Origin of the sequence: Pseudalkalibacillus sp. JSM 102089 (genome assembly GCF_041366475.1) — a bacterium.
GTDB classification, from domain to species: Bacteria; Bacillota; Bacilli; order Bacillales; family Guptibacillaceae; genus Guptibacillus; species Guptibacillus hwajinpoensis_B.
This window is the reverse complement of record NZ_JBEWYW010000005.1, coordinates 115,344-172,345: the sequence shown is the minus strand read 5'-3', so window position 1 is coordinate 172,345 and position 57,002 is coordinate 115,344. Positions and strand designations below refer to the sequence as shown.

Here is a 57,002-nt window from a genome sequence, read left to right as displayed (position 1 = left end):
CCCCCTTCAACGTCTTGCCAAATTCCCTTGCTACACGTAATGAATCCGTAATTACATCATTATTGTAATCAACAAGAGAAATCAATTCATCTTCAGGGTATTTCGCATAATAAGCTTTTGATGCTTCAACAACATCACCTTTAAAAAGTTGAATTAAGGCATGAGGCATAGTTCCCATTCCTCTTTTGCCCCACCATTCATTCATCGCATGGGTTGCCTGTGCAGTAGACCCCCCAATATGAGAAGCATACCCGTCACCCGCTTGTTGAGTATAATGATCATCACGATCGCCCATGAAAATAACCGGTTTTTGGATACCTGATGATCGTGCTGCTTTCACTACATGATAAACATTCGTCGCGACGGATGTTCTTCTGCCCAGAATACCATCAATAATTCCTTCGAGAAAACCGAAGTTTTGATATGGCCCTTTAATTTTCAAAACCGTTTCAAATGGAGAGATTTTATCCCCATCCTTTAGCGACTCTATTTCAAGCGATTCAGGGTCCTTCGCAAAGGTTTTTATGAGTGCAATTGCTTCATCTGAACCACAAAGAACGGCATCATGTTTTTGAAAGAACTGCATTGTCACAATATTGTCCGGCTTGAACTCTTCCACAATTTCGCATGTCTTTAGGAAGTAAACAGCTGAAAACCAGCCTTCACCTACACGCTCATCAAATTTAAAGGTTCGGTTCGTAAGCCTTTTTATTTTGCCTTGCATTTTAAGTTCAATTTCCTTCATAATGGGGCTCCTTCAAGTAGTTTGGTCATTCGAATGTGAGCTCTCTATGTTCAACCATTCACTTATCTGACTATAATTTAACATTAGCTTAACACTACTTATCATATAGAACCTGGCTCTATAAAACAAGTAGAAAAGATATGCACTATACGTGCATATCTTTTAGGAATGTTTCTTCAAAATCAGCTTTCGTCATTAAAATACTTCTAGGCTTGCTTCCCATAGCTTCAGATACTAATCCACGTTCTTCCATCATTTCAATTAGTCTTGCCGCTCGATTGAATCCTATTCGGAAACGACGTTGCAGTGCAGAAGAAGAAGCCTGACCTTGTTCAAGTGCCCACATGCACGCTTCCTCAAACAATTCATCTTCCTGATCATCGTACTGCTGCTTCTTCATCAAATCTTCTTTTTTGATCAAATAATTCGGCTTCCGCTGCTTACGTACGTAGGATGTCACTCGCTCAATTTCTTCGTCCGAAACAAAATTACCTTGCAATCGAACTGGTTTCGAGGATCCATTCTCCAAACAAAGCATATCGCCTTTTCCTAGAAGCTTCTCAGCGCCACTTGTATCAAGGATTGTTCTAGAATCAATTTGCGAAGATACAGAGAAAGCAATACGTGTAGGGATGTTCGCTTTAATAAGCCCTGTAATTACATCAACTGACGGTCTTTGCGTTGCCACTAGTAGATGAATCCCACAAGCTCTTGCTTTCTGTGCAATTCGACAAATCGCATCCTCAACGTCCTGTGGTGAAACCATCATTAGATCAGCGAGTTCATCAATCACAATGACAATGTATGGTAGTTTGTGCTGAGGTTCTCCGTGGTTTATCGCTCGCTCGTTATATCGCTTGATATCTCGAACACCAGCTGCCGCAAATTTCTCATAACGCTCTTCCATTTCATCCACTGCCCACTTTAAAGCAGTAGTAGCTTCTTTCACATCATTAATAACTGGTGTGACTAGATGTGGCAGGCCGTTATATGGTGCAAGTTCTACCATTTTAGGATCAATTAACATCATCTTTACATCATTAGGATTTGCTTTAAGCAATAAGCTCACTAAGATCGAATTGATACATACACTCTTACCAGACCCTGTAGCACCCGCAATAAGACCATGAGGCATTTTTTGAATATCAGTTATTTTTGCTTCCCCAGCAATGTCAAAACCGAGCGCCGCATTCAATAGTGAACCTTCAGATTGGAATGCTCCACTTCGAACAATCTCCCGAATAAATACAGGCTTACTCGTAGGGTTTGGCACTTCAATTCCTATTGCATTCTTTCCAGGTATCGGTGCTTCCATTCTTATGTCTCTAGCTGCTAGACTTAATTTAATGTCATCACTTAAATTCGTAATCTTATTCACCTTAACTCCTGGACTTGGCTGCACTTCGAAACGGGTAACCGTCGGCCCCATTGTTGCCCCTACTACCTTAGCCTGTACATTAAAGTTTGAAAGGGTTAGCTCCAATAGTTCCCTTTGCTCTTCAAGCCACTGCTCGTCATTACCTTCATTACGAGGAGGGATATCAAGAAGTGAAATAGGAGGAAGTTTATATTCTGCTCCACTGCCTGGTTTTTTTGTTAAATGACGTCGGTCATTCGCAAGCATCATTACATTGTAAGGAACCTGCGGCTTTGGTCGAGCGGAATCCCGTCCGGATTGTTCTTGAACATTTTTCTCCTTATGTTCAAGATTTTGAGACGACTCCTCAATTGATTCTTCTATTTGTTCTCGCTGAAACTGCTGTTCTACTTCGAGTTGATTAGATGGTTCTGGTTCTGGTTCTGGTTCTGGTTCTGGTTCTGGTTCTGGTTCTGGTTCTGGTGATTCTTCAATAGCTGTTTGTTCCTCATTTTGATTCTCAACAATAAAATCTTCATCTGAAATGATAAAATCCTCTTCCATATCATCTGTCACTTCATAATCAGCAGTCCACTCTGATTTCTCTTCGTTTTCATCTTCTAGCATCTCGCTCTTTTGAAGGTCGTTTGTTTCTTCTAATGTTACATCTTCAGTGAGAGTTTCTATTTGCTCCCACTGTTCCTCAGTCTGACTGATTTCCGATTCAGCTTCCCTATATTGCTCGCTCTCTTTTTCTGTCTCAAGAGGTAAGGAAGCACCGCTTTTAACTTCAAAGTTGTTCTTATCAGAAATGAAGACCTCTCTATTGTCTTCTCTATCTTCTTCATTAACAATTGCATTGTTTGTCGTTTCTTCTTTCACACTAACGGCTTCAGTCTCTTGCTGATCAACACCTTGAGTAACTTGATCTGAATCCGTCAGTATGCCGTTCCCTTCGCTTAGTGAATAAGGTTCAGGTTCCTGGATAAGTTTTTCAATTACGTCACTTTTATCGAGTGATGTGTATCGATTGTTTGGATGCGATTTTTTTACTTCTTCTTCCATTTTTTCAGTAACAGGACGTTTGCTAAAACCATAAATAGGTGATGGGATTTGAGATGGTTTGAAATTCACACCTGAGAACTTTTTATTTGTTACTGAACCGTTGTTTTCTGAAAGCCCATCCCTTGTCGTTTTGCTGGAGGGGCCATCTTTCTTCGGAGAAGTGATGCTCTGATTACGATTCTCAGCCTTAGGTTTATTCGTAGGTAACTGTTCACTTTGATGGCGTTGGACTTCTTTTCTCCCTTCTTTATTCTTTTGGTTATTTGAATGATCCGGAATAAGAGGGAACCGAAAGTTCCCTTCTCTTGGGTATTGGTGAACAATCCTTGCTTCATTCTTCCGATTTGCACTTTCCATCCGCCCAATGGAATGTTTTCGATCAGGTCGGTCTTTTAACGATTTTGTTTCTTTAACATCTGCTTCCTTTCTTTGAGGTTCTTCTTCCTCATCAAGGTCAAATAATTTATTCCACGCTTTTTTTATCCAATTATTATCCAACTACTATCACCTTTTCTAATTAAGCCCTTTTAGGTCGATTTATTCTTCTATTTTATCGGAAACTCCCCTATCATTGTAAGGCTGTTTCTAAAATCTTTCGTAAAAAAAACAGGTTCTTCGTCTAAAACCGTAAAAATAGGTTCAATATTTCTTATTCCCAATTTTATAGAAAGAAAAAACCTACTAGAAAAATTTCTAGTAGGCCTTAAATTCCGTACCAATTTCATGATCCTCTGGAAGGACCAGAATTCCTTTCTCCTGAGGAGCATCTGGTAGTGCAAGTTCTTTTGCTGAGCAAATCATTCCCGTTGATTCAATTCCTCGCAAGCTCGCATCCTTTATGATCATACCAGAAGGCATGACGGCTCCGACCTTCGCAACAACCACCTTTTGCCCTTTGTCGACGTTTGGAGCACCACAAACGATTTGGAGTTTTTCTTGTCCTACGTTCACCTGACAAACATTTAATTTATCAGCATTCGGATGCTTTTCCATTTCCTCGACATAACCCACAACAAACTTAGGGGAAGCATCGTATACAAGCTCATCGTCAAATCCATTAGCTTGGATGGCTCGATTAACAGCATTAACAAGCTCTTCGCTTTCCTCAACAACACCTGAGCTTGTTAACTCTTGGATTTGTGAAAAATGAAATAGATTATAGCCAATAGTTTTATTTGTTTCTTTACTATAAATACGTGCAACATTCTCTTTGCGCTGAACTGCTTTATCTTCTCGTTCAGTACTTCCTAAAGTAACGATTAGTGTATCTCCAACGCCTTCTTTATTGTAAAACATGTTCATTGTCCATGTACTCCTTTTATCAAACAGTTATTTTTTCGGTTTGTTTTTCGCCATAATAAATACCGGCTCTAATTTTCCATCTTCATACATAAAGGGAAGTCCAGTTACTGGTACGAGTCCACTAGAAAAGAAATGCATGGTCAACTGTGCAAGCGCATCATAACCTTGTTCATTCTCAATATCAGCAAAAATAAGGACATCTTGATGAGGAACAGCTACCGCTAATTCACCCTTCGCACTCTTCTCCATGCGTTCCAATAATGAATCGTTAAGAATTCTACTTGCGTCATAGCCGTCGTTAGTATTCAAGAAATAAAATGTATTTCCTGCAACCGTATCTGCTTTTACTTCAGTAGATAACCCTCTTAAATTGAACAATGACACTTCATGCAAAGCTTCTTTCGTCCAATTTTCCTTCTTTAACCATTCCTCATCAATCAAGCGATAAGAATGACCAAGATCAAGTGCATAGTAGATTCTTGTCTCCGCCGTATGTTCTTCAAAAACAAACGGAACGCCAGCTTCCGTTTCAGAAGCAAATGACCCCGAGCGAATGACTGGAAAAATGCGGTTTTCTTTGCCATTAAGTTCTTGCTTCTCTCTCATTACTTTTAACGTTTCTTCTACATGATGAACGACTTCATCTAGTATCTTTTCGCCTCGCTCTTCATACTTAGCGGACAGCCCCTTTAATCCAAGACTGATTCCTTTACCTGTTGCACTATCTTCTACCCTAAGTTTTTCTTCCTTTTGATTGTATGTAAGCTCACGATCTTCTTGTTGAAGACTTTTTTCGAGCAATTTCTTTAATTCTTTTGGTTCCATATTTTCACCACCTATAATTGAGATGTTCTTTTATCATACCATGAAATAAACCAATACAAAAACAAAGCTATGCCAAGCATAGCTTTGTACGAAATTACTTAACTTCTGTAAGAAATTCCTCAATTTCTTCCTTGCTTTTTCTCATCTTACTTACAAATCTTCCTGTCTCTTCACCTTCATTAAAGGCTACAAAACTCGGGATGCCAAAAACATCCATTTCTTGGCAAAGTTCAATATGATCATCACGATCAACGTAATAGAAATCTAGCTCAGAGTATTTCTCTTCTAAATCTGGAAGAAACGGTTCGATTACGCGGCAATCGGGGCACCAATCTGCGGAAAATAACAAAACCGATTTCCCTTCTTTAATTGCTTGTAAATATTCTTCATGATTGACAAATTTCTTCATGATAAACCTCCTAATACTAATCGGTATTAATTTTCATATCTCCTAGACGAATGAGTCCTTTTTTTCTCATTACCTCGGATATTAGCAGACTTATAATAGCTGGTCCAATAAAATGCAATAGAAGAATAGCTGTCCAAATATTTCCTCCGGTACCCATAACGTTTAATGTCATGATTTGTCCAACAAAGCCGCTCGTCCCCATACCTGCACCTGAAGGGTTATTTAACATCGACAGCCAACCGCTGCCAATCGGGGCAAGAATGGCGCCAGCGAGCGTAGGTGGAAGAAGAACCCATGGGTTTCGAACAATATTCGCAACTTGTAACATAGAAGTACCAATTCCTTGAGCAACGATACCTCCTACCCCATTCTCTCGGTAGCTACTTACAGCAAAACCAACCATTTGAGCTGCACAACCAATTGTAGCTGCCCCTGCAGCAATGCCTTCTAATCCTAGCATGATTGCAATGGCCGCACTAGAAATCGGAGCCGTAAGAGCTAGTCCCATAAGAACAGCTACTATGATTCCCATAATTATCGGGCGTTGCTCTGTCGCCCACATAATGAGTGAACCAAAATTAGTCAGTAATGTTTGAATGCCAGGTCCGATAAGAGCTGCCGTTCCATAGCCTGCAAAAATAGTGATTAGTGGCGTTACGATAATATCTAACTTAGTTGACTTCGAAACAAGTTTGCCCGCTTCCGCTGCGATAATCGCTGCAGCGTAACTACCTGCTGGACCACCAAGCTCAGCACCCGCTGCACCCGCTAGAAGCGATGCAAATAAAACAAGCGGAGGGGCTTGTAGACCATACGCTACAGCGACACCAATCGCTGGTCCCATTAAACTCATCGCAAGCTCACCAATTGGAACAAGAAATGATAACGATGAGATTTGCCCTCCAATCGTTTTCAGTATCAATCCAATAATTAACGATGAAAATAGACCAAGAGCCATGTAGCTTAGAGCTGTAATAAAATAGACTCGTGGTGATAGAGTTACGCCTTTCCTTTGCAAAAATCCGTTCATTACTTTCTCCTTCCAGACTGTTGATCCTTACTTAGTATACACAAATTTCTCATTTACCACGTTTGATTAAGGTTTCAGAACTAACGGGTATCTTCATTTTTCCTTATTCAAACAGAAATTGTAATTTAACCTCCTACTATCGAGAAAGATTTTACTCATTCACTTTACTGGGAATATGTGAAAAAGCCATGCTACAATAATACCGGTATCAAATTAAAGGAGGACTACAAATGGACTTAACTGTTTATCTTGCTGGACAAATTCACGATAACTGGAGAAATGAATTAAAAGAAAAAGCAATCAAACTGGAATTACCTATTCACTTCGTAGGACCCATGGAAAATCATGAGCGTTCTGACGCCATTGGCGAAGAAATTAAAGGCAATCAGCCTAATGCTATTATGAAGGATGAAGCAGCTTCAGAGATCAATAATCTCAGAACTCAAGTTCTTCTTGAAAAATCAGATGTTGTCCTCGCACTATTTGGTGAAAGTTACAAACAATGGAACAGTGCAATGGATGCTGCTACAGCTATCACCCTTGGCAAACCACTTATTCTAGTTCGCCCTGAATCATTGCACCATCCTTTAAAGGAGCTATCGAACAAAGCTCAAGTTACAGTGGAAAATACTGATCAGGCACTAAAAGCCCTGTCCTATATTTTAGAAACAAATTAACGAATCACCAGCTGATATTGACCGACCAGTAAAGAAACTAGTTGTTCATACATGTCAGTTCTTGTAACGGCGCCATTGGTAAAAACACCAATGGCGCCTTCTTTTTTGCTAACATCGACTCGTCTCGCATAATCTGAAATAACAGGACCTAATTCCTCCCCTAGTTCTAACTTCTTCTTTATTTCTTCAGGAAGTGGAAATCTTGCACCACCGGCTACTACTTCATTCCCTATCTCATCTACAAGTGCTCCCCAATTACAAACGTATAAGTGCTCCCCTACCATCTGTACTCCGCCTTCAAGACCTATACCAATTGTCGAATGCCCTTTTTCCATTGCAGCTATTGCTCTTTGTTTAGCACCAAGAAGTGTTTCTTCATCACCCCAAGGCTGGTCAGCGACACCTGACTCAACGCTCACCCCCACTACTTCACCTTTAAAGTGAGCTTTGACTGCATTAACTTTCACAGGATTTGTCGACCCGATTGCAACTTTATCCATACATCTTCCCTCCACCATTTTTTAAAAGATCTCATAAGAAAAGGAGCCGTTTTGGCCCCTTCTCACTTACACGTTGCTTTTAATGCTATCTACTGTAGTTTGATCTGTTGACTTCACTAATTTAATCAATAGTTCTTTTGCTGCTGCGTAATCATCTACGTGGATCATTGATGAAGACGTATGAATGTATCTTGAACAAATTCCCACTACTGCAGATGGTACTCCGTTATTAGATAAATGCACTCGTCCAGCATCAGTTCCACCTTGAGAGATGAAATACTGATAAGGAATTTCGTTGCTCTCCGCTGTATCAAGCACAAAATCCCTTAGCCCCTGATGAGTAACCATTGATCGATCATAAATACGCAGGAGAGCCCCTTTACCAAGCTGGCCAAATTCATTTTTATCTCCAGTCATATCGTTGGCAGGACTAGCATCAAGAGCATAGAAAAGATCAGGATTAATCATGTTTGCCGCTGTTTGTGCCCCACGTAAACCTACTTCCTCCTGAACTGTAGCACCAGAATAAAGCTCATTTGGAAGCTCTTCATTCTGAAGCTCCTTCAACAGCTCAATGGCAAGACCTACACCATAGCGGTTATCCCAAGCTTTTGCCATGATTTTCTTTTCGTTTGCCATAGGCGTAAATGGACATACCGGTACGATCTGTTGTCCAGGCATGACACCAATTTTTTCTGCGTCTTCTTTGTTATCCGCACCAATATCAATGAGCATATTTTTAATAGCCATTGGCTTGTTTCGTGTAGCATCATCAAGCAAATGTGGAGGGATCGAACCAATAACTCCAGGAATAGGACCATTTTTGGTCATAACCTGAACACGCTGAGCAAGAAGCACCTGGCTCCACCATCCACCAAGTGTTTGAAAACGAAGCATCCCATTTTCAGTAATTGATGTAACCATAAACCCAACTTCATCCATGTGGCCAGCTACCATAATGCGTGGGCCATTGTTTCGTTTAACTCCAAAAACGCTTCCAAGATTATCTTGAATAATTTCATCCGTGTACTTGCCAATCTCACTTTTCACGAATTTTCTAACATCATGTTCAAAACCAGGAGCACCTTGTAATTCAGTTAATGTTTTAAATAACGAGAGAGTTTCTTTTTCCATATGTATCCCCTTCCATCGTTCCTCTATTCCTTTCCTATTGTATCGAATCTAGATAATTGTTGCTAGTGTCACGGATTTTCTATAGAAATATTTGGTCAGAGAGCTAACTTCAGATATACTGAAGATGGAAAATAAATCGTCCATTAAAGGAAGGGAGAATCATAGTAATGAAAACAAGAGATCTATTAATTGGAGCGCTTATTGGAGCTGGAGCAGCAGCTATTACTACTTCAACGATTGCTTCTAAAAAAACGTATATATCACCTGAAAAGGCACTAAAAGCTGTGAAGGGAGCTGTCAAATCTACTTATACTGTCAAAGGTTCATGGATTCACATGAAAACGGATTCAGTAAAAAAGTTCGACCTCCCCTTCACAGTCTATGCTGGTGGACTAACTTGTGAAAAAGAAGGACAGCTCCAACAGCTTGAATTTATGGTTGATGCTGAAACAGGAACACTAGTAGAATTACAAGCTCAATAAGAAGACTAACTCTTTAGGCTTCTTGGGACTTCCTTTTGAAGTCTTGAATCATTAAAACCCCCTTGCGGAAGAACCGCAAGGGGGTAACATACATTCATTAATTAGAAAGTAGTATTCGTATCGTATACATTATTTTGTAATTTAAAACGAAGAGTTGAATACTTATTTTTTGACCATAGATAAGCAAGAAGTGCTGGACCAACAAGCATTATCGCACTTAGAATTAGAATAACACTCATATGAAGATGCTCACCCGTTACGTCTGCATGACTGTCTTTGTATTCTTTTGCTTTTTCAATGTCTAATACTTTTGAGTCTGGAATAATAGCATTAGCTTCAGTGTCATAGAAAAGGACCTGAGTATGATCTTCAAAGAAGATATTGTCACGAACTGTCGTGAATTCTACAAGCATCATAGAAACCTTACTAAAGTCCTTATCTGCCGAGCTATCAACTTCAAGATTTTCAGCATCTACAACTTTAAGAGAACCTTTATCATAGTCATAATGCTCTTCCCCAAGGTAACCCGCAACACCCTTCTTTACATCACCACTAACATCAGCTTCAGCTTGTGCTGCAGTATTCGCGAAAGGTAATGCGATCAAAAACGCAGCAATAAGTGCAAAAATCCCTTTTTTCATCATTTTTCCTCCTCTATCAAACAAATTATCCAATTCTTATCATATCATATTCCATCTATTATTCTACTAACATTTTATAGAAAAAAACATCCAATACGAGGAAGCAGAGGATAGATTCTGGTTCTAACTTTATAGCCCCATACCCTTTTTCCCGATTTCAAAACGGCTATATAAGTTTCCTTTTATCTCATATGATTTAGCATAAAAATGGGATACTAACGAGCACAACAAAAAAAAGAACCGGTATGCACCGATTCTTATTGAATAACAGGTTTTTTATTAAACTCGTTGCTGATTTCTTTTGAGCGTGTTGCCGCATTCTCAACTGCGGCTTCAAAAGCTTCTCCTCCACCATTTTCATACAATGCCTCAAGACCCGCTTGAGTTGTTCCATTTGGTGAAGTAACTTTCTTTCTAAGATCAGCTGGAGAGTCTTCTGATTGCTCTGCCATCATTCCAGCACCAAGTACAGTTTGAACAGCCATTTTCCTTGCTGTTTCCGTTTCAATACCGCCTTCAATTGCTGCTTTTTCTAAACTTTCAATAACATAATAAATGTAAGCCGGTCCGCTTCCAGCAACACCTGTAAATACGTCCATTTGTTTTTCTTCGATCACGACTGTTTCGCCAATAGAACGAATAAGTGCGCGGGCAATTGACACCTGCTCATCATTTACATGTTTTCCTGCTGCTAGGGCAGAAATAGATTTACCAATCATACTTGAAGTGTTCGGCATAACACGGATCACTGGTTGCTCTCCATCGAGCTGATCCTCAATATAAGATGATGGCACGCCAGCAAGAACTGATAAGAGAAGTTGATCATCTGAAATGAAATCTTCAATTCCTTCAAGTGCACGTTCAACATCTTTTGGCTTCATTGCTAGGATAACAACATTAGCCTCACGAACTGCGAATTCTATACTTTGAGTCGCCAATACGCCGTGGTTCTCCATAAGTTCCTGACGACGTTGTTCATTACTTCTGTTTGTCATAATAATACGTTCAGGTTCAATAGTACCTGACTCAATCATTCCTGCAGCCATTGCTTCTGCCATTGAACCCGCTCCGATAAACGTTACGGTTTTATTTTCTAGCATGATTGCCTCCTTTGGATTTCCGAAAAATCATCTACGGTCATTTATACTAACACTGCATCCACCACGCTTCAACCTTTATGAAGCAAGAAATAAGCATACGTGCAAGATACATAGTGAAAACGCTATCATTCGAATCTCAACGCAAACTACGTGAATGAGATCGATGTATATCGCTTCTCACGCCCTCTCACAACCTCTCATCAAGACTGTATTATTACAATATTGTGGTAAAAAAGGTTCGCTTCAGTTTTTTAAATGATGAATTTTCTTCCTTACTTATATGAATTTCGATTTGCTTTTCCATTAATATAGCAAAAAAGAGGTCCCCTTTTGGGGCCTCTAATTATTATGCTTGCACTTGTGGTTTAGATTTCTTCAATATCCCTACCATCAATGCCGTAATAATTGTACCAATAACAATGGCAAGGATATAGAGAAGAATATGAGTTAATGAGATGTTATTTACAGACCAGATAACAAACGCTCCGCCATGCGGTGCTGGTAATGCTATATTAAACAACATTGTTAATGCGCCTGCAACAGATGAACCAACAATAATGGAAGGAATCACTCGGCCTGGATCTGCTGCTGCAAATGGAATTGCGCCTTCTGTGATGAATGAAGCCCCCATCACATACGCTACTTTTCCTGCTTCACGCTCAGTTTTGTTAAATCGATTTTTAAATAGTGTTGTTGCAAGTGCGAGTCCAAGTGGTGGTGTCATACCGCCTGCCATAATCGCTGCATGATACGTCAGATTACCTGCATCAATCATCGCAATACCAAACGTAAAGGCCGCTTTATTAATTGGACCACCCATATCTACCGCCATCATTCCTCCTAGTATTAAGCCAAGAAGGAGTTTATTCGTAGTGCCCATACCACTCAACCAGTTCTCAAGCCCTGTATTCAGAGCCCCAACTGGCTCGATTACAACGTACATCATAATAATCCCTGTAATAAAAATACCAAACAGTGGATAAAGCAAGACTGGCTTTAACCCTTCAAGAGACTGTGGTAGTCCAGAGAAAAGCTTTTTCAAAAGAAGCACAGCGTAACCAGCAAGGAAACCAGCAATGAGTCCACCTAGGAAGCCTGCACCGTTCGTAGAAGCCATCAAGCCACCAACAAGGCCAGGAGCAAGACCAGGACGATCGGCAATACTCATTGCAATAAACCCTGCAAGAACTGGAATCATAAGGGCAAAGGCATTTCCACCGCCAATTGTGCTAAGTGCTGCTGCAAATGCATTGTAACTTGGGTCATCCGGATCTGCAGCATTAATACCAAAGATAAATGAAAGGGCTATCAAAATACCACCCCCAACTACGAGCGGAAGCATATTCGAAACACCGTTCATTAAGTGCTTGTAGAAAGCTGATTGCTTTCCTTTTCTTTCGTTTTTCTTCTCACTGATTTGATCTTCGTATGATCCTGAAGATTGATAGATTGGCGCATCGCCATTTGCTGCTTGCTTCAACAAGTCAGCTGGCTTCCGGATTGCTTCTGCCACTGGAACTTCAATTACTTTTTTTCCTTTGAAACGTTCCATTTCTACCTTCGTATCAGCAGCAACAATAATACCAGGTGCCTTTTCAATTTCTTCATCAGTTAGACGATTTTTCACGCCTCCAGATCCATTTGTTTCAACTTTGACACTATAACCCATTTCAGATGCTTTCGCTTTCAGCGCATCCGCAGCCATATACGTGTGAGCAATTCCTGTAGGGCATGCTGTAACAGCTAATATTTTCCCAGTAACTTCAGTTGTTTCTTCTACTTCTTCTTCATCAGCATTTTCTTCTTCTTTCTGATCAAATGCTTGCAAAACTTCTTCTTCCGTTCTTGCTTCAAGAAGCCCTTTACGGAATTCGTTATCCATTAAGAATGAAGATAGTCTTGATAGCGCTTCTAGATGCGTTTGGTTTGCACCTTCAGTCGCAGCAATCATAAAGAACAGGTGCGCCGGCTGACCGTCAAGAGACTGATAATCGATACCCGCATTAGAACGTCCAAACACAATCGCTGGTGCCTTTACTGCTGCTGTTTTGGCATGAGGAATGGCTATACCTTCTCCAATACCAGTCGTACTCTCTTTCTCACGCGCATGTATCGCTTTTTTGAACGCGTTAAGGTCCTGTAATTTGCCTGCTCTCTCTAGTTTTTCAGATAGCTCATTAATAACACGATCTTTTGAATCCGCTTCAAGATTCAGAATCATTGTCTCTTTTGTTAATAATTCTGTGATTCTCATATACCTCGACCTCCCATTTCTTCATAAGTCTGAACCCTAATTTGCTTTCTTAATTCTTGTACTTCTTCTGCTGTACAAAAGCCTGTTGAAAATGCGCTTGCACTGCCTGCTGCAATTCCAGATTGGAATGCTTCCTTCAAATTCTCAGTTTCAATATATTTACTTAGAAAACCAGCCACGACTGAATCCCCTGCTCCAACTGAATTCTGTACTTTACCGACCGGGACATTTCCGAAAAGAATCTCATTAGATGTAATAAGCACAGCACCATCACCGGCCATTGAGACAATCACGTTCATTGCTCCCATTTGTTGCACTTTCTTACCATATTCAACTGCATCTTTCACTGAAGTTATTTCAACTCCAAACAAATCGCCAAGTTCGTGATGATTCGGCTTCACTAGGAATGGCTTTGCTTTCACGGCTTCTTCCAATGCTTTTCCCTTGGTGTCTACAATAGCCTGCACTCCGTCTGGTAAGGACTTCAAGATATTAGAGTAGATATTCTGATCAATACTAGTCGGCACGCTACCTGCCATTACGACGATATCACCCGCGACAGTTTGTGAAAGTTGTTGAAGTAATTTCTCAACATTTCCTTCAGAAATCATTGGGGATAGTCCATTAATTTCAGTTTCCTCACCATTTTTTAACTTAATGTTAATTCGCGTATCACCTTCAACATGGATGAAATGAGGATGTAGGCTTTCATCTTTTAGTGATTGTTCAATAAATTGACCTGTAAAACCGCCTACAAATCCTAACGCTGTAGAATCGTGTCCAAGTCGTTTTAATACTTTGGTAACATTAACGCCTTTACCACCGGCAATCTTTGTTTCTTCATCTACTGTATTAACAAGCCCCGTTTTAAGGTCATCCAGTCGAACAATATAGTCAACTGATGGATTTAATGTAATTGTATAAATCATATTTTCACCACTTCTACTGTTGTTTGTTTACTAATATTATCTAAGAGCATTTCAGAATTTTCGTTCGTAATGATGGCACATGCTTCAAGATCAGCCACCTTACTGAATGCCGCTTCTCCGAATTTCGAGTAATCTGCAATAATGTATGGTTCGCGCGATAATTTAATCGCTGCTCTTTTGATAATGGCTTCATCAGGGTCAGCTGTTGTATACCCTAACGTTTCATGAATACCGTTTATACCTATAAAACATTTATCAAACCGATATGTTTCAATACTTTCAAGCGCCTTTGCTCCTGTCATAGCTCCTGTTGTTGATTTGAACTTCCCACCAATCACATAGGTGGTTATTCTATCTCCTTGAAGACTCTCAATTACAGGATATCCGTTAGTCACAACCATCACCTGTTTGTCAGATAAAAACTCAGCAATTTTCTGAGTCGTTGTCCCTGCATCAAGAAAAATACAGTCACCATCTTTAACTAATCCAGCGGCGTAAGAAGCGATTTTTTCCTTTTCGGTCAAATTCTGTGTTGATTTCTCACCAAGCGACGGTTCTGTCCACTTCGAGTGAAAAAGAGATGCTCCGCCGTGTACTCGCTTTAGCTTATTCTCTTCTTCCAGTTGGACAAGGTCACGACGAATAGTTGAAACTGAAGCTCCAGTTGCATCGCTCAAATCATGTACCGTAACCGTTTCTTTTTCTTTAAGAACTTGTAAAATGATGAAATGACGTTCAGCATTTAACAATTCATCACCTACTTTCTAACCTCATTATAATGAAAGCACTTTCAACAGTCAATCATTTTCGTTCAATTTTATTCAAAAACAACCAAAAACAATCACAAATGATCACGCGAAACTTTCTATCAACCACAATTGCTTATCATTACACTTTGAACAAAGCTTTATTTGAACAAAAAAAAGACTGCCATTTAGCAGTCCCCTTACTATCACACATTTCGTTTTACTTCATCCGTCACGTTGTACTCCTTATCCCACTTTAAAGCACGATAAATCGCATCATGGTAAAAAATAAACCACGAATTTTGATCAACAGCATCTTTTATCCATTTCTCTTTCTCATAAATCGATGTCATCGGATAATCATCGTATGCAAGAACCCATAAAGGATTCTGATGGGCATGAGTTGGCATAAGATCTGCCATATGAATCAGTCGCTCTTCGCCCTCATTCATAATAATAATCGCATGTCCATCACTATGTCCTCCTGTATGGTACATATTCAAGCCTGGAATGACTTCATAAGATTCCTTAAATGTATGAACTTTGTTTTGAATCGCTTCCCAGTTTTCTTTCCAATATGTATTCTTCGAACGAATATTTGGCTCCTTCATTTCGTTCCACTCTACCTCTGAAGCATAAATAACAGCATTCGGAAACGTTGGTTTATATCCATCTCCATCTGGCTCTGTTAATCCACTCGCGTGATCAAAATGAAGATGCGTCATTAAGACAATATCAATTTCCTCAACAGATAGTCCAAGTTTTTCAAGGGACCCATGAATATCTGACTCTTCTTCAACTCCATAATTTCTTTTTTGTTTTTCACTTAATTTGTCTTTTCCAATCCCTGATTCAATTAAGATGTTCTTGCCCTGCCATTGTAAAAGGAGAGGATCTGTTCTAAGCTCAATCTGGTTTTTTTCATTTACCGGGTACCGCTTACTCCACAATGGTTTTGGTACAACTCCAAACATCGCGCCCCCATCCATATGAGTCACACCACCTCTAAGCCATGTAATGGATAAATTCCCAACTTGTAACTGCTCCATCGAAATCCCACCTTTATAAGATTAGTTTCATTTTCTCACTAAAAGAAACCGCTTTCAATAATATTCAAAAAAAGAGCCGCATTTAAACGACTCAACTTCTAAACTGTGCTTCACATCGATAGATCCGACTACCTTTTGATGAGAACTTCTCTTCATATTCCGTCATCACGTTATCTTCCATATTACTCTGATGCAAGTTAAGGCTAACTTGATTAAGTATCATCCCATATAAGGAGAAGCTATGAAGAGAATATTCAAAAAGCCCTTGATTATCTGTCTTAAAATGAACCTCTCCATTTGGTTTCATAACATTCCGATAAAGATCAAGGAATGTCTTATTGGTAAGTCTTCTTTTCTCATGACGATTTTTGGGCCACGGATCAGAAAAATTCAAATATACTCGACTGACTTCATTTTCTTCAAAAATGGTGCTTAAATCTTGTGCGTTCTCATTCAACAAACGAACATTTGGAACATCTTCTTCAATTAATTTCTCTAATGCTGACACCATTACGCTTGATGAAAGCTCTAAACCAACATAATTCACATCGGGATTCTGTCTGGCCATACCAATTATAAATTGACCTTTACCCGTTCCAACCTCTAAATGTATCGGATTACTATTTTCGAAAACATCTTTCCAATTTCCTTTACGATCAGTAGGGTTCGTCGGAACGAATTGAGGATTCTTTGCAAACATATCTTCTGCCCATGGCTTATTGCGTTGACGCATACTTTCACTTCCTTATCATCTAATCACCTAATCACCGTTTTACACAAACGACATTTTACCATGAATTCTTAAGAATAGAAAGGCGAAGGAGGGGGTATGTAAAAGTAACAAGATTGTTGAAAAGCAAACCAGAAACATTTAATAATATCGGTTATGCTAGAGTCAGGGAGGAGGATGAATAAATGGAGCACTTTCTTATGATGTGGGCACCCTGGATTGTCATCGTCGTTTCCGTGGTTGCACTTTTTGGCTGGGGAGCAAAAGGGGACACTAAATAACATCTCCAAAAGCAGATAAAAGAAACTTTTCATTTCAAAACACGGAGTAATCCGTGTTTTTTCATTATTCAACCGGCATAATTCCTACACACATGTACACGCTATCTAATAGTACAAATAAGGAGGAACAATTATGCCACTATCACATCGCGACCAGCTTTTTATACTCGCTGATATTCTCAAAAATCATCAAACCGATTGCTCTGGAACAACTTCAGAGTGTGAGCAAATTCAGCGCCTTGCCAATTCCCTGCAACAAAATAATGGCATTGCACCAGAAATCAAACAAATCCTCAATCAAATTGAGCAATATAGTGTAACAGGTGCGACAGAAACAAATTTATTAAACCACATAGAAACCCACCAGCCTCATATTAGCCAGTGGGTCGATACTATTGATCGGTATCAATAAGTCGATAATGATTCAAATTTTCTAAATCCCTTTTCCAGAATTCAACTTCCCCGTCTAAGCCTTTAAGATCATACCAATAAATGGACAGTAAGGTCTGCGCTACCACATACCAATACATGCGGTGGCGAAGGCTTTCTGTATTTTCAAGCCCATAATGACCGAGCCATTCTCCCCATTCTTCTTTTGGCACATACCAGTATAGAAGCATCCCAATATCCAAAGCTGGATCTGCCACTACCGCTCCATCCCAATCGATCAAATAGAGATTCCCTTCTTCGCTAAACATCCAGTTGTTATGATTGACATCGCAATGACACACAACTTTTTCGACGTGTTCAAGGTCATTCTTATTTGCAGCTAAATACGAAAGGGCTCTTATCACTTCCACGTCTCTCCGATGATGATTCTCAAACTTCTGCAATAGATCAAGATAAATCACATCAGGTGAGAGAGGCTTTTTCCCTAGCCGGTTGAGCATCCTTCGAAGTTCTGAAGACCGATGTATTTTATAAAGCATTTGCGCCACTCGCGGCTGCTTCATTTCATAGGACTTCAGTTCCCTCCCCGGCAACCACTTTTGGGCTGTAATAACGTCTCCATTCTCAAGTCGCTTGGTCCAGAGAAGTTTCGGTACAATTCCTTCCGCCGACAAAACAGCCAGAAAAGGCGAGGAGTTCCGTTTTAGGAATAATTTCTCGTCTCCATATTGAGCTAAGTATGCTTCGCCTGTCGCTCCGCCAGCAGGGGTCACCTGCCAGCCTTCGCCTAAAATGTTATCCAACAAATTCACCTTCGATTTCCGTTAGTTTGTAGATTCTGGAAGTTTTGCGTTTTTAGCGAGATCTTCTCCGGACTTAGCTAAAAACCGTCTACGAATAAAAAATTATAACACACGTTGAAGAAATCTTCATGTGTTAATCACTTGTTATTAGAACAATTGTGCTAAACGGTGCAATAGATATGACTTTTTCAGATGTTTTTCTTGACGGTTCAACACTTGCATGTTCACCTTCAACAAGGATCCATTTGTCTCCATCCCCAATATCGATCACATCAGAATGATATCCTCCGTTATGAATCACAATAATCGATTCGCTAGTATGGGGCTGGTTGATTCGATATGCGAGAATAGGCCCTGGAGAATCGATAAAGTTAATTCGATTCATGTCATGACCTTCAGTCATTTTAAATGCTTCAAAATGTTTTCTAATCGAGATTAGTCCTCTAATATACTTGACATTTTCTTGGACAGCTCTCATTCTCTGCCAATCAAATCGGTTAATTTTATCTGGAGATTTATAGCTATCTTCTACCCCATTCTTGGTTCGGAAAAATTCCTGACCTGCATGAATAAATGGAATTCCCTGACAAAGTATTGTAATGGCAGTAGCTAATCTATGCATGCCTTGTTTCACTTCTTCGCTCACACTAGGATGACTGCGATTTAAGCGGTCCCATAGCGTATGGTTATCGTGACATTCCACATAATTAATGGATTGAGATGCTGTAATAAATTTATCTCCAACACTCCCCATTATACACTTCTTTACATCTTCTTTAACTGAAAAATTTCCATTAGCGAAGCCTGTAGACCCTGTATCAAACAATTTCCCTTTAACTGAATCTCTAAAGTGGTCATTGAAATAGCCGATTCTAGGCGTTTCTCGCGCATTTGAGCTCATCGCTTTCCGATGATCAGGTAGGATGGTGTTCATATGCCAACCTTCACCAAAAATCAATATCGATGGATCAATGCAATCTAACGCATAACGCACTTCATTCATCGTTTCCTTATCGTGGATACCCATCAAATCGAAGCGAAACCCATCAACACCATATTCTTTTGCCCAGTAAACGACAGAATCTACAATTAACTTTCTCATCATTCTTCTTTCTGACGCCGTATCATTCCCAACGCCAGTTCCATTTGAAGGTTTTCCACCATGATCAAACCGGAAGTAGTAACCTGGCACAATTTTTTCCAAAGGGGATGCATGAAGTTGATAGACATGATTATAGACAACGTCCATAATCACTCTCAATCCCTTCTCGTGAAGCTTCCCAATCATTTCTTTTACTTCTCTAATTCGCGTGTAGGGTTCATGAGAATTTAATGAATAGCTTCCTTCTGGCACAAAATAATGGATAGGATCGTAGCCCCAATTATATCCCGGAGGAGCTTTCATTTCATCAACGCTACCAAAATCCTGAATTGGAAGAAGTTCTACATGCGTAACACCGAGCCACTTTATATAATTAATCCCAGAAGGAAGACCATCTTTAGGCGGTGGCTCTTCTGTAAATGCCTTATATTTCCCTCTATTTTTAAGACCACTTTTTGCTTGTGAGCTAAAATCTCTGACGTGAATTTCATAAATAACCGCATCAGTTGGTTTTGCAAAAGTAGGTTTTGCCATAGGGCTCCAGCCATCAGGGTTAGTATTTGAAGCGTTCATTACCATCCCAAACTTGCAGTTAGACGTAGCGGCTTTCGCATAAGGATCGATCGTTTCTCGCATTTCTCCATTCACATAGACTGTGTAAGTGTACAGCGTTCCTTCTCCATCTTCGGGAGAGAACCCCTCGAATACACCTTGTTCTTGTTTTAGCATCGGTAATTCTTTTACCTTTTGGAATTCCTCATTATAAATATTGACGACTACTTCTATAGCAGTCGGTGCCCATACTCGAAAGATCGTTCCATTCTCAGTTAGAATTGCCCCTAGTTCACCATCATAATAATAGCGTTCATCAAATAAATCAGTTCTGACAACTTTCCCAGTAAAAACAAGACTTGTTTCACCACTCGAATGAACTAGAAAATAATTGTTGCCTGGACTAAATTCATGATCAACATGTAACGAAACAAGCCTCTTTTTCCCCATTTTAGAGGTTTCTTTTACTTCAATTGATAGATCTATATGTCCATCAGTAAGGGTGTAGGCATCTTGAACATCTAACGAGATATCAGCCATTACCGTAATCGTCTGAAAGTCATCCCAATAGGCTGTAAAAGCCTGGCTTACTTTTTTATATGCGGAATAATCTCGTATCATATGAATCCCATCCTTTGCTGAGATGCTTACAACCGTTTGTCACTACCTATCTTATTTTGAAAATCATTTTTTGACATTTGTTCGATCTAGATTTTCATGAAAACCAACTTAATAATATCGGTCCAAGTATCGAGACACTTAGGGCACATAAACTTAACCCAATAGAACTAATAGCAGCTTCTCTCTCTCCATATTCAAGTGCTTTTGAAGTGCCAATGGCGTGTGATGCCCCACCAAAAGCCATTCCCACTCCAAGAAAATTGGATATACCAAGTAGCTGAAATAACCATGGCCCTGTGACAGCACCGCCAATCCCAGCGATCATGACGAAAATAACCGCAAAGGCTGGCTCTCCACCAGTCATACTGGCTACTTCCATCGCAACAGGGGTTGTCACGTTTTTTGAAATAATTGTGGAGACAATCATTTCATTATACCCACTTATGACCGCAAGCCAATATCCTGACAAAATGCCTACTATACTTGCTATTAGTACCGTTACAAGTATTTCTAATTTGTATTTACTTAATAATTCCCTTTGTTGATATAGCGGAAAGGCAAGTGCCACAATAGCAGGCCCTAATAAAGCATCAATCCATTTCCCCCCGCTGAAATAAGTGTCATATGACACATCCAAGGACGTTAAGATGAGAACGAGAATAACAGTGCACGTTAGCACTGGTATCATAAATGGATAAGGAAATATCTGATAAAGACGCCGGAAAACAACATATAACAATAAAGTAATCATAAACCATAGAATCATTTGCACGATCATCATTTTTCTCTACTCCTTTCGATTAGCAAGAAACTGGCCAAGCAATCCTGTCGTTCCCATTACAATCCATGTGCTTATCAGAACGATTGGAACTAACCAGAGACTTTTTCCACTAAAGAAGTCGAGATGTTGTACAATACCGACAGTAACTGGTATAAAAAGCAACGGTAAATGATTCAATAATGTAGCTGCTCCTTGAGAAATCCAACTCACGGGAATCCACTTTAAATAAAGTCCCAACAAGAGAAGGAGCATTCCAACAACGCTTCCTGGAATTGGAAGTGATAAGACCTTTTGGAGATAACCTCCTACAATGTAAAACCCGAACAGAAGGCCAATCTGCAAGGTGATCATAAGGAACTTATTAATTAGTGAATTCATAAGAGGCCACACATTTGTATTTCGGTTTATCATTAGGTTCAACTCGATAAAGATGAATGCTTGAGACGTCCTGACTTTCACATGATAGTGATGGCCAATCAGGTTGTATTTCTTTACTAGAGTCGCGCCATTTTTTTGCAAGTGTAACGTGAGGAGAATATTCCCCTTTACTAACAGGAAAACCTGCCAATTCACTCACCCGCAGTATTTCTTGATGAATTATTTTCAATGGTTCTGTTCGATGGACGGAAGCGTAAAGTACTCTTGGGCGTCTATCATGACCGAAATGATCTAACCCTTCAAGCATAACCTTAAAGGGTTTACTATTCTTAACCACCCTCTCCAACCCTTGATGAAGTACAGATAACTGTTCTTCTTCTGCTCCACCTAAAAAAGCTAGTGTAATATGAAAATCTTCAGGATACACCACATGTTTAAACAATTCTAAAGGAGAGCTTTCTTGAATTTCTTGAAGCGTTCTTCTAAGTTGTGGTTGGATGGGGAGTGCTATAAAATAATGTGTATTCAACTTACTCACTCTTTCTATCCTAATTCTATTCTACCAAAAAAACTGAATAATCTTTTATCTTTTTACTTTTAAGCTAGTTCTTATTACTTAAGATTTATCTTTTGCTATAATGGGGAACAGTAATAGGAATCATTATCTGTTGGGCTCCACCGATATTATTACTCTCTATACTCTTACCAATTAAATAAGGAAAATAACCTTAACTTGTCTGAAAAGGATGTGCTTATATGATCTATGAAAATATGGCTGATCTTATTGGTGATACACCATTACTTAAATTAAACCGTGTTCCAAACCCCGACGGAGCAAAAATTTACGCCAAACTAGAATATTTCAACCCCAGTCGAAGCGTAAAAGACCGCGCAGCGTTCAATATGATTGAAAAAGCTGAGCAAGATGGGTTACTCAAAGAAGGTTCAACAATCATCGAGCCTACTTCTGGAAATACAGGTATTGGCCTTGCCATGAATGCAGCGGCTAAAGGATATCCCGCTATTATTGTTATGCCCGATAATGCTACGCAAGAGCGAATCAAGCTTCTTAAAGCTTACGGATCAAAAGTCGTATTAACTCCATCATCTGAGAAAATGCCTGGAGCAATTAAAAAGGCTAAAGAAATTGCTAAAACTATTGAAAATAGCTTTATCCCAATGCAATTCGAGAATGCAGCTAATCCGGATGCTCATAGGACATCGACGGCTCTTGAGATTATTGAAGGAATGAAGCAGCTCGGAGTTACACCGGCAGCCTTTATCTCAACAGCTGGTACTGGCGGAACCGTAACAGGAACAGGAGAAGTACTGAAAGAACACTACCCTGACTTAACCGTTCATGTTGTAGAACCTGAAGGCTCACCAGTGTTGTCTGGTGGAAAGCCTGGAAAACACAAACTTGTTGGAACAAGTCCAGGCTTTATTCCAGATATTCTTAATACGTCTGTCTATGATGAAGTTATTAAAATCTCAGATGAACAGGCATACGAAGTAACCAGGAAACTCGCTCGAGAAGAAGGACTTCTTGTGGGACCGTCATCAGGTGCGGCCGTATATGCTGCTATGCAAGTTGCTGAACGTTTATCACCTGACCAAGTTGTTGTCACAATGACCTGCGATTCCGGTGAACGATACCTTTCAAGTGATTTATTCAGCTCTAAATAAAAGAAGTGATCTTTGTTTTATCATTAATTAGTCAGCGCCATGCCAATGTTGGCATGGCGCTCATTCTATTATTTTGCAAGTTCATAAATAGCTTCAGCATAAATGGCTGTTGCTTTTAATAAATCTTCTACATCAACATACTCATCTTTTTGATGAGCGAGTTGTGGCTTCCCTTCAAATAAAGCACCGAACGCAACCCCCGCTTTTAGTGAACGCGCATAAGTCCCTCCACCAATCGATAAAAGTCTCGCTTGCTCACCAGTCTGCTTTTCATACACCTTTTGAAGCTTTTGAATCAGTTCATGATCCTCAGGTACGTGATGAGGTGTCATATGATCAACTACATTCATCTGCACTTCCAGTGGTTCAGTTACTTTATTGAACGTTCTCTTAACGTCATCGAATGAGCATGTAACAGGGTAGCGCAGATTAATTCCTATTCGTCCATCATGATTAGCTTTATATGAAAATGTCCCTGCGTTCATCGTTAGAGAACCTGTTACTTTATCTTCGTAAGCTACACCAAACCGCTCCCCAGTAAAATCATCCAGGAGCCACATTGTAATAAATCCAATATAGTTAGCGCCGTTTTGATCGAGAGCTTGTTCATCTAGAAATTCAGCTAATTTGAAGGCTGCATTTACTCCTTCATGGGGAGCAGATCCGTGGACAGATACACCGTGCACTTCAAGTGATAGTTCCTGATCTAGTGTTACACGTCCTTCTAAACCTTTCTTTTCCAAAAATAGCTCGAATGCTTTCTTTGCGTCAAGTAACTCAGCTTCATCCCCCTCACATTTAGCATTAGCAAAATCGGGAACCATGTTCAAACGCTGACCAGAATGAAATGATTGAAGAATCATTCCTTCTTTCTGAGTTTCTTTTACAGGAAAAACCCATTCGAAATCAGCAATCCCCTTCTCCGCATTTATAATAGGGAAAACCGCATCAGGTGCAAAACCCACCCCTGGCATTTCTTCGTTTTTAAAATATGTGTCTACACAGCGCCATGAACTTTCTTCATCTGTCCCGATAATCATTCGCACTCGCTTTGAGACTGAAGGCAAAAGTTCTTTCACTATATTCATCGCCCAATAAGCAGCAATAGTTGGTCCTTTATCATCAATAGCTCCTCTAGCAAACAACTTCCCATCGCGTAGATCAGGATCAAATGCTGGAGTCGTCCAACCATTTCCCGCTGGAACAACGTCCACATGACACAGCACACCCACCATGTCTTCTCCTTCACCAAATTCTAAATGCCCTGCCACATGTTTAACATCCTTTGTTTGGTAGCCATCTCGCTCGCCTAAAGCAAGCATGTAATCAAGAGCTTCTTTTACGCCGGGACCAAACGGTGCTTCTTCATTTCCCAGCTCTTCTTCTAGCACACTTTCGATTTTCAATAGTCCTTTTAAATCAGCTAACATATCTTCTTTTCGATTGATCACTTCTTTTTTCCAATTTATACTCTCCATATTATTTACACCTGCCTACTTATTTTTTCATATACGCTTTTATCACAAATAACAAATAATTTAGCGTCACGTGAAATCGGTTCATCAAGACGGCGATTTATATCCATGCGGTTACCATCTGCAACCAATGTGGCACCCTGCTGTAATAAGTCCTGAAAGGCTTCCCTATATGTATTCCAATCTGGATGAACAGCTATTTCATATAAATTATCACCATGTCCTCGACTTAATAGCTGAGAATAGACGCCTGAAATTCCTTTCGTAAATGCTGATCTAACAGCCATGCGAGATACAGCTTCATGCGAAAGTACAAATTCATCTACCTGGACATGAGTGAAATTCTTTATATGCTCTTCTTTCATCACTTCAACCGTTGTGTGAATATCAGTTGACATGCGTTCGATCGAACTAGCAATAATCAACGATTTCCCATCAGCAAGAAGAGAATCGTGGATAGTATCATCCGAAAACACCAGAACCGCCTTCGCTTTCATTATATCCGCTTTTTTGAGAGTGGCTTCTTCAGCCGCATCCCCCTGTATATAATGAATGTTATCTTCTGTTAGCGGGGTTTTTGGTAGTTTATCAATGATAACAATCTCACATTTATCAGAATCCCTAATCTCTGATACGGCATATGCCGCCTTTTGTGACCACCCTATTATAACAATATGATTATCTCCCTGATACGGCATTTTCCCTTCCTCCTTTCGCTTTTTAATTTCTGCAAATCCGTCCACAAACTTACCGATAACCACACCAATTAATCCAATTCCTGCGATATAGAGAAACATTGCATAGATTCTTCCTCCAACTGTGACAGGGAAGTAGTCTCCATATCCTACTGTCGTAACGGTCGTCATAACCCACCAAAATGAATCAAAGAGTGAAGGAAATGTCTCAGGTTCGAGTAAACGCATAACAAAAGCACTTATGATCACTAATGCTATAGCGACAGTGATCATAAACCGGTTGTTTAATTTAATCGCATTTTTAATAAATATTCGAAATAACACCAGCACACGCCTCCTCTCAATATTAGTCCTTTAAGAATAGCAAAGGTAAGTTCGATAAGGAAGTTTGACTCAAAAGAAATGAAATTTTTTGCCGAAATAACAGAATTATTGTAAAATAAACTTTAAAGAGGGGGTGTAAGTTCGCCCAAAAGAGGGAAATGGGAGTAGGAGTGGAATTAAATAATAATACCAATCAATCGCTTATCTTATGAAAGTGGTCATACCTATTCGTCAATACACCAAGTTGGGGAACCCAACACATCCAGAAATCACTTCCAGTCATAATCGGAGCACTCAACCAAACTTTCATGAAAAAATCGAAGGAACAATTAGAAAATTAAGTATATCTTTACGTTTCCTTCATATGGTTTTAATAGTCACTATTTATGCTAAGGATAAGGCATTGATTACATGTTAGGGAGTGGTTCTTTGAGTATTACTTCAACTGATCGTATGATGACCCGTATCAAGTCTATCTATTTATTTATTAGCAAGCATGGTACTGTCAGCACTAATGAGTTAGTTGAAGAGTTTGGGATTACCCAGCGCACTGTTCAAAGAGATTTAAACGTGCTGGCCTACAATGAACTAGTCAAAAGCCCAAACCGAGGATTCTGGACAACCACAAGCAAGAGAGTAAAAGTTGGATAACAAAATAAATTCACTCGTAAAACCTGGCTTTTCGTCAATGTCATTCTGACGAAGGCCTTTATTTTTGGTCTCTTTCACTTTTGATTTTGGATATGTTAGCTTCTATTGTTGATTTTTTGATTTTTGAATCATTGAAGTGAGTATTCGCTTTAAATGCCTAAATGAGCTAAAATTCAACAACGCTTATTGACACAACCCTCTAATTAAGGAGACCACGATAAAAGCCCTGCTACTAGAGCAGGGCTTGCATCATTTATTTTTTCAATAATGAGTGATGATAATTCGCTGGAACCATGATTTTATCATGATGATAACTTACAGATTGATCCGCACTTAGAAAAGGGTGATCACTTGAAAGAAAATCAGATAAGAAACCCTCTGAAAGATAAAATCCTTCAATCTGTCCATCCTTATGGATCACGATATCTTTCACCTTCCCTAACTCTTCACCATCCTCTGTTAGCACCTGACATTTATCCAACGAATTATATGAACATTGATCAATTAGAACGGAGGATTGCACTTCTTCTTGTTGATTATAAAGAAGGTAATCATCACCTTCCCAATTGATCTGATTATATGAAATAATCATCGTTTCATTGGCTTCCTTTTCTTTTCGGTCATCGTCTGTAACAGGATAGTTATCAGGAGTAAACTGCCCCCCAGAGGCTTGAATAGAATGAAGCATTTCATCTGAATGATGATCTGGTATTGCATTCTGCTTATTCGTAGCTTCTTTTTTCTGAACCTCAACAAACGTTGCTTTAGAAAGTGATCGATCGAAATAAACCTGCTTTACAACAAATTCAGCTGTTGAATCATTCTTAAGCTTTTGATTCAGCACTTCTTTTCCAACCTTAATCATGAACATCCTCTCCTTCGCGACTGACTAGTAAGGATATTCCCCAGCTACACGAAAAGAAAACGGTAAAGTAAACCTTCCTCCATCAGAGGAGGACTTACTTATGCAGAATGTCTACTTCTTCAGCTGTTAATTCGCGGTACTCCCCCGGTTCTAAATCGCGATCAAGGTGAATATCCCCCATTTGAATCCGCTGCAAATAAACGACCTGCTTTCCGACTGCTTCAAACATCCGCTTTACTTGATGAAACTTCCCTTCATGTATCGTTAATTCAACCTCCGAGACCTCATCCGATGATAGAATGGTCAATTCACCTGGTTTTGTTTCGTAACCATCATCAAGAGTGACACCTTTTTCAAAAGCATGAACATCTTCTTCTGTAACAACACCATTAATATTAGCGAAGTATGTTTTAGGAACATGATGTTTTGGTGACGTTAAATGATGCGCGAGCTTTCCATCATTTGTAATGATAAGCAATCCTTCTGTATCTTTATCCAGACGACCGACAGGAAATGGTTCAAAAACTTGATCATCAGGAATGAGAATGTCAATGACGGTCTCATCGTCTTCATCTTCCGTTGCTGAAATCACACCTGCTGGCTTATTCATCATCAAATAAATAAATTCCCGATATTCAACTATTTCTTCATGAACCGTTACTTGGTTCTGTTCAGTGTTAACGTGTTGCTTTGGATCTTTAATGATCTCTTCATCAACGCGGACAACGCCTGTCTTAAGAAGTTTTTTTACTTCCTTTCTAGTTCCATAGCCCATATTTGCCAATAGTTTATCTAAACGCATAAAATCAATCCTTTTCCATATTTTTTCCACGATTTATTTACTTTTTTAGCATACTTTCTAGTTCTGAAGGGTATGTAAACGTTAAATGCCAATATGCACGTTTGGAGTGAATCGAATGACTGTGAAAGTTGGACTTTTAGCAACGGCTCGTAAGAAAAGTAATAAATCAGCACCTGTTACAGAATTTTACCAGAGTCCTTTATTTCAAAAAACGCTTGAGTATGCATCACACCACTATGATCGCATGTATTTTTATAATGCCAAAGACGGCCTCTTATTACCAGACGACATCATGGATCCATATGATGTATCCATCAAAACATTTACACATCATCAACGTGAGGAATGGGCTCAAAAAGTAATTGAGCAATTCTCTCAGTATGAAACGTCTACAGATATTGTTGTGTGTTTGCATGGAGGATCTGTCTATCGCAAACACCTTGAACCGCAGCTAAATCATTTCAATTACAAATATGAGGTTCCTCTCAAAGGTCTTGGAATTGGAGAACAATTAAGCTGGTATCAGAAAAACTCAGTATAACACGGGACATATGCCCAGCAACACTGCCCACCATTCACATACACTATCAGGTACCTATTTAAGGAGGGATCTTTATGTATGATCGTCAGCAAGGGCAAGGGTATCAAATGTATCCCGGATTCCCAGGATATCCTGGTCAGCCCGGTTACCCTGGCCAACCTGGATACCCAGGAAACATCGAACAGCAATTAAGAGAAATTGAGCGTCAATTAAGACGACAAGATCGTCGAATTACAAGGATTGAAAGACAAATTGGAATAAGAGATGAGGACTACGGGTATTAATATCATCTCTCAAAAAAATGAAGGCCATTTTGGCCTTCATTTTTTAACGTCTTTTTAAGAATGAGAATCGCTCTCCTAAAATTAAGCCTGCAAGGTTTGACCGGTAGGCTAGCCATAGAAATACCATTCCTCCAACTGTTACTCCAATCACCAGGTTAATGATTGAATACAGCATACTACCACCTTCACTTGTTGAAAGATACAAATCAGGCATGAGAAATTCCAATGGTAGTATTGAAAGTTTAGAAGCCACGGCCATCACGACCACAAAGATACCGATAAGCAGCAATCTTCTTGAAAGAAAACCAAATTCGTATTCAGTATATTTCTTAATAATAATGATCGTGATTAACACCGATGTAAACAATCCAAGATTTGTAGCTAGGATAGAACCTTTCCCTTCAAAAATTGTGACGAATGGGTAAGTTAAGCCTGCTTTAAGGGCTAATCCTGCAAGTAAGCTATAAACCGCAAATTTTTGTTTATTTATTCCCTGTAGGATAGCAGCCGTTACAGAGAAAAGAGCAAACAATATAGCAGTTGGCGCATACCACATTAACAACGAACTTCCGAGTTCTTGATTCACTGTAGGATATAGCACTCTAAATATCGGTTCAGATAGAACCGCTAGTCCAATTGCGGCTGGAGTAGTCAAAAACAATAAAATCTGGAAGGTTTGTGTTAACTGAGTTTGCAAAGCACCTTCCCGATTGGCTGTAAATGATTTCGTAATGGCCGGTATAATCGTCATTGAAAGAGCTGTTGCAAGAGAAACTGGGATCATAATCAATTTATGAGCAAGGCCTGTAATAATCGCAAAAACTTCTTCATAAGCGGGTTTATCATAACCAATACTCTTTAGCGCCGGATTAATTAATAAAGTATCAATTTGCAAATACAATGGTATTGCTAGACCAACAACGACAAACGGAAGAGCGTACGTAATAATTTCTTTATACATATCCTTTAACGACACATTATGATCAACCGTGCTTTCAGCCAGATGTTGATCTAAAGCAGGTTTACGTTTTCTGTAATACCAGAAGACCACCATCAGTCCACCTACTGCACCAACGAAAGCGCCAAACGTAGCGTACGTAGCAGCAGTTGCCTCATCTCCGTCCATAAATTTCATAATAATAACACTTGATACTAGTATAAAAACAATACGAAAGATTTGTTCAACGACTTGCGAAACGGCCGTTGGTCCCATTGATTGAAGCCCCTGGAAAAACCCTCGAGTTAAACTCATAATCGGTACGATCAATAACGCCATACTCACAACACGGATAACCAATGTTACATCAGCAATCGTGTTTCCTTCATTACCTTCATCAATGACGATATGAGCAATTGGTTCTGCCAATAAAAAGAGAGCTAAAAACGCAACGAATCCAGTAAGAGACATTAAAAGAAGTCCTGATTTAAACAGCCTCCGACCAGTTCGATAATCTCCGAGAGTATGATATTTAGATACAAATTTAGAAACAGCCAATGGAATCCCAACCGTAGACAGGCTAAGCATAATGGTATAAGGAGTATAAGCATACGTATAAAGCGCTACCCCCTGTGTACCAACTAGTGCTGTAAAAGGAAACATATAAATCATACCAATAATCCTAGAAAAAAGGGTGGCTGCAGATAACAGCATCGTCCCTCTAATCACATTTGAATCAGACATTTCTCCATCTCCTACTTCTAACCATTCAACTATATCTATTCGTCATCTATCAACAATTTTCAACAGTTATGAAATACACTTCTCCATTTTAAGCTATTTACCTAGTAACAACAAATATAAATTTTTGTGAAACTTTTATAATCAGTACAAATTGTGGTATGTTTGTGTGTAGCAAAATGAGAGAGGTGTAAGTATGAACTATGATGTCATTGTGATTGGCGGTGGGCCGTCCGGACTCATGGCGTCTGTATCAGCGGCTGAACATGGAGCAAAAGTACTTCTCGTTGATAAAGGGAATAAGCTTGGGCGAAAACTAGCCATATCTGGAGGAGGACGGTGTAATGTCACCAACCGCCTTCCACTAGATGAACTAATTAAATTCATTCCAGGTAATGGGAAGTTTTTATTCAGTGCATTTAACATATTTGATAATGAGGATATCATCACATTCTTTGAAGATCTAGGCATTAAATTAAAAGAAGAAGATCACGGTAGAATGTTTCCCGTGACTGATGATGCAAAATCTGTTGTAAATGCGCTCCTAAACAAAGTACGCCAGTTGAATGTGACTATCCAAGTAAACACCCCAGTTGAGAAAGTTCTATATAGGGATGGAGAAGTAGCTGGAGTGAAGCTACAAACAAAAGAAGAGATCCACTCTTCAAATGTAGTTATTGCAGTAGGTGGAAAATCTGTTCCACATACTGGTTCAACAGGTGATGGATATGCATGGGCAAAAGAAGGTGGACATACCATCACAGATCTTTACCCTACTGAAGTGCCTCTTACATCTAGTGAACCTTTTATCAAAAATAAAGAACTACAGGGCTTATCGTTAAGAGATGTCGCCCTATCCGTTCTCAATCCAAAAGGAAAGATAATAAAGACACATCGATGGGATATGATCTTCACCCATATCGGACTATCTGGGCCCGCTGTTCTTCGCTGCAGTCAATATGTCGTTAAAGCAATGAAAAAATTTAATGCTCAGTATATTCCCTTACAAATTGATGCCGTACCAGATCAAAACGAAGAAGAATTATTTCGCGAGCATATGAAACTCGCAAAAGAAGAGCCAAAAAAAGCGATTAAGAACATTTGGAAAAGTAACGTTCCAGAGCGATATATGCTCTTTCTATTTAACAAAGCAGAAATTTCTCCAGATACAACTTACGCTCACTTATCGAAAGAAAAAGTGCGCGAATACGCGCGGCTATTAAAGCAGTTCCAGGTGGCCATAGACGGTACGCTTCCAATCGATAAAGCATTCGTAACAGGTGGTGGAGTTTCTCTAAAAGAAATTAACCCAAAAGAAATGGCGTCAAAATTCACAACTGGTCTTTACTTTTGTGGTGAAGTACTCGATATTCATGGGTATACCGGCGGATACAATATTACATCAGCCTTCGTCACAGGCTATACAGCAGGAAAAAGCGCAGCCGAAAGGAAAGCGGAATCCGCCGTTTAGTTCAACCACTAGATCTTTTTAAATTGAATACATGCAAAGAACGAGGGACCAGTCCATAGACAGGTCCCTCGTTCTTTCGTTTAACTTATCGTTTGTTTCGATTTCTTCCGTTATTTCGATTGTTCGATGACCCTGGTTTCCGTGAAGATCGATGATTTCTTCCTCTTTGATCATTCTCTCTACTATCGTTACGCTCTTCATGCGAAGGTAATGCACCCTCAACGTTCTTTCTCGCAAGTTTTTTACCGATCCCCTTTTCAATCATTTGAATAAAGGACTGATCTTTTGCAGCAATAAACGTATACGAAGCTCCATCGCCACCAGCTCGTCCCGTTCGACCAATTCGGTGGATATAGCTCTCTGTATCTTGAGGAATATCATAATTAAAGACATGGGTAACACCTTCGATATCAAGACCACGTGCTGCAACATCTGTTGCTACAAGAATCTGGATTTTAGCATCACGGAATCTCTTGATGACACTTTCTCGTTTCGACTGTGATAAATCACCATGAAGCTCGTCAGTTAAATAGCCTCTTGCTTTTAAATCTCCATTTAGTTTACTTACTCTACGCTTTGTACGGCAGAAAACAATTCCGAGGAATGGTCTGACCTCATCGATGGTTTCGGTAAGGGATGCGAACTTCCTCCGATCGGTCGTTTCGATCACAAACTGCTCGATTTCTTCGACAGTTTTCCCTTTTTCCTTCCCTCTGATTTTCTCAGGGGAACGCATAAATCGTTTCGCAAGCTGTTTAATATCACTTGATAACGTGGCAGAAAAAAGTGCTGTAAGACGACTTTCAGGCGTTTCACTAATAATATCTTCCACTTCTCTTAGGAACCCGATATGAAGCATTTGATCAGCTTCATCTAATACAAGATAAGAAGTATGAGATAAATCAATGGTCTCTCTCCGAACGTGATCGAGCAGACGTCCAGGCGTTGCTACTACAATGTGTACTTGTTTATCAAGACGCTTAATCTGTCTCTCAACATCCTGACCACCATAGACAGCTAGTACATTGATGTCATCACGATGTTCTACTAGCTTCATTAGTTCTGATGAGATTTGGATGGCTAGCTCTCGTGTCGGGGTTACAATAAGAGCCTGCACTTCAGGTGCTTCTGTGTCAATTTTTTCAAGTATCGGTAGTAAGAACGCAAAAGTTTTACCTGTTCCTGTCTGGGCCTGAGCAATCACGTCTTTTCCTTGCAACATAATAGGGATCGTTTCTTTTTGAATATCGGTCGGGGTACTAATACCCTGAACTTCTAGTTGTTTAACGAGACGTTCATCAAGTCCCATTTCTTTAAATTCGTTCAAATTATTCACCTCGTGTTTAGTATAACAATTATCTTTATTATCTTTAAGGCCATAAGAAACCATGACCCATCTTGGTCAAGGTTGGAACGGTTCTAAGTCCCGTTCCATATAAAAAACTGCCTCCTTTTCGACTGCTGAAGAGCGGTCGACGAGACAGCCTTTACTTATTATGCCTGGTAATGACTCATTACTTTTGAAACATAATTTTGCGTTTCTTCGAATGGAGGAATCCCACCGTAACGATCAACATTGCCGGGTCCAGCGTTATAAGCTGCTAATGCAAGCTTAGTATTGCCATTATATTTATCCATCATTTGCTTAATGTATTTCACGCCGCCTTCAATGTTTTGTCCAGGATCAAAAGGGTCCTTCACACCAAGTGAAGTGGCAGTTGCGGGCATTAATTGCATTAATCCCATAGCTCCTGCTCCGCTAACACTATCGGATTTATAGCTAGATTCCTGTTTAATAATCGAATGAACAAGTTTTGGATCAACACTATATTTAGCCGATAATTCTTCAATATATCCATCAATTTCAAGCGATGAAGATGTGTATGAAGAATTAGTCGACGGTACTATTTGAGAATTGTATGTGCCATAGGAATTCACCGAGGTTGAGTGTACAGGGACTTCTGCTTTCATTTGCTGTCCTGTACTTTGAGTTGAGAGAGCTTGCTCAAGCATGTCTGTAAAGGAAAAAGTAGACGGCTGTTGCTTGTCTAATGCGTTAGGCTGTAGCTGTAGCTGTCGCAAAGCCTGTAAATCCATCATTGCACGTATAAGATCTGCTTTCATTTCAACACCTCGGTGTAGTCTTTTCTATCATTATACCAGATCATGAGCCAGAACGATTGTTTTTCTCATATTTTGATCCACTTACGAACCGAGCGATATACCGAGGACTCAACAAAATGAATAGAGAGCTTTAAGGCAATTTACTTGGACAATGGAGAAAAAAGTGCTATGATTTATTAATCTTATCAACTTACTAGGATTAAAGGTTTAGTAAAACGCCTTTTAGAGACCAGCTCCAAAAGACGTCGTACTTAAGAAACTGTCATGTAATAAATAGGTTGCTTGCGTTGTTTCATCAAAATTTTAACAGCAAGACGTGCTGCTTTTCGATCTTCCGCAAGAACAATAATCTCTTTATCACACACTTCGTTTTCTTTCGTTTGTCTGCCTAGATAAGAAAGCGGAATATTCTTTGCTTTTTCATAAGGCGTACGGTGAGAAAGAATGTAATCTCTCACATCGATTAGACAATATTTATCATCATCAAACCGCTCCATATTAATTGGCTTCATATAAGAATAAGGATAAATGACTCTCCACAATCCTAAAGTAAATGCAACAGCAGCTAAAGCCGTTCCCCATATCGCCATTCAAACTCTCTCCTTTTTAGCAGGGCTATTTCACTTTACCCTCCCATTTCATCATACCGCCAACCATGTTCTTCACTTCGTAACCAGCTTCTTGCAAGTACTCACATGCGCGCTCACTACGACGTCCTGAACGACAAATCATAATATGCTCTTCTTCTTTATTGATCTCATCAAGTCGTTCCGGAAGTGTGCCAAGACGAATATGCTTTGCTTCAGGGATCATGCCTTCTTCTACTTCTTCATCCTCACGAACATCGATTAATGAAACATTTTTGCCCTCATCAAGTAATTCTTGAACCTCTTGAGGTGTTACCGTCTTAATTTCGTTACTCATAAAAACATACCCCTCTCGTACAGTTTTAATATGGATTTTTCAATTATAATCACTTCAACAAATTCAATCGTACATGATTTGCATCTTCAATACAAGAAATCTATCTTCCACTCATCTTAGTAGTATTCTCAGCTTTAGGAAAAGGTTATTCAAGTTGTTTAAAAATCCATTCCTATAGGTAGGTTACGTTCAAAAACCCTCTCCTTAGTCATTAGGAGAGGGTTCAACCTTAATTAGCTACAATATTAACCAGCTTTCCTGGTACTGCAATCACTTTTCGAAGTGTTTTGCCATCAAGTTGACCTTTAATCTTCTCATGCTCTAAAGCAATTTCTTGCATTTCATCACGAGATGCTTCAGTCGGAATAGAAATTTTGGCCCGAAGTTTTCCATTGATTTGCACTACAATTTCTACTTCATCTACAGTAAGCTTGCTTTCGTCAAACATTGGCCAGTTTGCATATGCGAGTGTATCCTCATGTCCAAGCGCACTCCACAGCTCTTCAGCAAGGTGTGGTGCGATTGGAGATAGCAACTTCACAAAGCCCTCCATTAATGTAACGGAAACTGACTCCTGCTTATATGCTTCATTCACAAATACCATCATTTGTGAAATAGCAGTATTAAAGCGTAAGCCTTCCATATCCTCTGTTACTTTCTTAACCGTTTCATGGTAGACGCGTTCCATTTCTTCTCCTGAATTTTCTTCAGAAATAGAAGACTTTGTTAGATCCCCTTCACCAAATAAGCGCCACACACGATCAAGGAAACGGCGCGCGCCATCTAGACCATTGTTAGACCATGCAATAGAACCCTCGAACGGTCCCATAAACATTTCATATAGACGTAGCGTGTCAGCACCGTGGCTTTCGACAATTTCATCTGGGTTAACAACATTCCCTTTTGATTTACTCATTTTCTCGTTGTTCTCACCAAGGATCATTCCTTGATTTCGGAGACGTTGGAATGGTTCTTTTGTTGGCACAACACCGATATCATAAAGAACTTTATGCCAGAAACGAGCATATAACAAGTGAAGAACCGCATGTTCCGCACCGCCGATATACATATCAACAGGCAACCACTCATCGAGTTTTTTCGGGTCAGCTAGCATTTCATCGTTATCCGGATCAATGTAGCGAAGGTAATACCAACAGCTTCCAGCCCATTGCGGCATTGTGTTTGTTTCACGTCGGCCCTTCATTCCCGTTTTAGGATCAACTACGTTCAACCAATCCTCAATATTAGCTAAAGGAGATTCGCCAGTTCCTGACGGTTTAATTTCCGTTGTTTCAGGAAGAACAACAGGAAGCTCTTCTTTCGGGACAGCAGACATTGTGCCATCCTCCCAATGAATAATTGGAATTGGCTCGCCCCAATAACGCTGTCGACTGAATAGCCAGTCGCGAAGACGATACGTCGTTTTTTTCGTTCCTTTTCCTTTTTCCTCTAGCCATTCTATGCTTTTCGTAATTGCTTCTACTTTCTCAAGGTCGTTTAAGAAGTCAGAGTTCACATGCTTTCCGTCTTCTGTATAAGCTTCCTTGGATACATCTCCTCCAGCAACGACTTCTTTAATAGGAAGATTAAATGTAGTAGCGAACTCATAATCGCGCTCATCGTGAGCTGGAACTGCCATAATAGCTCCTGTTCCATAGCTCATAAGAACGTAATCTGCTACCCAAATTGGAAGCTTCTCATTATTGATTGGATTAATGGCATATGCGCCAGTAAACTCGCCAGTCTTCTCTTTTGATAACTCTGTACGCTCAAGGTCACTCTTAGTTTGTACTTTTGATCGGTAGCTTTCAACTTTTGAGATTTGTTCACTAGTAGAAATTTTGTCAACGAAAGGATGCTCAGGTGCAAGGACCATATACGTTGCTCCAAAAAGTGTATCAGGACGCGTCGTAAACACATCGATCGATTCATCATGACCGTCAATCATGAATGTTACTTCGGCACCTTCAGATTTCCCAATCCAGTTACGCTGCATTTCTTTAATGCTGTCAGACCAGTCAAGCTCTTCAAGGTCTTCAAGTAAACGATCCGCATACTCTGTAATTTTAAGAACCCATTGCTTCATTGGTTTACGAACAACCGGGTGGCCGCCACGTTCACTTTTACCGTCGATCACTTCTTCATTCGCAAGAACCGTTCCAAGTGCTGGACACCAGTTAACAGCCACTTCATCTACGTAAGCAAGTCCTTTTTCGTAAAGCTTTGTGAAAATCCACTGTGTCCATTTATAGTATTGTGGATCTGTTGTATTAACTTCTCTATCCCAATCATAAGAAAAACCTAACTCTTTAATTTGACGACGGAATGTGTCAATATTCTTTTGAGTAAAATCTCGTGGATTATTTCCTGTATCAAGAGCATACTGCTCTGCCGGAAGTCCAAATGCGTCCCAGCCGATTGGGTGAAGAACATTATATCCCTGCATTCGTTTCATACGTGAAAGGATATCCGTAGCTGTATACCCTTCAGGGTGCCCAACATGTAGCCCAGCCCCTGATGGGTATGGGAACATATCAAGAATATAAATTTTTTCACCATTAGCATCGTTTTCTGTCTTAAAAGTCTTGTTTGTTTCCCAGAAGTGTTGCCACTTCTTCTCAATTGTTTTGTGATCAAATGCCATTGTCACTCTCTCCTTCCAGTCCTTGCAAAAAAATAAAAAAACCTCCCGTCCCCGTTGTTCATCAACAGGGACGAGAGGTTGAGAATCTAATATTCACAATCACCCGCGGTACCACCCGGCTTAGTGCTAGAAACAGCACTCACTTAAGGCCTTTAACGCAGGCATACGGGCAACCTTACTCTATTCAGGCTTCCGATTCAAAGGTGAGTTCACAAATCTCCTATGTTAACTTCCACCAGCCGTTAACTCTCTAGCAATAGAATTTTTGTTACTATTCCTTATCATTATCTTTGGATTCACTAGTTACGTATATAATTTGTATTGTATGAATACTTGTGAGAAATGTCAAGAACATTATCAGAATAGACGTTTTTTTCGTAATCTATACATCAGCTGTCCGTATATTCGATGAATTAGTATGTGTGCCAAAAGAACAATCTCAATTAATACAGTAAGGTGCTGTCTCAATAAAAAGAAACGCACCCTGATTGGGTACGTTATCATTTACGATACTTTTTTTGACTAGCCGAATCATCTTTGGAATGCGGCTTATCTTTTTCTTCTTTTTGTTCTTCTTTTAAATCTTCTAATGGAATCGCATCGACATTCATTTCTGAAGTATCCTCGTCGAGCTGATTCTTTTCCTTATCTGGTAATTGCTCGGGATTATTAGTTTCGCCTTGTTTATGTGATTTTTCATGCTCTGCCATATGATCACCTCATTTTTTTGTATAGTACTCTGTACCACGATCCAGATATTCCCAAACACATAAAGATGTTAGTTGGAGTGAACGGTCGATCATGGTAAAGTCATACTTAGTTAGAAACAAACAAAAAAGCCATTCTAAACCTCGACGTCCTAATAAATTGATAGGATGCGGTAAGAAGACTCATTTAAGAAAATTTTAATTGATAGAAAGGATTACAGATCATGACTCTTCAACGTATATTACCTTTTACAAGAACGCTACTGAATTCAGTATTAACAGAAGGAGGCATTGCTATTGATGGCACTTGCGGAAACGGACATGACACTCTCTTCCTAGCTGAATCAGTAGGGAATTCAGGAAAAGTGTATGGTTTTGATATCCAACCTGAGGCGATTGAAGCTACAGAAAAAAGGCTGGCAGCAGCTAAGCAATCTGCCCAGGTGGCATTATTCCACGAGAGTCACGCTTCAATCAATAGCAAAATTGAGACGAAAGATGTAGGAAACGTTTCTGCCGCAATCTTTAACCTTGGCTACCTCCCAGGTGGAGATAAAACTATTGTGACGAAACCTGAAGAAACGATCCAAGCAGTAACAGACATCCTACATTTGCTTCGTTCAGAAGGGCTCCTTATTCTAGTCGTCTACCCAGGACACCCAGAAGGTAAAATTGAAAGTGAGAAGGTGACAGATTTCGCTTCAGATCTCGATCAGTCACAGTATCAAGTTCTAAAATACCAATTTATTAACCAAATCAATGAACCACCCTATATTCTTGCCATCAGCAAAAAATAAGAGGCTGTGCATCTGCACAGCCTCTATTCTCTATAGAATTCCCATCGTTTCGATATGTTCTCTTGTTTTCTTATTCCCTAATTTGTGTAAAAGACCATAAATCTCTTTCATATGATTATCATAATCATCATTGTTCTTATCTTCATGATAACTCATAGCTGGAACATGTGAACGATATAACGATAAGCGACTATCCTTATCTGTCAGATCAAATAGCTCACTGAGCTTGAAGATATCTTCCTCATCTGCGTCGATTTCAAAATTATAGCTCGATGCCCCTTGATCTTCCAGTATCTCGCCCGAACTTACAGCCACATAGTAACGCTTTTTCATTTTAAGAGCCCCTTTCAAAATCCTATAGGCTTCTTTTCTCACGAAAGAGCGTTTTTTATACGCTTTTACTGAGACGCTTTGTGAAGTCTTCTATAAACCCAACCATTAAAGTAGAAGAAAAGGCTCGATCTTCCCCCAATTCGAATAATTTTACGAGCAAGAGAACGGACGTCTTTCTGTTCCATTACTTTACGATCCGCAAGGTAAATACCAAGTAAACCACGATTAATTAATCGATGGAAGGAAGAATGCGGAAGCCCTTCAACACTTTTATCCGCTTCTTTAATGAAGTGAGCAACACGCTGAGCGAGCTCATCATTGTCTTTATAATAAAAACAAAAATTCAAATCGCCACCTGCTCGATCTTCTTCCTGATCTATAAAGTAATCCAGCATTATGTGAAGACCCTGAACCCAGGGGAAATAACCTTCCTTAATCATAGCTGTACCGCCCTTGGGGATCATGTCTCCTAATGAGTAAGATACAAGACAGAAAATCCCTAAGGTTGATCCAGCACAAGCTGAGAATTCATTCCATGTCATTTCTGGAAGCTGTTGCTTATGCTGGTCAAACCAGTTTTTCAACCTTGGAACACGGTCTTCCTCTGTAACATGCTTATGTACCTGGAGATCACAATAGTAATGGCAGAGTTCAAGTAAGGCAGGCTGCACTTCCTTTTGATTCGGCAATTCACGAATGACTTTTTGACACGTTTGAACCAGTTCTAACAGATAGCCTCCATCATCTTTTTCTTCCCGATACCGATAATAGTTATTTGAAGCTTCAACTTCAGGGGAAAGAGCCTCCGCCATTGCCTCATGTAATGCACTAAAGTCTTCTGGATCAAGCGAAGTACTTCGATCACACAAGTTATCCAGATAGTCACTTATCGTCTGGTAAGCTGCGATAAATGAAATAGAACGATCAATTTCTTTCCCGGCAAGCAATCCATAAATCCCTCCACCTTCACAGTGAAACGTTTTTGAATCAATGCTATCTAACGCCTGCTTTCTCAATTCAGGATTAGGGATTTCTTCAGCCCGCTTCCTCCAATATTCTAATTCATGATGAACCCTCGGTAAGACGCGTCTATAAATACTATACATTAGCGTCCAAGGTTGACTTGGTACTTTCAAGTGATCCCACTCCTGTATTAATTATTTATCTTATTTTTCTTATGCTCTAATAATTCAAGTTTTAACTCAACAAATGATTTTGCCGTTTGAAATACATCTTCACGATCTGGTTCATTAAACACCTCATGATAAAATCCATCCCACTCTTTAAATGCTTTCTCTGTTAATGGAATGCGATTAAACCACGAAATAACGGCATGCTTATCTACAATTCGATCGTCGCCACCCTGTAATACAAGCAATGGCAAATTATGAAATGATCTCGCGCCTTCATTGGCTATTTTCATCGCTTTTAGAAGTTCACGGTACCATCTAACAGATACTTTTTGAACCATTAATGGATCTTCTTGATCTCGTTTGTGGAACTCTGGATTCCTTGTCCCAATGTTCGGTTCTAGCTTTGAATTTAACCTTAGAGAAGGGACAATTGGATTTAGTACTTTTGAGAGCAAGTCTACGCCTTTGTTAGGGGGATTAACTAGTCCAATACACGGAGAAGATAAAATGACTCCAGTTAGAGAAGGACGTTTTTCCATAATCGTACGGATGGATGCAAGTCCTCCCATACTATGCCCAAGTAAGAACACAGGTAGCTTATACTCATGAGCTCTCTTGATCCACTTATCAATCGTTTCAATATATTGGTTAAATGAATCAATATGGCCCCGTCTTCTAGTACTTTCACCTTGTCCAGGTAAATCGCCAAGCACTACATGATAGCCTGCTTCAATCCACTTAGAAACGAGCCAATCATACCTTCGATGATGTTCGTTTGCTCCATGAACTAACACAATAACCGCTTTTGGATATTCAGTTTCTTTTATACGCATGGACATTAGCCCCCTTATGTAGGTTCGTTCTTTTTGATACACTACTTTTGAAAAGGATTTCATCTATAATAAATGAAAGTTGGGATTGGAATGCTTTATGCTTATCATGACAAAAAACCAGTGATTCATGAAACGGTCTATATTGCGGATTATACTACCATTACAGGTGATGTGACAATCGGGGAACATAGTAGCGTCTGGTTTAACACGACCATACGTGGAGATGTTGCCCCAACTGAAATTGGCAATAGAGTCAATATTCAAGACAATTGTGTCCTTCATCAGAGTCCAAACAAAAAACTCATTCTGGAAGATGGTGTGACGATCGGCCACCAGGTAATCCTTCATAGTAGTATTATTCGCAAAGAGGCACTTATTGGAATGGGTTCTATTATTCTTGATGGAGCTGAGATCGGGGAAGGTTCCTTTATTGGCGCAGGAAGCCTTGTTCCACCAGGTAAGAAAATCCCCCCTCATTCCCTTGCTTTCGGAAGACCTGCAAAGGTTGTTAGAACATTAACAGAGGATGATCGAAAGGATATGAACCGCATTCGAAGAGAATATGTTGAAAAAGCAGCCTATTACAAAGAGCAAAAGCCGCTCTAGAAAGCACGCATATTTATCGCTAGTTTGAGGAAGGTTACCAATACAATCCTAATGGATCGAGGTGGCCTCCGTGTACAAAATGACCATGGTCTTGATCGTCCTCGTCGTCATCACCTTGCTTATAGGGGCATATATGACGTACAGACTCGGACAAAATCAAAAAGGCGAATATGATAATCAAGGAAACGCCAGGGTGAAATCTTCTTTCTTTAGCAATCCGATTTTTCTTGTTTACATCGTCGCGACAGCACTTGCAATCGGTTATGTTATTTACTTCACATTAATTTTAAGAAAAAGATCAGGATGGTATTCCTGGTCTTTTTTCATGACATTTTGTGTGGTTTTTGGAAACGGTTGGAGCGTTAGGCTGTAGACAAGCTTATTTATTCTCTTGAGATTCAACTGTAGCCTCCAGTGCCTGACTGGTCTAAACGGAGGCTTCCGCTTTTCTTGGCTAGTTGCGCGGGCCAAATCCTCCCGCTGTTTCGCCCATCCGAATGAGACATAAAGCGTCTCACTCTCATGAGCTCCAATATCTCCGTTTCTAAACGCTCGGCTACGCTTTTCTTGGCTAGCTGCGACTCGCAGAAACTGCGATATTTCACTCTTTCACCAGAACACAAAGGACGTGTTCTAGTTCATGAGCTCCAATATCTCCGTTTCTAAACGCTCGGCTACGCTTTTCATTATACTCTTAACAATTCTTTAAGATTTCTTTAATAGTAGCATTAAATTTCTCGTATAGGATAGAAGTAACACATAGGATGAAGGGGGATTCTTTTTGAGTAAAGTGGTTGGGTGGCTTTATGAGCGTGAGTGTACGATGTTTCGGTTTGTGAATTTAACGTGTCATTCAAGGTACCTTACTTCTATTTTTGGATTAGTTACGCATGCGGGTGGTGCTCGGGCAACGATTTTAAGCACACTTTTGTTGATGTTCCTGTTACCTGCTCCTTTAAAGATATGGGCGTTTCAATCTGCGTTTGCGCTTGCTGTAAGTCATATACCTGTTCATTTTATTAAAAAGCATTATCCAAAACACAGGCCATATCTCGCTCTCCCTGAAACAAAGATATTCGTATATCCTCTAAAAGATCATTCTTTTCCATCAGGGCATACAACGGCTATTTTTTCTGTACTTACACCGTTTATCTTTCATATTCCTTCGCTAGCTATTCCCTTAATTACTCTCGGGAGTCTAGTTGCCCTTTCGCGAATTTACTTAGGTCATCATTATCCTTCTGACGTTCTTGTTGGTTTTATACTTGGTGGTGGATCTGGTATTCTTTCAACTTTAATCCTAGGCTAAAAAAGGGAGGGCTTTCATGAAAATTGCACTTTTTACTGACACTTACTATCCACAAGTTAACGGAGTATCTCGCACTTTGGGTAAATTAACCAGGTATATGGACCGTCAGCATGTAGATTATATGCTTTTTGCTCCTAACTGTCAGAAAGATGATGACCTTTTCTCAAGTAATATCCACCGCTTTACCAGTATGAAGTTTTTCCTTTATCCCGAATGTCGCATTGCCCTTCCTAACGTGAGTCTTATCCGCCACCAACTTCAAAATTTTCAACCAGACCTTCTTCATGTCGCTACACCTTTTAATATCGGCATGTGCGGGCTACATTACGGAAAGAAAAATAACATACCTATGGTTGCTTCATACCACACTAATTTTGATGACTATTTAAAGCATTACCACCTTGAATGGTTCTCTCCTTTTATGTGGAAATACTTAACCTGGTTTCATCAACCATTTTCCACTACCTTTATTCCTTCCAATGAAACGCGCAATCGATTAAAAGAAAGAGGTTTTAAGAACCTCAAGCTTTGGAGAAGAGGCGTCGATTGCGAACAATATTCTCCGATTAGAACAAATCACTCGCTACGTGAACGATATAACATTCAGGAGAAGTATATTCTTTTATTTGTTAGTCGACTCGCTCCAGAAAAAAACCTTGAAACGTTACAAAAAATCATGTGGAAGTTACCAGAACAGCTGAAACAACAAACAAGATGGCTGATTGTTGGTGATGGACCAGCCCTCCCTCATATTCAAGAAAACGTTCCTAACAACGTCACTTTCACTGGTTATAAAGAAGGGAAAGAATTAGCAGAGCTATACGCTACTTCAGATCTTTTCATCTTTCCATCAGCTACTGAAACATTTGGAAATGTCGCAATGGAGTCACTTGCCTCAGGGACCCCTGTTATCGCTGCAAATGCCGGAGGATTAACCGATGTTGTCACTGGAGAAAGAAATGGTCTTTTCTGCTCTCCGTATAAAGAAGAGGAATATATCCACGCTATCAGTCGACTCTTATCAGATAATACCGAACGGAGAATGATGGGTTATGAAGGACGTCGTTATGCACTTACTCAATCATGGGATGCGATCTTCGGACGATTAGTAGAGGATTATGAGAAAACAATTGGAATTAAAAAATTAGCTCGATATGCTTAGAAAGGAGAAAAAAATGAATCTTACTGTATTGGGGATTAATGAAATCTGCTTAACTGCACCTTCTATCTTCGCAACACATAGCCACAACTTGTACGCGCTAGACGAAAGGAAGAAAATAGCAAATACGTATGATCTCATTTACTGCTCCATTGTTCAACCAAACATACACAAAGGTTTGGGCTTGATTTCTGTTCAATAAAGACGTTTAGTGTAACTTTCTTTCAACGATTCAATCACTTTTTCTTCGCCTATTTTTGCATGATCAGATAGCATTCTGGCAGCTGACGCGAGCCCCTCAGTATTCGGCCATCGTTCAGGTTCAAAAAGAGATGATCGTTTAAAGGCTTTGGCACAATGAATGTAGCATTCCTTTACTTCTACTCCAATACCTAACAAAGGCGTTTTCCCCTTATATTCACACTGCTCTAGCAGCGTTTTATCTTTTACAATCGAGGCCTTTCCATTAATACGCAACGCTTCTTCTCGGCCGGGAATCATCAGCAGCAAACCGATATTTGGGTTTTCTAATAGATTGATCAATGAGTCCATTCGTTTATTTCCCGGTCTTTCCGGTATCAATAAATGATGATCATCCAGAACTTGAATAAACCCCGGTGCATCCCCTCTTGGCGAAACATCACCACCCGTACTTGATTGGGTGGCAATCGTAATAAATGGTGTACGGCATATGAACTCTTTACAGTGTTTATCAAGAAAAGAGATGACTTTATTTGCAGCCAATTTACTCGGTATTCCTGCCATGTCTTTTAGTTCATTCACATCGGTCACGGTTTCTCCGAATATACTAGTTTTCACACATTACACTCCTCCATTTTTCCTTCCATTTTATCACAACACCCATCTGTTTTATGATAATTCAATACAATATAACGGATGTCAAAAAGGATGATAGAGCAAAAAAAGAAGCCAAAATATTTTTGGCTTCTTAGAAATTAATTAAATTCCGGCACCCTGTTTAAGGGATTCTGCACGATCTGTTTGTTCCCATGGAAGGTCAATATCAGTACGTCCAAAATGTCCATACGCAGCTGTTTGCTTATAAATGGGACGTCTAAGATCAAGCATCTTTATAATGCCTGCTGGACGAAGATCGAAGTTCTCTCTTACTAGCTCTACAAGACTTTCCTCAGACACTTTTCCTGTGCCAAATGTATCAATAGCAATTGATACTGGCTGAGCAACCCCAATAGCGTAAGCAAGTTGAACTTCACAACGATCTGTTAGACCCGCTGCCACAAGGTTCTTAGCAACATAACGAGCAGCATATGCCGCAGAACGGTCTACTTTCGTAGCATCCTTACCTGAGAAAGCACCGCCACCGTGACGCGCATAACCGCCGTAAGTATCAACAATGATTTTTCTTCCTGTTAAACCTGCGTCACCCTGCGGTCCACCGATAACAAAGCGTCCTGTTGGGTTGATGAAGTATTTTGTTTCTTCATCAATTAATTCAGCAGGAACAACCGGCTTCACAACGTGTTCTTTGATATTACGTTGGATTTGTTCAAGTGAAATTTCAGGATGATGCTGTGTAGAAACAACAATGGTATCAACGCGTACCGGCTTACCAGCTTCATCGTATTCCACTGTTACTTGTGTTTTACCATCAGGACGAAGATAAGGAAGAATTTCTTCTTTTCTTACTTCGCTCAAACGTCGCGCTAGTTTATGCGCAAGAGAAATCGGAAGCGGCATTAATTCCGCTGTTTCATTACAAGCGTAACCAAACATAAGCCCCTGGTCACCTGCACCAATTGCATCGATTTCGTCATCTGACATCGTACCTTCACGTGCTTCAAGAGCAACATTTACACCTGCAGCAATGTCTGCAGACTGTTCATCAATAGATGAAAGAACAGCACATGTTTCAGCATCAAATCCGTATTTCGCACGTGTATAGCCGATCGTTTGAATCGTCTCACGAACCACTTTCGGAATATCCACATAGTGTGATGTTGTAATTTCACCGGAAACTAGTACAAGACCAGTTGTTACTGTAGTTTCACAGGCAACGCGCGCATTTGGATCATGCGCAAGAATATCATCCAGAATGGCATCGGAAATCTGATCTGAAATTTTATCAGGATGCCCCTCTGTTACTGACTCAGAAGTAAACAAACGACGATTACTCACTCAAGTACCTCCTTAAGGATTGGATCCTATCTAATTATGTTGTAATGGATACGGTACTCATTTCCCTATTACCCTGTGCCGAAACGAGAGAACGAATTCAATTTCTTATCGTCTTACCTTTTTTTATAGCGTCATCAATCTCAACGACATTAAAAAAGCCCTTCCCTACAATCAGAGGGAAAAGGAGCTGATATCTCATGCCTTTCGCCTCTTATCTTCCAAGACTATCGTCTTGCAGGTTAGCACCTTAATCCTGTTGTATAGGAGTTGGTTGCTGAGCTTCATCGGGCCTGTCCCTCCGCCTGCTCGGGATAAGAGTATCCATTCTCGACATATAATAACGCACATGAAAGGATGTGTCAATGAAGAAAAGCGGAAGCGCCCGTTTAGCCTCGACAAGCGCTGGAGCCCTACAAAAAGAACACGGGCTTTATGTTCGAATTCAAGGGCGAAGCGATCGATCCACCACCTTAATCCTTTACCCATAAAATAATCACTTCCTATATAATGGCGACAGGATTTCAACCTAAAGAAATAGTCATTCACCCATTTTTCACTTTTTATGCAAAAAATACATAGATTAGTATAGAATAATTGAATGAATGTGTTATACTATTTTTGAGTTAAACAAGTCAATCAACGAAATCTTTAAAAAAGGATGGGTTTAACGTATGAAAACAGCTTCCTTCTCCTCACCGTTATTGGATGCGATATTAAATAAGAATAATCCACATGTGAATTTATCAGTGTCTGAACTGGTTGAACATTCACTATTTAAAAACGAAGGGCAACTATCAGCTACAGGAGCTCTTCGCGTAGAAACCGGAAAATATACAGGACGTTCTCCTGGGGACAAGTTCATTGTAAAGGAAGATTCCGTAAAGAACAAAGTGAACTGGGAAACAAACCAGCCTATTTCCGAAAAAAGTTTTGAAAACCTTTACACAAAGGTGTTGAACTACCTCGGTGAGAAAAAGGGACTTTATGTGTTTAAAGGATTTGCTGGTGCTGACCAGGTATCAAGACTACCCATTCAGGTTATTAATGAATATGCCTGGCATAACCTTTTCGCCCACCAGCTGTTCATCCGTCCGAATGAATCAGAGTTAAAAGAACATGACGCTGAATTCACTGTCATTTCTGCACCTGGTTTTCAAGCTGATCCAGAAGTGGATGGCACAAATTCAGAAACATTTATTATTATCTCCTTTGAGAAACGAACCGTCTTAATTGGTGGAACAGAATATGCTGGAGAAATTAAAAAGTCTATTTTCACCGTTATGAACTACTTATTACCAGAGCGAAATATTCTTTCAATGCACTGCTCTGCTAACGTAGGTAAAGAGGGGGATGTTGCTCTATTTTTCGGTTTATCTGGAACTGGAAAGACAACGCTCTCAGCAGATGCTCATCGATCTCTTATCGGTGATGATGAACACGGATGGTCTATGAATGGTGTCTTTAATATTGAAGGTGGATGCTACGCTAAATGCATCAACTTATCAAAAGAAAAAGAACCTGAAATCTGGGATGCAATTCGCTTTGGAACGGTTCTTGAGAACGTTATGATGGATAACGGCTCGCGTGAACCTGACTACGATAACACTAGTCTAACTGAAAATACTCGCGCTGCCTATCCGATTGACGCCATACCTAATATTGCAATTCCTAGCGTTGCCGGACATCCCAACACGATTATTTTCTTAACGGCAGATGCATTTGGCGTCCTTCCTCCAATTAGCAAACTGACCAAAGAACAAGCCATGTTTCATTTCCTATCAGGTTACACAAGCAAGTTAGCCGGAACAGAAAGAGGAGTCACTTCACCGGAAGCCACTTTCTCTACATGCTTTGGTGCACCGTTCTTGCCATTACCTGCCCATCGCTATGCAGAAATGCTCGGCGAGAAAATTATGGAGCATGATGTTCAAGTCTTCCTCGTAAATACCGGATGGTCTGGGGGCGGTTATGGTGTCGGAGAGCGCATGAAGCTTTCATATACTAGAGCGATGATCCAGGCGGCTTTAAATGGAGAACTTGATCGTATCGAAACAGTAACAGACCCTATTTTCGGATTGCATATTCCTTCTCATTGTCCAGGTGTTCCAGCAGAAGTATTGCAGCCAAAACAAACATGGGAAGATCAAGAGAAATATGATGAGAAAGCAAAAGATCTCGCTACTAAGTTTGTAAAGAACTTCGAAAAATTCTCAAATGTAGCCGACGAAATCAAACAAGCAGGCCCAAATGTTTAGTCTCATTGCAAAAAGCACCTTAACGGGTGCTTTTTTTTATTTGAAGACTCATTCCCCTTCACTTCGCACATCCCCCTCTTTCTATCTACCTCCATTAATTTACTTATTCAAAACACCAATCGTTTTAAAATACATAGGCTATAGTATCTAAAACATGAGCCTACCTCATGTGACGAATGTGGAGGATAGATAATGAAAAGAAGCTGGTTTATAACGTTTTGTATATACACAAGTGTATTTCTTCTTATTCTTTCGGCGTGTGGTACTAATAGTGGAAACGATCAGGTAAGAGTAGCTGAGGTTACACGCTCGATTTTCTATGCGCCACAATACGTGGCACTCTCAGAGGGTATTTTTGAGAAGCATGGCATTGATGTCGAATTAACGACCACTTGGGGCGGAGATAAAACAATGACCACTCTACTATCTAACGGAGCTGATGTCGCCCTTGTAGGATCAGAGACGTCCATTTATGTTTATGCACAGGGCACTGATGACCCTGTTATAAACTTTGCTCAACTTACACAAACAGACGGTACGTTCCTTGTATCAAGAGAAAAAATCGAGCATTTTGAATGGGAAGATTTGAAGGGAAGTACATTCCTTGGCCAACGTAAAGGTGGTATGCCACAAATGGCTGGCGAATACGTACTGAAACAGAAAGGAATTGATCCTCAAAACGATTTGGACCTCATTCAAAATATTGATTTCGCAAACATTTCAAGCGCATTTGCTTCTGGAACTGGCGATTACGTTCAGTTATTCGAGCCAACAGCAAGTGTCTTTGAAGAACAAGGGGTTGGACACATTGTAGCTTCATTTGGAAAAGAATCAGGAAAAATTCCATATACAGGATTTATGGCGAAAGAAAGTTATTTGAGTAAAAATGCTGATGTAGCTGAGCGTTTTACAAAAGCACTTTATGAGGCTCAACTGTGGGTAGATACTCATTCTTCTGCAGAAATTGCAAAGTCAATTGAACCGTTCTTTCAGGATACCGATCTTGAACTCATTACAACTGTAGTCGATCGTTACAAAAGTCAGCATTCATTCGCTACAAACCCATCCCTGGATCAAGAAGAATGGGATAACTTACAAAATATTATGGATGAAGCAGGAGAACTCCCAAAACGCGTTGATCATAGCAAATTAGTAGATAATAGCTATGCCGAAAAAGCGCAAAAATAGGAGGGAAAATAATGTCTTTCCTTCAACTCAACGCTATTTCACATGTGTATTTAATGAAAAGCGCTGCCAAAGAAGCGATTTCCAACCTCTCTTTCGCTATTGATGAAGGAGAATTCGTTTCCCTTCTTGGGCCTAGTGGATGCGGGAAATCTACTCTGTTGTCGATCATTTCAGGATTAGTAAAACCTACTGAAGGGAGCGTTTCTCTACAAAATAAAATTATAAACTCACCCGGCGAACGAATGGGCTATATGCTTCAACAAGATTACTTGTTTCCCTGGAAAACAATTGAAGAAAATTGTTTTATAGGGTTAAAGCTTCTAAACAAGTTGACAGCGGATAAAAAAGAACAAACATTGGAATTATTGGATAGCATGGGGTTAAGCGATGTCCGCTCGGCCTATCCTGATCAGCTTTCGGGTGGAATGCGTCAACGCGTAGCTCTCGTTCGCACACTTGCAACAGATCCTGATCTACTGTTATTAGATGAGCCTTTCTCTGCACTTGATTATCAAACAAAATTAAAACTCGAAGACCTCGTGTTTAAAACATTAAAGAAGCATCGAAAAACCGCCCTGCTGGTGACTCATGATATTGGAGAAGCGATTGCGATGTCAGACCGCATCATCCTCTTATCGCCTCGTCCCGGGAAAATCGCGAGAACTTTTCAAGTCCCAGCTTCCCTTAAAGAATTACTTCCTTTTGAAGCTAGGAATGATTCTGCTTTCCCTGAGAATTTCCAGCTGATATGGAAGGAGCTTGATTCTCTTGAACCATCTCCAACTTAAACATAAGCATCAACATTATCTAAGAGAGTTGAAAAGGGAAAGAAATGAAATATTGGGTTTTCAGGTGTGTATTCTCTTTGCATTTCTCACTTTATGGGAATTAGCAGGACGGTTCACATGGATCGATCCGTTATTATTTAGCTACCCCTCTAAAATTGCTTCACTCTTTATAACAAAAGTAACAGATGGTTCATTACTGTTACACACTGGTGTAACGTTACTTGAAACAATTGCTGGATTTCTTCTTGGAACAGTACTTGGAACCGTGTTCGCGGCAATTCTATGGTGGTCACGCAAAGCTTCTAGAATTTCAGATCCGTATCTTGTTGTATTGAATTCCATGCCTAAAGTAGCTCTTGGTCCGATCATCATAGTTGCGCTAGGTCCAGGTTACATCTCCATTATTACGATGGGCGCTTCTATTTCCGTTATTATTACTACTCTTGTGATCTACCACGCATTTCATACTGTTGAACCTAACTTCATCAAAGTGATTCGCTCATTTGGTGGTAATAAGCGCCAGATCTTCTTTGAAGTTATTCTGCCATCTTCCTTTCCAGCGATTATCTCGACCTTGAAAGTAAATGTGGGTTTATCGTGGGTCGGCGTAATTGTTGGGGAATTTCTTGTTTCAAAACAAGGTCTTGGTTATATGATTATTTATGGCTTCCAAGTATTTAATTTCACATTGGTTTTACTAAGCTTATTTATGATTGCGATTCTCTCATCAATCATGTATTTAGGGGTCGAATGGTTAGAACGTAAATTAATTAAACACTAGCTCCTCTTAAGAGGGGCTTATTTTGTTGTGATTGGGCAAACTAGTTAGCCACCACTCACAAATATGATGGGTCCCTACACGTCTTACCACTTGCAAAATGATTGCTATAGACCCACCCAAATACCATCTGCTAGCATATAGAAGAACATATTCTTATATAAGACAGGTGAAAACAATGAGCGCACTAAGAGGTGTATGGCTTAGCATAACAGCTTACTTACTACTTTCAATGATCAAATTAGGCGCAGGGTATCTCTTTGGTTCAGAAGCCCTCTTAGCAGACGGATGGAATAACGCATCAGATATCGTGGCATCCATTGCTGTTTTAATTGGCATGAAAATTTCTCTTAAACCACCAGACTTGAACCATCCATATGGCCATTCTCGAGCAGAAACCGTTTCTTCTCTATTCGCCTCATTTGTTATGTTTGCGATTGGGATTCAAGTCCTCTTCCATACAGCTACTGTTTTACTCAGTGGCAAAGTCTCTTCTCCTCCACTTAGCTCTGCCTGGGTAGCCTTTTTTGGAATGATCGTTATGGGAGGCGTTTATCTTTTCAACTACCGCCTCGCTAAAAAAACGAATAGCCTCGGGTTAATGGCTGCAGCCAAAGACAATTTATCAGATGCTCTCGTTAGTCTTGGTGCTTTTATTGGAATTATTGGTGCTCACTTTAACATGCATTGGCTAGATCCTCTTACAGGCTTTATTGTAGGTCTTATCATATGCAAAACGGCTTATGATATCTTTAAAGATTCATCACTCATGTTAACGGATGGATTTGATAAAGAGAAATTGAATGATATAGAGGCGACGATCCAAAACATTGAAGGGGTAGAAACAATAGTGGATATTAAAGCACGAATGGCCGGAAATGATATTATTGTCGATGCCGTTGTAGAGGTAGCACCGCATTTAAATATTAAAGAAGGGCATACGATTACGGACAAAATAGAAGCCCAGTTAGAGAAGGATCATGACGTTCGAAATGCCACCATTCATGTTGAACCTGGCAGGGAAATTACTGAAAGAGGCTCTGTCAATGAATAATGGCTTCTCCATCCGTTATTTGTTTGAAGGCTGTCACCTATTAGATTGTGTATAAATTCGAGCAAAAAAGTCCAGGACAATGAACTGGACTTTTTTCTCATTACAAATAATTAAGGTGTTTTAGACTATAAGTAAGTACTTGATCCTTCATCATAAAGCTATAGCGCTCATTTAAATGAATATCTTTCGGAAGTGTTGTTAGCTTAACCGGTCCCTTTGTTTCCATATAGTCTTCTTTGTCTACGAGACGATCAATGTCAGCATAATAGACATTCTTAATAATAGTTCCGCCTTTTCCTTCAACACGATACTGACCTACATATTGAAGGTGCTTAACAACTCCACCTGTTTCTTCATATACCTCACGCACCGCGGCTTCTTCGGCATTCTCTCCTTCTTCCACTTTCCCACCTGGAAATTCTATGCCTCTTCGAGAGTGCTCGGTTAACAGCCACTGATTTTCAAGGCGACAAATAACCCAAACATGTTTTGGTGCGGGAGAGTAAGGATGATCCTCGAAAGAAAATGTTACCTGATTATGATAGTAATCTGTAAACATAAATTCGCTCATTTGATAACCTCGTCCTTTAGTTTCTTACTTTATTGTAAAAGAGTAGCCTGTCCTTGTCCAATCTACCTGTACAAAAAATAAAACGCACGGACCAAAAGTTCCGTGCGTTTGAATTATTTAATCTCAAAATTTTTAATGATCCAATGGTTATTTTCATAAAGAAAATGAATTTTAATTGTATAAGAGCCATAAAGGTCAGACTCATTCGATTGAGTCAGTTCATATTCATATTCATTAAGTTTCTCCAGTTCATATGACTCATCAGTATTCACCCATGGAAATAACTCTGTTGGCACTAAGTAAAGATCACCTTCTCGCTCTGCAAAATAAACATCCGCAATTTCAGAAGCGAGTTCTTTAGAGGTTATCTGTTGTAAGTCCTTCTCAACCCCTGCTATTGTCTGAAACTGTTTAACTTTACCCTCTTCATCTGTATCCTGAATAATATGATTGATAAGTTCATTAGATAAATTCTCAACGTCTGGTTTTTCGATTGAATCCGTCTTTGCTTCTGCTTTATTCTCAAGAGAAGAAATCACGATTTCTGAATGATCAGCAGCAATTTTTGATATTTCTCCACCACAACCCGAAGTGAAAGTTAACGCACCTACAAACATTAATAAACTTATGTATTTTTTCATGTCACTCATCCTTTAAATATAGTAGAATTTCTTTATATTGATTTCATACCTCATCCTATTAGGTGTCAAACAAACTAGTGATATATTAAGTCTTTTTTACCATAGTAATGAAAAGAATTTTAGCTATTTTCTTTTGTATACACTACTTATACGAATAGATATAGCAGAATGTTTCGATTTTTCTTAATTCAGTTCGTGAGAGAGGTGATTTATTGGAGGAATTATGGAAGATTCGATTTTATAATTATCTGCGGCATCGACTTAAGTATTTGTCTTACATCATGCAAGGCGGATTTTTGATCGCTTTATTGCTAATCGGAGCAATAGGAATTATTTATTATCAACGTTTACTCGATGTTATATCCGAGCCATTTCCACTCCTATTTGCGATTGCACTCATCATGAGCGTAGTACTAAGTGTTCTTGAAGGAAAGTTTTTTCTCTTTCAAGCGGATCGCGTCTTTTTAATCGCATGTGAAGATCGTATGAGACAATACATTAAGTATACTTTCTTCTATTCTTTGATTCGTTCCCTGCCGACCATTTTGATCGTTAGTTTAGTAAGCGCTCCTGTCCTCATTCATTTAGAAATTCCTTTGGAATTACTAACATGGATTTATGTCATGATACTCTTGCTCTTTTTATTGTCTTTTCTTACGATCATACGGTCTTACTTCTCGAAGATAAAATGGCTACGCCTCTTCCTTTTCATTAACAATTTCACTATTCTTTACTTCACCATGAAAGGATATGTTTTTATTGGTGTCTTATTCCTTATGTTTCCCATTACATACCTTTACTTACTATTTCGTCAAAACTCGATGCTTCAGTGGGAGAGATTAATTGAACTTGAGTCATCACAAACTGCTCGGTTTGAGCAATTCGCAAACCAATTCGTCGATGTGCCTTCTTTACAGAATAAAGTGAAGGCAAGAAAGTATTTAAGTTGGATTATTCAATTGATACCGGTGTCTCACCCACAGACCTTTCTATTCATTAGAATTTTCTTCCGTAAAGGAAGCTACATTTGGGTCTTTATCCGATTAGTTGGAATTGGGGCATATATTCTCTACTACCTAAGAGAAGAGTACACATCGTACTTGATTGTTCCCCTTCTTTTATGGATCACTCATAAACAGCTCTTAGCAATCAAAAAAGAACAAATGAGAGACTCGTTTCTTGTTATTCTCCGTAACGATTATTCACTGAGAAACATGATTTTATCGTTATTAGTTATACAATCCATATTATTTAGTATTGTTCAGCTTCCTTCTTTACAGCATAGTTTTTGTACCCTAGTAGAAGGGCTTTTGATTTCATTTTTTTTAGAAAACAAAAAACAGAGAAAATCATAAAGAGAAGCTGGCTAATATTAGCCAGCTTCTCTTTATGATTTAGCAACAATAAGGATTGTAGTTTGCTCCGCCTACATAACCTGGTCCAGGACCACAACCGCCGCCCATTGCGCCAGCTCCAACAATAATTAGTAAAATAAACAGAACAACAATTAACGCAAAACCTTTACCATATCCTCCACTCATCTTTATCCCCCTCGTTAGAATTCATTCACTACACTATTACTTTATGTAGTTGATTCCATTTAGGAAGGGCATGAGCGGAGTTCATGAAGAAAAACTAGTTGTTCATCCTCAATTTCTTGTATTGTGGTTTAGAGCTGATAATACGCCCATCTGATCAATTTGTTGCTTTGTATGAGATGTGCCTAGTCGATAGATCATCTTATATAACTCATAAATCGCTTCATCCGTCCAATCTCGATGACGGTCTACTTCACTTTCATCATAATGATTCAGTGAAAAGAAATCATTTTGTTGCACATATTTCTGAGAGCGCAACTTCTCAATTACACGTTCCATTTCCATTTTCTCTTCTTGACTTGCTCTAATTTCGAAGGCATTCATTTGAGTGCCAACATTTGTCTCATGAAGCTCACCTTTAGGTGTTACAAAATACGTCTCACGTACCATTGCTTCTCACCTCCATGAAAATTTAAACAGGACTTTCTTCTAAATGACGATACCCTTTGTATTCATGTTGAGCAGCATCAATGGTTTTCTCAACAGTATCAAGCCTAGAGCGAAATGATCCAACATCACGTCCCTGTTTCTTCGCTTCTTCAACTCGGGCATCATAGTTGGTTTCTTCGGTTGCTTCTGACTCCACATGAAATTGTTTCTTATCATGATCAACTACAACTTGAATAAATTTTTCCATTGATTTTTCCTCCTCTTTATCCTATCCTGCTTGTCACTTTACCCTTTTCGGATAAATATTAATCTTTTCCTTAAAAACGAAAATACATAAATTTATGTTAAAATGAAGGGATGAATCCATAAGAATAGTTCAGGTGATGATCATGAATTTTACTAAAACACCGCATCAAGCAGTGACTGAATTGGACCTATCTGCTCCTTTAACACCCCACTCGTCTCTCAGACCATTGGAAGATAAAGCAGAGCAGGCTTTTTTTCATGCTTTAGAGGAAAAAGGTATACGTCTGAATGAACCTCAAACAAAAGCAGTAAAGCATACTGAAGGCCCTCTTTTGACAATTGCCGGAGCCGGAAGTGGAAAAACATCTGTTTTAACAGCACGAACAGCTTTTCTAATGACAGTAAAGGAAAA

The 57,002-nt window shown here is 39.6% G+C and carries 62 protein-coding genes, 1 pseudogene, 1 riboswitch and 1 other annotated feature (2 of these 65 cut by a window edge); of the genes and pseudogenes, 22 read left to right on the top strand and 41 right to left on the bottom strand.

All coding sequences use genetic code 11. From position 1 onward, the window contains the following. From ABVF21_RS13335 to ABVF21_RS13310, 6 genes are all read right to left on the bottom strand, one after another. Window positions 1-745 carry the 5' portion of a nicotinate phosphoribosyltransferase gene (locus tag ABVF21_RS13335; protein ID WP_194219244.1) on the bottom strand. It extends 353 nt beyond the left edge of the window, so 745 of the gene's 1,098 nt are visible here — the first part of the coding sequence; the start codon lies at window positions 743-745; its stop codon lies off the left edge, out of view. A 145-nt stretch (window positions 746-890) separates the two neighbouring features. Beyond that, window positions 891-3,665: a DNA translocase FtsK gene (locus ABVF21_RS13330; RefSeq protein WP_371018342.1), complete on the bottom strand. Its 2,775-nt coding sequence runs from the start codon at window positions 3,663-3,665 to the stop codon at window positions 891-893. Between the two features lie 195 nt (window positions 3,666-3,860). Next, the gene (gene ytpR / locus ABVF21_RS13325) at window positions 3,861-4,469 is read right to left on the bottom strand and encodes a YtpR family tRNA-binding protein (RefSeq protein WP_303532237.1); all 609 of its coding nucleotides are present in this window, start codon (window positions 4,467-4,469) and stop codon (window positions 3,861-3,863) included. Window positions 4,470-4,496: 27 nt separating this feature from the next. Next, window positions 4,497-5,294: a DUF1444 domain-containing protein gene (locus tag ABVF21_RS13320; protein ID WP_303532240.1), complete on the bottom strand. Its 798-nt coding sequence runs from the start codon at window positions 5,292-5,294 to the stop codon at window positions 4,497-4,499. Window positions 5,295-5,388: 94 nt separating this feature from the next. Beyond that, complete coding sequence (locus ABVF21_RS13315) at window positions 5,389-5,703, bottom strand: thioredoxin family protein (protein WP_303532242.1); 315 nt, start codon at window positions 5,701-5,703, stop codon at window positions 5,389-5,391. 16 nt (window positions 5,704-5,719) lie between these two features. Beyond that, window positions 5,720-6,733: a PTS transporter subunit IIC gene (locus ABVF21_RS13310; protein WP_371018341.1), complete on the bottom strand. Its 1,014-nt coding sequence runs from the start codon at window positions 6,731-6,733 to the stop codon at window positions 5,720-5,722. Between the two features lie 230 nt (window positions 6,734-6,963). Between ABVF21_RS13310 and ABVF21_RS13305 the strand changes: the two genes are divergently transcribed. Continuing rightward, window positions 6,964-7,410 carry a YtoQ family protein gene (locus ABVF21_RS13305; RefSeq protein ID WP_194219239.1) on the top strand — a complete coding sequence of 149 codons (447 nt, stop codon included), beginning with the start codon at window positions 6,964-6,966 and terminating at the stop codon, window positions 7,408-7,410. Here the strand turns inward: ABVF21_RS13305 and ABVF21_RS13300 are convergent. Together ABVF21_RS13300 and ABVF21_RS13295 are read right to left on the bottom strand one after the other, a co-directional pair. After that, window positions 7,407-7,910, bottom strand: coding sequence for a DUF84 family protein (locus ABVF21_RS13300; protein WP_303532247.1), 504 nt, complete (start codon window positions 7,908-7,910; stop codon window positions 7,407-7,409). The genes ABVF21_RS13305 and ABVF21_RS13300 overlap by 4 nt on opposite strands. 66 nt (window positions 7,911-7,976) lie before the next feature. Beyond that, window positions 7,977-9,044: a M42 family metallopeptidase gene (locus ABVF21_RS13295; protein ID WP_283153860.1), complete on the bottom strand. Its 1,068-nt coding sequence runs from the start codon at window positions 9,042-9,044 to the stop codon at window positions 7,977-7,979. A gap of 167 nt (window positions 9,045-9,211) precedes the next feature. Here ABVF21_RS13295 and ABVF21_RS13290 point away from each other — a divergent pair, with 167 nt between their 5' ends. Next, complete coding sequence (locus ABVF21_RS13290; RefSeq protein ID WP_303532251.1) at window positions 9,212-9,526, top strand: hypothetical protein; 315 nt, start codon at window positions 9,212-9,214, stop codon at window positions 9,524-9,526. Window positions 9,527-9,627: 101 nt separating this feature from the next. Here the strand turns inward: ABVF21_RS13290 and ABVF21_RS13285 are convergent, their stop codons facing one another. The 7 genes from ABVF21_RS13285 to trmB form a co-directional block, all read right to left on the bottom strand. After that, window positions 9,628-10,167, bottom strand: coding sequence for a hypothetical protein (locus ABVF21_RS13285; RefSeq protein ID WP_283153858.1), 540 nt, complete (start codon window positions 10,165-10,167; stop codon window positions 9,628-9,630). 257 nt (window positions 10,168-10,424) lie between these two features. Beyond that, window positions 10,425-11,267 carry a pyrroline-5-carboxylate reductase gene (proC, locus tag ABVF21_RS13280; protein WP_194219234.1) on the bottom strand — a complete coding sequence of 281 codons (843 nt, stop codon included), beginning with the start codon at window positions 11,265-11,267 and terminating at the stop codon, window positions 10,425-10,427. Between the two features lie 346 nt (window positions 11,268-11,613). Next, window positions 11,614-13,521 carry a PTS fructose transporter subunit IIABC gene (locus tag ABVF21_RS13275; protein WP_371018340.1) on the bottom strand — a complete coding sequence of 636 codons (1,908 nt, stop codon included), beginning with the start codon at window positions 13,519-13,521 and terminating at the stop codon, window positions 11,614-11,616. Continuing rightward, window positions 13,518-14,450, bottom strand: a complete 933-nt coding sequence (pfkB, locus tag ABVF21_RS13270; RefSeq protein WP_283153856.1) for a 1-phosphofructokinase — start codon at window positions 14,448-14,450, stop codon at window positions 13,518-13,520. The genes ABVF21_RS13275 and pfkB overlap by 4 nt, the downstream gene beginning before the upstream one ends. After that, on the bottom strand, window positions 14,447-15,199 hold the full coding sequence (locus ABVF21_RS13265; protein ID WP_283153855.1) for a DeoR/GlpR family DNA-binding transcription regulator: 753 nt from the start codon (window positions 15,197-15,199) through the stop codon (window positions 14,447-14,449). Before ABVF21_RS13265 ends, pfkB begins: the two co-directional genes overlap by 4 nt. A 203-nt stretch (window positions 15,200-15,402) precedes the next feature. Beyond that, a complete protein-coding gene (locus tag ABVF21_RS13260) occupies window positions 15,403-16,245 on the bottom strand; it encodes a YtnP family quorum-quenching lactonase (RefSeq protein WP_283153854.1) in 843 nt (280 codons plus the stop codon). A 91-nt stretch (window positions 16,246-16,336) separates the two neighbouring features. Next, window positions 16,337-16,978, bottom strand: coding sequence for a tRNA (guanosine(46)-N7)-methyltransferase TrmB (trmB, locus tag ABVF21_RS13255; RefSeq protein ID WP_303532262.1), 642 nt, complete (start codon window positions 16,976-16,978; stop codon window positions 16,337-16,339). Between the two features lie 182 nt (window positions 16,979-17,160). Here trmB and cydS point away from each other — a divergent pair, with 182 nt between their 5' ends. Together cydS and ABVF21_RS13245 are read left to right on the top strand one after the other, a co-directional pair. Next, window positions 17,161-17,256: a cytochrome bd oxidase small subunit CydS gene (gene cydS / locus ABVF21_RS13250; protein WP_371018339.1), complete on the top strand. Its 96-nt coding sequence runs from the start codon at window positions 17,161-17,163 to the stop codon at window positions 17,254-17,256. Window positions 17,257-17,389: 133 nt separating this feature from the next. Next, on the top strand, window positions 17,390-17,668 hold the full coding sequence (locus ABVF21_RS13245) for a YtzH-like family protein (protein ID WP_226614789.1): 279 nt from the start codon (window positions 17,390-17,392) through the stop codon (window positions 17,666-17,668). Here the strand turns inward: ABVF21_RS13245 and ABVF21_RS13240 are convergent. From ABVF21_RS13240 to thpR, 5 genes are all read right to left on the bottom strand, one after another. Next, window positions 17,649-18,458: a phosphotransferase family protein gene (locus ABVF21_RS13240; protein WP_194219227.1), complete on the bottom strand. Its 810-nt coding sequence runs from the start codon at window positions 18,456-18,458 to the stop codon at window positions 17,649-17,651. The genes ABVF21_RS13245 and ABVF21_RS13240 overlap by 20 nt on opposite strands. A gap of 124 nt (window positions 18,459-18,582) precedes the next feature. Continuing rightward, entirely contained in the window at window positions 18,583-20,724 is a 2,142-nt protein-coding gene (pulA, locus tag ABVF21_RS13235) for a type I pullulanase (protein WP_303532267.1), read from the bottom strand. Window positions 20,725-20,818: 94 nt separating this feature from the next. Further along, on the bottom strand, window positions 20,819-21,505 hold the full coding sequence (locus tag ABVF21_RS13230; RefSeq protein ID WP_371018338.1) for an LrgB family protein: 687 nt from the start codon (window positions 21,503-21,505) through the stop codon (window positions 20,819-20,821). Window positions 21,506-21,511: 6 nt separating this feature from the next. Beyond that, the gene (locus ABVF21_RS13225; RefSeq protein WP_194219224.1) at window positions 21,512-21,883 is read right to left on the bottom strand and encodes a CidA/LrgA family protein; all 372 of its coding nucleotides are present in this window, start codon (window positions 21,881-21,883) and stop codon (window positions 21,512-21,514) included. Continuing rightward, on the bottom strand, window positions 21,867-22,421 hold the full coding sequence (gene thpR, locus ABVF21_RS13220; RefSeq protein WP_303532273.1) for an RNA 2',3'-cyclic phosphodiesterase: 555 nt from the start codon (window positions 22,419-22,421) through the stop codon (window positions 21,867-21,869). Before thpR ends, ABVF21_RS13225 begins: the two co-directional genes overlap by 17 nt. 218 nt (window positions 22,422-22,639) lie before the next feature. On the opposite strand from thpR, the gene cysK reads away from it, so the two are divergent. Next, the gene (cysK, locus tag ABVF21_RS13215; protein ID WP_303532276.1) at window positions 22,640-23,569 is read left to right on the top strand and encodes a cysteine synthase A; all 930 of its coding nucleotides are present in this window, start codon (window positions 22,640-22,642) and stop codon (window positions 23,567-23,569) included. A 68-nt stretch (window positions 23,570-23,637) separates the two neighbouring features. Here cysK and pepV read toward each other — a convergent pair whose 3' ends face one another. Next, complete coding sequence (pepV, locus tag ABVF21_RS13210) at window positions 23,638-25,047, bottom strand: dipeptidase PepV (RefSeq protein ID WP_303532279.1); 1,410 nt, start codon at window positions 25,045-25,047, stop codon at window positions 23,638-23,640. Window positions 25,048-25,052: 5 nt separating this feature from the next. Then, complete coding sequence (locus ABVF21_RS13205) at window positions 25,053-26,063, bottom strand: potassium channel family protein (protein ID WP_303532281.1); 1,011 nt, start codon at window positions 26,061-26,063, stop codon at window positions 25,053-25,055. 411 nt (window positions 26,064-26,474) lie between these two features. Here ABVF21_RS13205 and ABVF21_RS13200 point away from each other — a divergent pair, with 411 nt between their 5' ends. Then, window positions 26,475-26,714, top strand: a complete 240-nt coding sequence (locus ABVF21_RS13200) for a DeoR family transcriptional regulator (protein ID WP_159783850.1) — start codon at window positions 26,475-26,477, stop codon at window positions 26,712-26,714. 253 nt (window positions 26,715-26,967) lie between these two features. Here the strand turns inward: ABVF21_RS13200 and ABVF21_RS13195 are convergent, their stop codons facing one another. Together ABVF21_RS13195 and ABVF21_RS13190 are read right to left on the bottom strand one after the other, a co-directional pair. Then, complete coding sequence (locus tag ABVF21_RS13195) at window positions 26,968-27,579, bottom strand: PRC-barrel domain-containing protein (RefSeq protein WP_371018337.1); 612 nt, start codon at window positions 27,577-27,579, stop codon at window positions 26,968-26,970. A 94-nt stretch (window positions 27,580-27,673) separates the two neighbouring features. Then, complete coding sequence (locus ABVF21_RS13190) at window positions 27,674-28,381, bottom strand: pseudouridine synthase (RefSeq protein ID WP_303532290.1); 708 nt, start codon at window positions 28,379-28,381, stop codon at window positions 27,674-27,676. A gap of 115 nt (window positions 28,382-28,496) precedes the next feature. Here ABVF21_RS13190 and ABVF21_RS13185 point away from each other — a divergent pair, with 115 nt between their 5' ends. Continuing rightward, window positions 28,497-28,922, top strand: a complete 426-nt coding sequence (locus ABVF21_RS13185; protein WP_194219218.1) for a DUF6884 domain-containing protein — start codon at window positions 28,497-28,499, stop codon at window positions 28,920-28,922. 74 nt (window positions 28,923-28,996) lie between these two features. Beyond that, window positions 28,997-29,206, top strand: a complete 210-nt coding sequence (locus ABVF21_RS13180) for a hypothetical protein (protein WP_194219217.1) — start codon at window positions 28,997-28,999, stop codon at window positions 29,204-29,206. Window positions 29,207-29,249: 43 nt separating this feature from the next. Here the strand turns inward: ABVF21_RS13180 and ABVF21_RS13175 are convergent, their stop codons facing one another. After that, the gene (locus ABVF21_RS13175) at window positions 29,250-30,887 is read right to left on the bottom strand and encodes a putative polysaccharide biosynthesis protein (RefSeq protein ID WP_303532295.1); all 1,638 of its coding nucleotides are present in this window, start codon (window positions 30,885-30,887) and stop codon (window positions 29,250-29,252) included. A 193-nt stretch (window positions 30,888-31,080) separates the two neighbouring features. Between ABVF21_RS13175 and ABVF21_RS13170 the strand changes: the two genes are divergently transcribed. Next, window positions 31,081-32,355 carry an NAD(P)/FAD-dependent oxidoreductase gene (locus tag ABVF21_RS13170; RefSeq protein ID WP_303532296.1) on the top strand — a complete coding sequence of 425 codons (1,275 nt, stop codon included), beginning with the start codon at window positions 31,081-31,083 and terminating at the stop codon, window positions 32,353-32,355. Between the two features lie 85 nt (window positions 32,356-32,440). On the opposite strand, the gene ABVF21_RS13165 is transcribed toward ABVF21_RS13170, so the two are convergent. From ABVF21_RS13165 to ABVF21_RS13140, 6 genes are all read right to left on the bottom strand, one after another. After that, entirely contained in the window at window positions 32,441-33,682 is a 1,242-nt protein-coding gene (locus tag ABVF21_RS13165) for a DEAD/DEAH box helicase (protein ID WP_371018336.1), read from the bottom strand. A 167-nt stretch (window positions 33,683-33,849) separates the two neighbouring features. Further along, the gene (locus ABVF21_RS13160) at window positions 33,850-34,479 is read right to left on the bottom strand and encodes a lytic transglycosylase domain-containing protein (protein WP_303532298.1); all 630 of its coding nucleotides are present in this window, start codon (window positions 34,477-34,479) and stop codon (window positions 33,850-33,852) included. 251 nt (window positions 34,480-34,730) lie between these two features. After that, window positions 34,731-35,069, bottom strand: a complete 339-nt coding sequence (locus tag ABVF21_RS13155; RefSeq protein ID WP_194219213.1) for a rhodanese-like domain-containing protein — start codon at window positions 35,067-35,069, stop codon at window positions 34,731-34,733. A 25-nt stretch (window positions 35,070-35,094) separates the two neighbouring features. Beyond that, complete coding sequence (locus ABVF21_RS13150; RefSeq protein ID WP_303532300.1) at window positions 35,095-35,403, bottom strand: rhodanese-like domain-containing protein; 309 nt, start codon at window positions 35,401-35,403, stop codon at window positions 35,095-35,097. A gap of 229 nt (window positions 35,404-35,632) precedes the next feature. Then, complete coding sequence (gene leuS, locus ABVF21_RS13145; RefSeq protein WP_371018335.1) at window positions 35,633-38,047, bottom strand: leucine--tRNA ligase; 2,415 nt, start codon at window positions 38,045-38,047, stop codon at window positions 35,633-35,635. 63 nt (window positions 38,048-38,110) lie between these two features. Then, window positions 38,111-38,341, bottom strand: a binding site (T-box leader). Window positions 38,342-38,547: 206 nt separating this feature from the next. Next, window positions 38,548-38,757, bottom strand: a complete 210-nt coding sequence (locus tag ABVF21_RS13140) for a hypothetical protein (RefSeq protein ID WP_371018334.1) — start codon at window positions 38,755-38,757, stop codon at window positions 38,548-38,550. Between the two features lie 221 nt (window positions 38,758-38,978). Here ABVF21_RS13140 and ABVF21_RS13135 point away from each other — a divergent pair, with 221 nt between their 5' ends. Next, the gene (locus tag ABVF21_RS13135; RefSeq protein WP_303532307.1) at window positions 38,979-39,551 is read left to right on the top strand and encodes a class I SAM-dependent methyltransferase; all 573 of its coding nucleotides are present in this window, start codon (window positions 38,979-38,981) and stop codon (window positions 39,549-39,551) included. Between the two features lie 30 nt (window positions 39,552-39,581). Here the strand turns inward: ABVF21_RS13135 and ABVF21_RS13130 are convergent, their stop codons facing one another. The 3 genes from ABVF21_RS13130 to ABVF21_RS13120 all read right to left on the bottom strand — a co-directional run bounded on the left by ABVF21_RS13130 (window position 39,582) and on the right by ABVF21_RS13120 (window position 41,850). Further along, a complete protein-coding gene (locus ABVF21_RS13130) occupies window positions 39,582-39,884 on the bottom strand; it encodes a hydrolase (protein WP_226614834.1) in 303 nt (100 codons plus the stop codon). Between the two features lie 65 nt (window positions 39,885-39,949). Next, window positions 39,950-41,020, bottom strand: a complete 1,071-nt coding sequence (locus ABVF21_RS13125; RefSeq protein ID WP_371018333.1) for a tetraprenyl-beta-curcumene synthase family protein — start codon at window positions 41,018-41,020, stop codon at window positions 39,950-39,952. 17 nt (window positions 41,021-41,037) lie between these two features. After that, entirely contained in the window at window positions 41,038-41,850 is an 813-nt protein-coding gene (locus tag ABVF21_RS13120) for an alpha/beta hydrolase (protein WP_303532313.1), read from the bottom strand. A gap of 90 nt (window positions 41,851-41,940) precedes the next feature. On the opposite strand from ABVF21_RS13120, the gene ABVF21_RS13115 reads away from it, so the two are divergent. The 5 genes from ABVF21_RS13115 (at window position 41,941) to ABVF21_RS13095 (ending at window position 45,126) form a co-directional block, all read left to right on the top strand. Next, the gene (locus ABVF21_RS13115) at window positions 41,941-42,456 is read left to right on the top strand and encodes a gamma carbonic anhydrase family protein (protein WP_303532349.1); all 516 of its coding nucleotides are present in this window, start codon (window positions 41,941-41,943) and stop codon (window positions 42,454-42,456) included. Window positions 42,457-42,526: 70 nt separating this feature from the next. After that, window positions 42,527-42,829: a hypothetical protein gene (locus tag ABVF21_RS13110; RefSeq protein WP_371018332.1), complete on the top strand. Its 303-nt coding sequence runs from the start codon at window positions 42,527-42,529 to the stop codon at window positions 42,827-42,829. Window positions 42,830-43,246: 417 nt separating this feature from the next. Then, the gene (locus ABVF21_RS13105; RefSeq protein WP_371018376.1) at window positions 43,247-43,765 is read left to right on the top strand and encodes a phosphatase PAP2 family protein; all 519 of its coding nucleotides are present in this window, start codon (window positions 43,247-43,249) and stop codon (window positions 43,763-43,765) included. A gap of 16 nt (window positions 43,766-43,781) precedes the next feature. Beyond that, the gene (locus ABVF21_RS13100) at window positions 43,782-44,927 is read left to right on the top strand and encodes a glycosyltransferase family 4 protein (RefSeq protein WP_371018331.1); all 1,146 of its coding nucleotides are present in this window, start codon (window positions 43,782-43,784) and stop codon (window positions 44,925-44,927) included. 13 nt (window positions 44,928-44,940) lie between these two features. Beyond that, on the top strand, window positions 44,941-45,126 hold the full coding sequence (locus ABVF21_RS13095; protein ID WP_371018330.1) for a hypothetical protein: 186 nt from the start codon (window positions 44,941-44,943) through the stop codon (window positions 45,124-45,126). Here the strand turns inward: ABVF21_RS13095 and ABVF21_RS13090 are convergent. Together ABVF21_RS13090 and metK are read right to left on the bottom strand one after the other, a co-directional pair. Beyond that, entirely contained in the window at window positions 45,120-45,743 is a 624-nt protein-coding gene (locus ABVF21_RS13090) for an MSMEG_1061 family FMN-dependent PPOX-type flavoprotein (protein ID WP_371018329.1), read from the bottom strand. The two genes, ABVF21_RS13095 and ABVF21_RS13090, sit on opposite strands and share 7 nt — an antisense overlap. Window positions 45,744-45,884: 141 nt before the next feature. Then, window positions 45,885-47,081, bottom strand: coding sequence for a methionine adenosyltransferase (metK, locus tag ABVF21_RS13085; protein ID WP_194219203.1), 1,197 nt, complete (start codon window positions 47,079-47,081; stop codon window positions 45,885-45,887). A gap of 208 nt (window positions 47,082-47,289) precedes the next feature. Next, window positions 47,290-47,399, bottom strand: a riboswitch (SAM riboswitch). A 353-nt stretch (window positions 47,400-47,752) separates the two neighbouring features. Between metK and pckA the strand changes: the two genes are divergently transcribed. The 5 genes from pckA to ABVF21_RS13060 all read left to right on the top strand — a co-directional run bounded on the left by pckA (window position 47,753) and on the right by ABVF21_RS13060 (window position 53,144). Beyond that, on the top strand, window positions 47,753-49,336 hold the full coding sequence (gene pckA / locus ABVF21_RS13080) for a phosphoenolpyruvate carboxykinase (ATP) (RefSeq protein WP_371018328.1): 1,584 nt from the start codon (window positions 47,753-47,755) through the stop codon (window positions 49,334-49,336). A 192-nt stretch (window positions 49,337-49,528) separates the two neighbouring features. Next, window positions 49,529-50,524, top strand: coding sequence for an ABC transporter substrate-binding protein (locus ABVF21_RS13075; RefSeq protein WP_303535321.1), 996 nt, complete (start codon window positions 49,529-49,531; stop codon window positions 50,522-50,524). Between the two features lie 11 nt (window positions 50,525-50,535). Next, the gene (locus tag ABVF21_RS13070) at window positions 50,536-51,312 is read left to right on the top strand and encodes an ABC transporter ATP-binding protein (protein ID WP_371018327.1); all 777 of its coding nucleotides are present in this window, start codon (window positions 50,536-50,538) and stop codon (window positions 51,310-51,312) included. After that, window positions 51,293-52,093, top strand: a complete 801-nt coding sequence (locus ABVF21_RS13065) for an ABC transporter permease (RefSeq protein WP_194219199.1) — start codon at window positions 51,293-51,295, stop codon at window positions 52,091-52,093. Before ABVF21_RS13070 ends, ABVF21_RS13065 begins: the two co-directional genes overlap by 20 nt. A gap of 175 nt (window positions 52,094-52,268) precedes the next feature. Beyond that, window positions 52,269-53,144, top strand: a complete 876-nt coding sequence (locus ABVF21_RS13060; RefSeq protein WP_303535325.1) for a cation diffusion facilitator family transporter — start codon at window positions 52,269-52,271, stop codon at window positions 53,142-53,144. A 100-nt stretch (window positions 53,145-53,244) separates the two neighbouring features. On the opposite strand, the gene ytkD is transcribed toward ABVF21_RS13060, so the two are convergent. Further along, the gene (gene ytkD / locus ABVF21_RS13055; protein ID WP_194219197.1) at window positions 53,245-53,715 is read right to left on the bottom strand and encodes an RNA deprotection pyrophosphohydrolase; all 471 of its coding nucleotides are present in this window, start codon (window positions 53,713-53,715) and stop codon (window positions 53,245-53,247) included. A 113-nt stretch (window positions 53,716-53,828) separates the two neighbouring features. Next, entirely contained in the window at window positions 53,829-54,356 is a 528-nt protein-coding gene (locus ABVF21_RS13050) for a hypothetical protein (RefSeq protein ID WP_303535327.1), read from the bottom strand. A 212-nt stretch (window positions 54,357-54,568) separates the two neighbouring features. Here ABVF21_RS13050 and ABVF21_RS13045 point away from each other — a divergent pair, with 212 nt between their 5' ends. Then, window positions 54,569-55,711 (top strand): ABC transporter permease, encoded by a 1,143-nt coding sequence (locus tag ABVF21_RS13045; protein WP_303535329.1) that lies wholly within the window; start codon window positions 54,569-54,571, stop codon window positions 55,709-55,711. Between the two features lie 114 nt (window positions 55,712-55,825). On the opposite strand, the pseudogene ABVF21_RS13040 reads toward ABVF21_RS13045, so the two are convergent. The 3 genes and pseudogenes from ABVF21_RS13040 to ABVF21_RS13030 all read right to left on the bottom strand — a co-directional run. Next, window positions 55,826-55,897, bottom strand: a pseudogene (locus ABVF21_RS13040) (YjcZ family sporulation protein); the annotation flags it as partial. Between the two features lie 108 nt (window positions 55,898-56,005). Further along, window positions 56,006-56,344: a hypothetical protein gene (locus ABVF21_RS13035; RefSeq protein WP_303535331.1), complete on the bottom strand. Its 339-nt coding sequence runs from the start codon at window positions 56,342-56,344 to the stop codon at window positions 56,006-56,008. 22 nt (window positions 56,345-56,366) lie between these two features. Then, window positions 56,367-56,591 (bottom strand): hypothetical protein, encoded by a 225-nt coding sequence (locus tag ABVF21_RS13030; protein WP_194219192.1) that lies wholly within the window; start codon window positions 56,589-56,591, stop codon window positions 56,367-56,369. Between the two features lie 142 nt (window positions 56,592-56,733). On the opposite strand from ABVF21_RS13030, the gene ABVF21_RS13025 reads away from it, so the two are divergent. Then, on the top strand, window positions 56,734-57,002 hold the 5' end (the start) of the coding sequence (locus tag ABVF21_RS13025; protein WP_371018326.1) for a UvrD-helicase domain-containing protein. It continues 1,909 nt past the right edge of the window; 269 of the gene's 2,178 nt are visible here — the first part of the coding sequence; the start codon lies at window positions 56,734-56,736; its stop codon lies beyond the right edge, outside the window.

Excerpts from the sequence above, each read along its gene's own strand:
- ABVF21_RS13190 (WP_303532290.1), bottom strand. The coding sequence starts at position 28,381 with ATGCGTTTAGATAAACTATTGGCAAATATGGGCTATGGAACTAGAAAG.
- pckA (WP_371018328.1), top strand. The coding sequence starts at position 47,753 with ATGAAAACAGCTTCCTTCTCCTCACCGTTATTGGATGCGATATTAAAT.
- ABVF21_RS13320 (WP_303532240.1), bottom strand. The coding sequence starts at position 5,294 with ATGGAACCAAAAGAATTAAAGAAATTGCTCGAAAAAAGTCTTCAACAA.
- ABVF21_RS13100 (WP_371018331.1), top strand. The coding sequence starts at position 43,782 with ATGAAAATTGCACTTTTTACTGACACTTACTATCCACAAGTTAACGGA.
- ABVF21_RS13030 (WP_194219192.1), bottom strand. The coding sequence starts at position 56,591 with ATGGAAAAATTTATTCAAGTTGTAGTTGATCATGATAAGAAACAATTT.
- ABVF21_RS13300 (WP_303532247.1), bottom strand. The coding sequence starts at position 7,910 with ATGGATAAAGTTGCAATCGGGTCGACAAATCCTGTGAAAGTTAATGCA.
- ABVF21_RS13115 (WP_303532349.1), top strand. The coding sequence starts at position 41,941 with ATGCTTTATGCTTATCATGACAAAAAACCAGTGATTCATGAAACGGTC.
- ABVF21_RS13290 (WP_303532251.1), top strand. The coding sequence starts at position 9,212 with ATGAAAACAAGAGATCTATTAATTGGAGCGCTTATTGGAGCTGGAGCA.
- proC (WP_194219234.1), bottom strand. The coding sequence starts at position 11,267 with ATGCTAGAAAATAAAACCGTAACGTTTATCGGAGCGGGTTCAATGGCA.
- ytpR (WP_303532237.1), bottom strand. The coding sequence starts at position 4,469 with ATGAACATGTTTTACAATAAAGAAGGCGTTGGAGATACACTAATCGTT.
- ABVF21_RS13185 (WP_194219218.1), top strand. The coding sequence starts at position 28,497 with ATGACTGTGAAAGTTGGACTTTTAGCAACGGCTCGTAAGAAAAGTAAT.
- pfkB (WP_283153856.1), bottom strand. The coding sequence starts at position 14,450 with ATGATTTATACAATTACATTAAATCCATCAGTTGACTATATTGTTCGA.
- trmB (WP_303532262.1), bottom strand. The coding sequence starts at position 16,978 with ATGCGTCAACGCAATAAGCCATGGGCAGAAGATATGTTTGCAAAGAAT.
- ABVF21_RS13295 (WP_283153860.1), bottom strand. The coding sequence starts at position 9,044 with ATGGAAAAAGAAACTCTCTCGTTATTTAAAACATTAACTGAATTACAA.
- ABVF21_RS13175 (WP_303532295.1), bottom strand. The coding sequence starts at position 30,887 with ATGTCTGATTCAAATGTGATTAGAGGGACGATGCTGTTATCTGCAGCC.
- ABVF21_RS13075 (WP_303535321.1), top strand. The coding sequence starts at position 49,529 with ATGAAAAGAAGCTGGTTTATAACGTTTTGTATATACACAAGTGTATTT.
- ABVF21_RS13120 (WP_303532313.1), bottom strand. The coding sequence starts at position 41,850 with ATGCGTATAAAAGAAACTGAATATCCAAAAGCGGTTATTGTGTTAGTT.
- ABVF21_RS13315 (WP_303532242.1), bottom strand. The coding sequence starts at position 5,703 with ATGAAGAAATTTGTCAATCATGAAGAATATTTACAAGCAATTAAAGAA.
- ABVF21_RS13130 (WP_226614834.1), bottom strand. The coding sequence starts at position 39,884 with ATGAAAAAGCGTTACTATGTGGCTGTAAGTTCGGGCGAGATACTGGAA.
- pulA (WP_303532267.1), bottom strand. The coding sequence starts at position 20,724 with ATGATACGAGATTATTCCGCATATAAAAAAGTAAGCCAGGCTTTTACA.
- leuS (WP_371018335.1), bottom strand. The coding sequence starts at position 38,047 with ATGGCATTTGATCACAAAACAATTGAGAAGAAGTGGCAACACTTCTGG.
- cydS (WP_371018339.1), top strand. The coding sequence starts at position 17,161 with ATGGAGCACTTTCTTATGATGTGGGCACCCTGGATTGTCATCGTCGTT.
- ABVF21_RS13155 (WP_194219213.1), bottom strand. The coding sequence starts at position 35,069 with ATGGCGATATGGGGAACGGCTTTAGCTGCTGTTGCATTTACTTTAGGA.
- ABVF21_RS13070 (WP_371018327.1), top strand. The coding sequence starts at position 50,536 with ATGTCTTTCCTTCAACTCAACGCTATTTCACATGTGTATTTAATGAAA.
- ABVF21_RS13140 (WP_371018334.1), bottom strand. The coding sequence starts at position 38,757 with ATGGCAGAGCATGAAAAATCACATAAACAAGGCGAAACTAATAATCCC.
- ABVF21_RS13225 (WP_194219224.1), bottom strand. The coding sequence starts at position 21,883 with ATGAATTCACTAATTAATAAGTTCCTTATGATCACCTTGCAGATTGGC.
- ABVF21_RS13170 (WP_303532296.1), top strand. The coding sequence starts at position 31,081 with ATGAACTATGATGTCATTGTGATTGGCGGTGGGCCGTCCGGACTCATG.
- ytkD (WP_194219197.1), bottom strand. The coding sequence starts at position 53,715 with ATGAGCGAATTTATGTTTACAGATTACTATCATAATCAGGTAACATTT.
- ABVF21_RS13150 (WP_303532300.1), bottom strand. The coding sequence starts at position 35,403 with ATGAGTAACGAAATTAAGACGGTAACACCTCAAGAGGTTCAAGAATTA.
- ABVF21_RS13060 (WP_303535325.1), top strand. The coding sequence starts at position 52,269 with ATGAGCGCACTAAGAGGTGTATGGCTTAGCATAACAGCTTACTTACTA.
- ABVF21_RS13035 (WP_303535331.1), bottom strand. The coding sequence starts at position 56,344 with ATGGTACGTGAGACGTATTTTGTAACACCTAAAGGTGAGCTTCATGAG.
- ABVF21_RS13050 (WP_303535327.1), bottom strand. The coding sequence starts at position 54,356 with ATGAAAAAATACATAAGTTTATTAATGTTTGTAGGTGCGTTAACTTTC.
- ABVF21_RS13135 (WP_303532307.1), top strand. The coding sequence starts at position 38,979 with ATGACTCTTCAACGTATATTACCTTTTACAAGAACGCTACTGAATTCA.
- ABVF21_RS13260 (WP_283153854.1), bottom strand. The coding sequence starts at position 16,245 with ATGGAGCAGTTACAAGTTGGGAATTTATCCATTACATGGCTTAGAGGT.
- ABVF21_RS13230 (WP_371018338.1), bottom strand. The coding sequence starts at position 21,505 with ATGATGATCGTGCAAATGATTCTATGGTTTATGATTACTTTATTGTTA.
- ABVF21_RS13275 (WP_371018340.1), bottom strand. The coding sequence starts at position 13,521 with ATGAGAATCACAGAATTATTAACAAAAGAGACAATGATTCTGAATCTT.
- ABVF21_RS13200 (WP_159783850.1), top strand. The coding sequence starts at position 26,475 with ATGTTAGGGAGTGGTTCTTTGAGTATTACTTCAACTGATCGTATGATG.
- ABVF21_RS13180 (WP_194219217.1), top strand. The coding sequence starts at position 28,997 with ATGTATGATCGTCAGCAAGGGCAAGGGTATCAAATGTATCCCGGATTC.
- ABVF21_RS13305 (WP_194219239.1), top strand. The coding sequence starts at position 6,964 with ATGGACTTAACTGTTTATCTTGCTGGACAAATTCACGATAACTGGAGA.
- ABVF21_RS13245 (WP_226614789.1), top strand. The coding sequence starts at position 17,390 with ATGCCACTATCACATCGCGACCAGCTTTTTATACTCGCTGATATTCTC.
- ABVF21_RS13195 (WP_371018337.1), bottom strand. The coding sequence starts at position 27,579 with ATGATTAAGGTTGGAAAAGAAGTGCTGAATCAAAAGCTTAAGAATGAT.
- ABVF21_RS13095 (WP_371018330.1), top strand. The coding sequence starts at position 44,941 with ATGAATCTTACTGTATTGGGGATTAATGAAATCTGCTTAACTGCACCT.
- pepV (WP_303532279.1), bottom strand. The coding sequence starts at position 25,047 with ATGGAGAGTATAAATTGGAAAAAAGAAGTGATCAATCGAAAAGAAGAT.
- ABVF21_RS13310 (WP_371018341.1), bottom strand. The coding sequence starts at position 6,733 with ATGAACGGATTTTTGCAAAGGAAAGGCGTAACTCTATCACCACGAGTC.
- ABVF21_RS13160 (WP_303532298.1), bottom strand. The coding sequence starts at position 34,479 with ATGAAAGCAGATCTTATACGTGCAATGATGGATTTACAGGCTTTGCGA.
- ABVF21_RS13285 (WP_283153858.1), bottom strand. The coding sequence starts at position 10,167 with ATGAAAAAAGGGATTTTTGCACTTATTGCTGCGTTTTTGATCGCATTA.
- cysK (WP_303532276.1), top strand. The coding sequence starts at position 22,640 with ATGATCTATGAAAATATGGCTGATCTTATTGGTGATACACCATTACTT.